We start from the raw sequence: 56016 nt of genomic DNA on the forward strand, positions 1-56016 counted from the left end.
CGGATAACAGGAGTCTGGACAGCTTCGTCATGTCACGATCTCCGGTCGGTGAGGGCACCCTGTTGAAACTTTCGGGAGAATTGGGAAAGTTTCTGAGGCCGGGTAAGGGGGATGCTAAACCGGTCTCACAAAGACGGTCAATGCCTGGTCAGGAGGTGGCCGGAATTCGCCACCCCCGTTCACGGTTATCTCTTGCGTGGGTCTGCCCGTTTTGGGCAGGAGTCGGCGGTACTGCACATGCGGTCCACGGTGAAGATTGCCTGTCTGTCAGGCGGGAGGCGTCAACATGCGGCACGGCCGGACCTTCGTCACGAGCATCCTCGCCTCGATGCTGCTCCTGGCCGCCGGGTGCAGCGCCGGCAGCGATCCGGCGGACCCCGGCCCGGCGAAGGAACCGGACGAGGGTCCCGTGGCGACGTTGTCGTTCACCCCCGCCGACGGAGCCACCAAGGTGGCCCCGGACGCCGGGATCACCGTCAAGGCCACCGACGGGAAGGTCACCAAGGTGACCGTGGCCGACGCCAAGGGCAGGAAGGTCAGCGGCACCACGGGTGCGGACGGCGCCTGGCGTCCCAAGTGGCCGCTCCGGCCCTCGACCGCCTACACCGTCAGCGCCGAGGCGACCGGCAGCGACGGCAAGCCGGTGACGAGCCAGGCGAAGTTCACCACCCTCAAGCCGAAACGGGTGCTGGAGAGCGGCATGGCCCCGCTGGACGGCGAGAAGGTGGGCGTGGGCATGCCCGTCCAGCTCCTGCTGTCCCAGCCGGTGACCGCGCGGAAGGACCGGGCGGCGGTCGAGCGGTCGCTGACGGTGCGGATGTCCAAGCCGGTCGAGGGCGCCTGGAGCTGGGTGAGCGATCGGGAGGTGCAGTTCAGGCCGCGTGAATACTGGCCGACCGGCGAGAAGGTGACGGTCGTCGCGCACCTGGCGGGCGTGCGGGCCGGGTCCGGCCTGTGGGGCACCAAGGACCGCAGCCTGACCTTCACCGTCGGCCCCGAGCACATCACCAAGGTCAGCAACAAGAGCCACCAGGCGGTCGTGCGGGAGAACGGCGAGGTCGTCAGGACCATCCCGGTCAGCCTGGGCCGGCCGGGCGACGACAGCTACTCCGGCATCATGATCGCCCAGGAGAAGAACCCGGAAATGATCATGGACTCGGCCACCATCGGCGAGCCCGGCGAGTACCGCATCAAGACTCAGTGGAACGTACGCATGACCTACAGCGGCACGTTCTTCCACGCCGCCCCCTGGTCGACCGGCTCGCAGGGCAACTCGAACGTCAGCCACGGCTGCGTGAACGCCAGCCCGGCCAACGCCCGCTGGTTCTACGAGTTCACCCAGCGGGGCGACGTCATCGAGGTCAGCGGCACCTCCAGGAAGCTGCGGTTCGGCAACGGGCCGACGCCGTGGGCCAAGTCGTGGGAGTCCTGGCTCGCGGGCAGCGCCCTGGGCAAGTCGATCAGCGGCTAGCACCCGGGATCGGCTCGCGGGGCCGCTTCGGTGCCGCGCGGGCCCGGGTCCGGGGACGCAGACTGGGAGGATGACACCGGCGTCTACGGAAGGCGTTGTGGTATCACGTGCCTGCTGACGGATCCGGGCGGGGGCTCGTCCGGTTGCCCGCCACCCTGCTGTGGCTGCTGGTCTGGCTGCTGAACGCCTACGAGTTCCTGGTGACCTTCTAACCACCCGTCCCGGGGACCACCAGGCCCGACTCGTACGCCGCGGACGCCGGGTGGAAGGACACCGTGGACGTGCGTCCGTACGAGGTCGTGGACGTGCTCGCCCGCTTCGACCGCCACCGCGGCCGGTACATGGTGCACTGCCACAACCTCGAACACGAGGACATGGCGATGATGGCGGACTTCGACGTGATCTGACCCGGATGATCAATCCGGCGATTTCGGGCCGGGCGGGTTGGGGAGACTCTGAGCAGACTCGTCTGATGAGAATGAGGAGCAGGCATGCACATCGTACGGTTCGTCAGCCCCCTGACCGGCGCCGCCGCGGTCGGCGTCGACGATGGCGAGCACGTGGTGGAGCCGGCCGGGGTCACGACCGTGGGCGAGCTGCTGCGGCTGCCGGCCGCGGAGCTGCGCGAGTGGTGCGCGGCGGCGGACGGGCCCCGGCACCCGTCCGCGTCGGTGCGCCGGCTGGCGCCGGTGGACGGGCGGATGGAGGTCTGGGCGGCGGGCGTGACCTACCGGCGCTCGCGCGAGGCCCGGGTGGTCGAGAGCGAGCGCTCCGCCGACGTGTACGAGCTGGTCTACGACGCCGAGCGGCCCGAGTTGTTCTTCAAGTCGGCGGCCTGGAAGGTCTCCGGGGACGGCGGGCGCGTTTCCGTACGCGCCGACTCGGAGATCGACGTGCCGGAGCCCGAGCTGGGCCTGGTGCTGAACGCCGCCGGCGAGATCGCCGGGTACACCGTGGTGGACGACGTGAGCTCGCGCAGCATCGAGGGCGTCAACCCGCTGTACCTGCCGCAGGCGAAGATCTATCTCGGCGGGTGCGCCGTGGGGCCGGCGATCAGGCCCGCGTGGGAGGTGCCGGACCCGTACGCGCTGGACATCACGCTGACCATCGTCCGGGCGGGGGAGACGGTGTGGGACGGGAAGGCGTCCACGGCGGAGCTGAACCGGCGGCTGGACGACCTGGCGGGATACCTGTTCCGCGCCGACGACTTCCCGGACGGCGCCGTCCTGGCCACCGGCACCAGCCTGGTTCCCGACCTGCCGTTCACGCTGACGGATGGTGACACGGTGACCATCGGCATCGCCGAGGTCGGCACGCTGACGACGAGCGTGGTGCGGGGCCTGGCGGCGATGCGCTGACAGATCGGTCCCCGGGAGCCGGGACCGGGCCGGTGGGTCATCAGGTGTAGGCGATCAGGCGGCCGCAAGCGACCACCCCGGTCCAGGTGACCAGCGAGACGGCGCCCGCTGTCCTGGCCGCGGCCGGGGTACGGCGGGCGCCGTCCCATGCACTCACCCTGCGATAGACGCCGCGGTGGAACAGGGCGATGTTGATCCCGGCGATCACCAGCAGGGCGAGTTTGACAGGCGCGGCACCGGTCCCCGCCACCTCCCGCGCACCGGCCGCGAACATCACCACTCCGGACAACGCCGCGGCGGCGAACCCGGCCCGCGCCACCGGCAGCAGGTGCCGCGCCGCCGCCACCACGGAGACCGCCTGCCGCCCCGCGCCGAGCAACCGGAGGTCGAACAGCACGGCCGGGCCGACCAGCAGGGCCAGGCCCAGCAGGTGCACGACCTCGAGAGAGGAGTACACCCACGGTGTCACCCGGACGAACTCGGCACCCCAGGTGCCCTCCAGCCACCCGAGCGCCTCCAGCCAGGCGCCGTCCAGGGACGCGCTGTGCGGTCGGGTGCCGTCGTGCCGGGGGGACGACGCGGCGGTGACCCTCATGGGCGGCGTCTCTTCCTTCCGTACACCACCACGGCCGTCGCACCGGCCACCAAGAGCGCGCCCCCCGCCAGCCAGGGCGGCGGCCCTGCCTCCGTGCCGGAGCCGGTGGGAGCGGCCATGTCGCTCGGGGCGGGGGCCGGAGGGGAGGTTTCCGGGAGGGGGACCGAGCGCTGGCGGATGGCGCGGCCGTCCTGCCGTACGAGCAGCTCGGGCCGGAGCTCGTCCGCGTGCTCCCGGCTGACGTACCCCACCGCCTCCAGTCGTTCCCCCGCCGCGACCCGGTCCGGCATCCCCCACGCCGACAGCCGCTCCACCGGTGCGAGCACCAGCACCACCTCACCGGCCCGCCCGTCGAACGGCTGAGTGCGCCGCAACACCTCCCGCCCGCCGAGCTCCGCCAACTCGGCCGGAATGGGCCGCTCGGCAAGTCCGGCAGGCAGGCGCACCGGAGCGGACAGGCGCAGGCGTACCTCCGGGTGGGGGTTGCCCCACCGCACCTCCGTCACCGTCCCGGACACGTATAGGGGGCGTTCGGTGTGGAAGTCCTCCCAGCCGTGGTGGAGCGTCCCGAGGAGGGAGGCCAGCGCGAGAATCATCGACTTCATTGGGCCAATCTCGGCGGAGCCTGCCGGATATATGGCGTTCAGAGGCAAGTAGGTGGTGATTGATATAAGTGGGATATGAATCTCCGGCGGCTTCGCTACACCGAGGAGCTGAACTTCGGCCGGGCCGCCCTGTGGGAAGGGGTGCGGCAGCCGCCGTCCAGCCAGCAGATCGGCAAGCTGGAGCAGGAGCTGGGTGTGCGGCTGTTCGAGCGCATGACCAGGCACGTGCTCGTCACCCCGGCAGGCCAGGCGATCGTCACGCTCGACCTGACCTGGCGCACCGGCGAGCAGAAACCGGTGGTGCACAACTTCCGCGCCCTGTCCCCCCCTCCGCCGACCGCTTCCGCGTTCCCGGCCGCGCGCTAGCCGCGACCGGGAACGGCCATCTCGCCGAGCTCGGACCAGTCGTCCTGCGGCACGGTCACGTTGACGATGCGCGGTGTCTCGGCCAGGTGCGGCGGCAACGCCTGCTGGGCCTGCTTGAAGTGGGCCGACTGCACGTGCGCCGCCCCGGCCGTGTCGTCGCGGAACGCCTCCACCAGCACGTATTCGGTGGGGTCGGCCACGCTGCGCGACCAGTCGAACCAGAGGCAGCCCGGCTCGGCCCTGGTCGCCTCGGTGAACTCGCCCACGATCTCCGGCCAGCGGTCGGCGTGCTCGGGCAGGATGCGAAACTTGGCGGTGATGAAGATCATGGGGCCGGCTCCCTCGAACGGCTGCGTTACGAGACGAGCCTAGCGGTCTTCATATTAACCCGAATAACCTACCAAAAGTATGGGATAATCGATCCCGTGAGTCTGGACAGGATCCGCCCGTCGAGTGCCCGCGCCGATTCTCCGCTGACCGCCGCCGTCGGGGCGGCGCGCTGGATCAGATCCGCCGCGACCGGCGAGGAGACCTACCTGGAGGATGCCAGGGCCGGTGCCCGCAGGCTCGCGGCCACCTGGCGCGAGCAGGAGCACCATGGTGGCGCTCATGGAGGCCGGCTGGGCCCTCGGCGAGGGGCATCGTGCGGAGCGGCGTGCCGGACCGGCGCAGTGAGGGCTGCTGGAACGTGGCCTGCCAGTGTTGCGGCGCGGCCGGCCTGATCGAGCTGTTCGTCGGTCTGTGGGCGGCGACCGGGCAGGAATCTCACCTGGAGTGCGCCCGCGCGCTCGCCGCCGACCTGATCGGGCGGGCCACCGACCACGGCGGCGGCTACCGCTGGTACCAGGCCTACCGCCGGTTCCGGATTTCATGTATTCCTAGTAGGAATTATTGACTTTGCGAGCACGGCCTCGTAGCTTCGAGGGCATGAGCCTGGGCTTTCACCTGACCCGGCGCCCGCACGTGGACCACGGCCACGTCGCCAGCGCGCAGTGTCGCTGATCACGGACCGGAAACCAGACCTCTTCACCTCCCAGAGGAACCCATCGTGATCAAGATCAGACATGCTCTCCTCGCCACGCTGCTGCCTGTCGTGCTGACCGGCTGCGGTGCGGCGGAGGGGGCCTCGAAACCCGGAGACACGGAGGTGAAGGTGCTGCGCTACCAGGGCGGCACCGGCTCCGTCACCTTCCCAGAACTGGCCGCCGAGCTCGGCTACCTCGGCGACGTCAAGCTCGAATGGGTGGGCAACACCACCTCGGGCCCGCAGGACATCCAGTCGGCCGCGACCGGCCAGACCGACTTCGGCGGCGCGTTCAACGGCGCGATCGTCAAGCTCAAGGCTGCCGGAGCCCCGATCAGAGCGGTGATCGGCTACTACGGCTCCGACAAGGAGACCTTCAACGGCTACTACGTGCCCGAGAACAGTCCCATCAGGACCGCCCGCGACCTCATCGGCAAGAAGATCGGCGTCAACACCCTCGGCGCCCACCACGAGGCGGTCATCAAGGAATACCTCAAGCGCTCGGGGCTGACCCCCGAGGAGATCTCGCAGGTCCAGCTCGTGGTGATCCCGCCGGTCAACACCGAGCAGGCGCTCCGCCAGGGGCAGCTCGACGCCGGCACCCTCGGCGGCGTGCTCAAGGACAAGGCCCTCGAACGCGGCGGGCTGCGGCCGCTGTTCACCGACGTGGGGCTGCTCGGCCCGTTCACCGCCGGATCGATCGTGCTGCGCGAGGACTTCATGGCCGACAACCCCACCACCACCAGGACGTTCGTCACCGCCTTCGGCAGGGCCGTGGAGTGGGCGCAGACCCGCCCGCGCGCGGAGGTCGTCGCCAGGATGGAGGCGATCATCGCCAAGCGCGGCCGCAACGAGAGCGCCGACACCGTGCGGTTCTGGAAGAGCACCGGCATCGCCGGCAAGGCGGGCGCCATCTCCGCCCAGGACTTCGACCGGTGGATCGGCTGGCTGGAACGCGCGGGCGAGATCAAGCCCGGCCAGGTCGAGGCCGCCGACCTCTACACCAACGCGTTCAACCCGTACGCCGCCCGGAGCGCCTCATGACCGGCATCAGCATCCGCGACGTCAGCAAGACGTTCCAGGTCAGGGAGGAGTCCTTCACCGCGCTCGACGGGGTCCGGCTCGACGTGCGCCGGGGCGAGTTCCTCACTCTCGTCGGGCCCAGCGGCTGCGGCAAGTCCACGCTGCTCGACCTGGTCGCCGGGCTGGCCGCGCCGACCGGCGGCGAGATCCTCATCGACGGCGTGCCCGTCGCCGGGCCGGGGCTCGACCGGGGCGTCGTCTTCCAGCAGTACGCCCTGTTCCCCTGGCGCACCGCCCAGGCCAACGTCGAGTTCGGGCTGGAGGCGAAGTCCGTACCGAAGAAGGAGCGGGCGCGGCGGGCCCGCGAGCACCTGGAGCTCGTGGGACTGGCCGGATTCGAGGACCGTTACCCGCACGAGCTGTCCGGCGGCATGCGGCAGCGGGTGGCCATCGCGCGCAGTCTCGCCTTCGACCCGGACGTGCTGCTGATGGACGAGCCGTTCGCCGCGCTGGACGCGCAGACGCGCGAGTCGCTGCAGGAAGAGCTGGTACGGGTCTGGGAGCGGACCGGCAAGACCGTCATCTTCATCACGCACGGCATCGACGAGGCCGTCTACCTGGGACAGCGGGTCGCGGTGATGACCTCCAGGCCCGGCCGGATCAAGGAGGTCGTCGAGGTGCGGTTCGGCTCGCGGGCCGGGGACCTGCGGGCCGACCCGGCGTTCGGTGAATACCGGCATCTCGTGTGGTCGCTGCTGCGTGACGAGGTGGCGGCGGCGCAGGCGCAGGAGCGGAAGGCGGCGAGCGTGCATGGCTGACCCGAGCCCGCGCACCGCCGTCGGCCTCCCCGGCGACACCCACTGGTACGACCTCCCGGACGACGAGACCGACCCCACCGTCACCGCCGAGGTCCCCGCCACTCCCAGCACCACCAGGACCGCGTCCCCTCGGGCGGGGCGCCGGAAGGCGGGGACGTGGTTCAGGCGCGGGGCCGCGAACTCCGCCGCCATCCTGCTCCTCCTGGCCGCCTGGGAGGCCCTGCCCAGGCTGGGCGTGGTGGACCGGGTCTTCGTGCCGCCGCTCTCCGACGACCTGGCCGCCTGGTTCGGCCTCGTACTCGACGGCAGCCTCCCCGAGCACCTGGAGGCGTCGCTGGCCCGCTCGCTGTCCGGCTTCGGCCTGGCCATCGTGCTCGCCATCCCGCTCGGCCTGCTGATCGGCTGGTACCGGCCGGTCGCCGACTTCCTCACCCCGGTGCTGGAGCTGTTCCGCAACACCTCGGCGGTGGCGCTGCTGCCGGTGTTCACGCTGATCCTCGGCATCGGCGAGACGACGAAGGTCACGTTCGTGCTGTACGCGTGCTCGTGGCCGATCCTGCTCAACACCATCAGCGGCGTGAAGTCCGTCGAACCGCTGCTCATCAAGTCGGCCAGGTCCATGGGCCTGGGCCCGGTCCGGCTGTTCCAGAAGGTGATCCTGCCCGCCGCCGTGCCGACCATCTTCACCGGCGTGCGACTGGCGGGCGCCCACTCGATCCTGGTCCTGCTCTTCGCCGAGATGGTCGGCGCCAAGGCCGGGCTCGGCTACCTCATCCTGGACACCCAGTCCAGCTTCCGCATCCCCGACATGTACGCCGGGATCATCACCATCTCCGTGCTCGGCCTGCTTTTCAACCTGCTCCTGGTCGGCGTCGAACGCCGCTTCTCCACGTGGAGGACCCCGTGACGAACAAGCTCCACCTGAACGCCTTCCTCATGGGTGTCGGCCACCACGAGGCGGCCTGGCGGCACCCCAGCACCGAGCCGGCCCGCCTCACCGACGTCCGCCACTACCAGGAGCTGGCCAGGACCGCCGAACGCGGCAAGCTCGACTCGGTCTTCCTCGCCGACGGCCTCGCCCTGGGCAGCGTCCGGTACAACGCGCTGGGCCGCCTCGAACCGCTCACGCTCCTGTCAGCGCTGGCCGCCGTCACCGACCACATCGGCCTGATCGCGACCGTGTCCACGACGTACAACGAGCCCTTCCACGTGGCCCGCAAGTTCGCCTCCCTCGACCACATCAGCGGCGGCCGGGCCGGCTGGAACATCGTCACCTCCGCCGGCGAGGCCGAGGCCCGCAACTTCGGCCTCGAACGCCCCGAGCACGCCCGCCGCTACGCCAGGGCCGGGGAGTTCCTGGAGGTCGCACGCAAGTTGTGGGACAGCTGGGAGGACGACGCCATCCTGGGCGACCGCACCGGCGGCCTGTACGCCGACACGGGCAAGATCCACCCGATCGAGCACGCGGGTGAGCACTTCGCGGTCAGCGGCCCGCTCAACACCTCCCGCCCGCCCCAGGGCCACCCGCTGCTGGTGCAGGCCGGCTCGTCGGAGGACGGCAAGGACTTCGCCGCCCGGCACGCCGACGCGGTCTTCACCGCCCAGCAGACGCTCCGGGAGGGACAGGAGTTCTACGCCGACCTGAAGCGCCGCCTGGCCGCGTACGGGCGGCGGCGCGAGGACCTGCTCGTGCTGCCGGGCATCTCGCCGATCATCGGCTCGACCGAGCGGGCGGCGCTGCAACTGGAGAAGGAGCTGGAGGACCTGATCACCCCCGCGTACGGGCTCGCGCAGCTCTCCCAGATGACCGGCATCGAGCTGACCGCCGACGCGCTGGACGAGCCGCTGCCCGACGTGCCCGTCGAGACCGACGGGGCGCAGAGCCGCCGCAAGCTCGTGGTGGACCTGGCCCGGCGCGAACGCCTCACGGTCAGGCAGCTCCTGGGCCGGCTGGCGGGCGGGCGCGGCCACCGCGTCGTGGCCGGCACGCCGGAGCAGATCGCCGACCAGCTCCAGGAGTGGTTCCTCAATGGAGCCGCGGACGGGTTCAACATCATGCCTCCGATCCTGCCCGGCGGCCTGGCCGACTTCGTCGATTACGTGGTGCCGGAGCTGCAGGCCAGGGGGCTGTTCCGGGTCGAGTACGAGGGCCGTACGCTGCGGGAGAACTACGGCCTGCCCAGACCCGGCTCCCGGTACGCCCGGCGCGCGGTGGCGGTGGCCCGATGAGCGTCGTGGCGTTGGTGGGCAACCCCCGGCCCGGCTCCAGGACCCTGACCGTGGCCGAGGCGGCCGCGGAGGCGGTCGGGCAGCGGATCGGGGCCGCGGGACCGTACGAGAGCGTGGACCTGTCCGCGCTCGGGCCCGCGGCCGAGCCCTCGCCCGGGGTGGTGGCCGCGCTGGAGCAGGTACGGCGGGCGAGCGTGCTGGTGGTGGCCAGCCCGACCTACAAGGGGACCTACACCGGGTTGCTCAAGTTGTTCGTGGACCGGCTGCCGCCGGACGCGCTGGCCGGCCGGGTGGCGCTGCCGCTGCTGGTCATGGGCGACGCGAAGCACTCGCTGGCGGTGGAGGTGCATCTGCGGCCGCTGCTGGTGGAGCTGGGGGCCACGGTGCCCACACCGGGGCTCGCGGTGCTGGAGTCGCAGATTCCGCGGCTGGCGGACGTCCTGGCGGGCTGGGCGGACCGGGTCGCGCCGCAGGTGGCCGCCGTGCTGAGGGAAGGAGCGCTGAGATGACGGTGCCCGCGGCGCGCGCACGGTTCACGGGGAGGCAGGCATGCGCCCGCACGGCCGAGGCCGACGGACCCGGGCCCGCGCTGGACGGACCCGGACCCGGACCCGGGCCCGGGTTGGACGCCGACGGGTTCCGGCGGGCGCTGGCCGTGCACGCGGCGGGCGTGGTCGTGATCACGGCGCAGGCGGACGGCGTCCCCGCCGGGCTCACCGCCACGTCGTTCACCTCGGTCAGCCTGCACCCGCCGCTGGTCTCCTTCTGCGTCGACCGTTCCTCCACCACCTGGCCGTCGCTGCGGTCGGCGGACCACTTCGCGGTCAACGTGCTGGCCGGCGACCAGGCGGAGCTGGCGGCCAGGTTCGCGCGCAAGGACGTGAACCGCTTCGGCGCGCCCACCCGCTGGCGTCCCGGCCCGCTCGGGGCGCCGCTGCTGCAGGACGTGTCGGCCCATCTGATCTGCCTGCCGCACGAGACGGTGGACGTGGGTGACCACATCCTCGTCGTGGGGCTGGTCGCCGAGGCCAGGGTGCACGGCCCCGGCCGCCCGCTCCTCTACCACCAGGGCCGCTTCGGCCGCTTCGTCGCCCACCCCGGCTGACCCGGCCCGCCCTCTCCGCCCGACCGGCGGCCGCCCCGCGACGGGGGGCGGCCGCCGGCGCGGACGCCTGGCGTGTCCCGCCGGGAGATGCCATGATCCGGCCACGGAACCCGCGCGAGGGGACAAGTCGTGATCATCCAGCGCGCCAGGCCCGACATGCTGCTCATCAACGAGTTCGACTTCGACGCGGACGGCGCCGCCGCCCGCCTGTTCCAGGACAACTACCTGTCGGTGGGGCAGGGCGGCGCGCGGCCGACCACCTACCGGTATCGGTTCACGGCCCCCAGCAACACCGGCATCGCCTCCGGGTTCGACCTCAACAACAACGGCGACGTGGTGACCACCCCGGGCGCGGCCGGGTACGGCGACGACGCGTTCGGCTTCAGGGCCTTCCCCGGGCAGTTCGGCATGGTGGTCTACGCCCGGCATCCGATCGACGTGCGCGGCGTCCGGACGTTCCAGAAGTTCCGGTGGAAGGACATGCCGGGCGCGGCCCTGCCCGGCGACCCGGCGACCCCGGCGCCCGGCGTGGCGTTCGTGATCGCCGGTGACCAGAACGCCGACCCGGACGACGGCGACAGCTACCAGGGCGCGATCCACCAGTTGCTCGACCATCCCAGGATCGACTCCCGCCGGGCACCGTCCAGCCCCGGCGCGGTGGAGGCCGCCGCGACGCAGGGCGGCGCGAACAGCGGCCACACCGGCGACCCGAAATACGACACGGCCGACTTCGCCGACACGGCCCCCGGCAACCTCCGCGCCGACTACGTGCTGCCGTCCGAACGCCTGAGGACGGCGGGCGGTGGCGTGTTCTGGCCGGTGTCCGCCGACCCGCTGTCCCGCCTGACGGGGGTGTTCCCGTTCCCCAGTTCGGACCACCGCCTCGTCTGGCTGGACACCAGGCCGTAGGCGCCGCCGGCCACTGAGACGACGGCGTCCCGCCCGATCGTGAGATCGGACGGGACGCCGTTGACCACGCCGCTGTTGGTCCGGCGCTGTATTCGCGAGCGTCAGTGCGACGCGTACCAGTAGTAGAACGAGCTCCCCGCGCGGACGGCGCCGTCGGACTCCGCCCGCACCTTCGTGCCGTAGACGCTGTTGAGATTCCCCGTGGCGTAGTCATAGCTGAACCTCTGCCCGTTGCCCCACGCGCAGGTGCTGGTCCAGACGGCGTTGAGCCCGGAGGCGTTGTCGGTGGCCAGGCAGCGACCCGTGGCCCTGTTCATGAGCTGGGGGGAGGGTTCGCCGTTGCTGTCGTGGATCCAGTCCCACTGCTGGTGCGGGCCACCGTTGCAAGCGGTGGCGAAGGCCACCTGAGTGTCCCCAGCCGTGAGGCACGTCCCGTAACCGCTTCCCTTGAACGTCCACCAGACGGCTGCCTCGGCCCCATCGGGGTCGGCGTGGGCCGGAGACGCGGCCAGAGCCGAAGCGGCGGCGACGCTCACGAGGCCGAGCGAAACAGTCAGAACACGCTTGCGAAGTGCATCAATGATCATGGGGCGCAGTATCACGATCAAGATCAAACTTTGGGCATACGCGTACAAATGCGCAGGTAACACGGGCGTGAAAAGATCATGAAGCTCGCAGTCGACTTCGGCGAGTCGCCGGGCACGCGTGGGTGCCGAAGGCCCGCGGGAAGTCGTTCCAGTCGCCGGCGAGGGTCGAGCCGGCCGCCTTCCCGGGGCGCTCCTCCATCGTGCCGGCGAACGTCTGGGTTTGGCCGCCGACCCGACCACCGTCACGGTGGCTCGCCGCGGAAATGAGGTTCCGGTCGCTGGGACGGGATTTTCGGGGTGGCTTAATTGTCATTCGCGGGCCCGTGAAAAAGCATTTGACGGGGTCGGAGGCGTGGCCGGGGAAACGGACCGGCGGAAAATCGGTGTCGTACGCTGGACCGGATTTCTTAAACTCTCGATTCGTGGACATCTCCCCTCTCCTCCAGCATTTCCGGACGCACGACACCCCGCTGGTTCTCTCCCGGGGCGGCGATCTGGCGTGGGACGACGCGGAGCTCCACCGGAGCGCCGGCGACATCGAGGGATACGCGCTGCTCGCGCTGGTTCCCGGGGTGCTCCCATGGCAGCGCGCCCGAGTGCTGCTGCGGACGCTGGCCGACTCCCAGGACGGCCTCGACGACCGGACCCGCGCCATCCTGGCAAAGACGACCAAGGCGCTCATGTTCGGCCTGCCGCCCGCGCACGTCATCACCGTGCTGCTGGCCCTGCGGCGGCTGCGCGCCAACCACAAGCACGTCACACGGGCCGTGCTCGCCTTCGTGCTGGAGCACCCGGACGCCGGCGAGCTCATCGAGGCCCGGCGTCCCGCGCTGGCCGACTGCTTCGAGCACGCACTCGGAAAGGCGACCGCGCGGGCGTGCGCCCGGCTCATCGCCGAGGGCGACACCGGCTCCGGATACCTGCGCCGGTCCCTGCTGCGGTTCACCTCCGACCCGGCCACGGCGATCGAGTGGGTACGCGCCCTGTACGCGCCCGGCACGCACGGAGCGGTCGCCCCGCAGGAGCCGCCCGCGCCGCTGGACCCGGTCGGGGAGCACACGCCGATCGTGACGCCGACCAACCGGGGCGACATCGCCGCGACGCTGGTGCACCTCTACCGGGGCGGACCGGCCGCCGAGCTGCGCCCTGCCCTGGCCGGCTACGTGGCCGAGGCGACGCGCGGGCTGCCGCGCCTGCCCGGAAATGTGGCCATGGTGCTGGACACGTCCGGATCCATGCGGGGGTACGGCGAGCGCGAGTGGGCGGTCATGTCCCAGGCCGTCGCGCTCCGGCTGGTGCTGGACCAGGTCTGCGACCGGCTCACGGTCATCGAGACCGGGAACGACGCCGCCGCCCCGGGCCCGGCGGTCGGAGCCGGCACGCACGGACCGGATGCGGTGGCTGGAGCCGTCGCCGGCGAGCCGCGCCCTGCCGGGGCGACCGATCTGGCGAGCGGGCTGCTCGACGCGCTGGAAGGCCGTCCGGACCTGGTGGTCGTCGTCACCGACGGTTACGAGAACCTGCTGCCGGGCGATCTCGCCAGGGCCGTGGCCAGCCTGCCGCGTGCCGGGATCACCACGCCGGTGGTGCTGTGCCAGGCGACGTTCACCCGGGGTGACGACCTGGCCCTGCGCGACCCCGCGCCCGCCCTGCCGCACCAGCCGTTCTGGCACCAGGACGACTTCGCCGGGCTGCTGCCGTGGACGTTCGCCCACTGCGCGCCGGGCCACGACTGGATCAAGGCCGCGATGCTCACCCGCCTGGAAGGAGGACGCACATGACGCACACGACCGGACACGAGAGGCACAGGACCGGACTCGACACGCACGCCGCTGACACGCACATGGCCGGGCTGGACGCGCTTATGCCCGTCCCGCTCGACCTCGACGGCCTCGACGGTTACCGCGTGGGCCCGCCCCAGCGCGCCGGAGCGCTGACCATGGTGCCCGTGTGGGGGCCGTCGCGGCCCGGCATCGTGCCGCCCCGCTCCGGGCTGAAGCTACGGCGGGTCGTCGGGTACGGCCAGGTGGAGCTGCACAACGGCGCCCCCGAGGGGGTGGCGATCGTGCCGCTGCACATCGGCTACATACAGGACGCCGCCCAGAACCACGCCCTGTGCTCCTCGGCGCTGGTGGCCGCCGGGCAGACCAGGCGCTTCGACGACGCCTGCTGCGTCCAGGCCGGCCAGGGCGGTTACCTGGAGGGCCGTGACCAGTGGTTCTTCGTGCTGCCGGTGGAGCTGCGCGGCAAGGCGACGCGGCTGCGCGGGCGCCGGGACTACGCCAAGCTGTGGCCGGACATCAGCGAGCTCAACCGCGCGTACGGCCTGCCGTCCCGTGGCCACCTGGAGCAGATCCTGACGCGCAAGCGGGCCACGCTGACCCAGTTCCGGAGCCGGTTGGAGCTGATGCCGGGGCAGCTCGGGGCGCTGTTCTTCGTCCGCGACAGGTTCGCCGGGCTGGAGTTGGCGCCCGACCCGGGCTACTTCGCCGAGATGTGGATGGCCCTGGTCTGCTTCGCGTACGGGGTCGCCGCCTGGCAGGCCGAGCCCCAGCCGGCCGAGGCGGAGCCGTACGAGGTGACGAGCCTGGCCGGGCTGCGGGCCGAGCTGGCGCGCGACCGGGAGGCGTGGGTGGAGCGGGTGGCCTCCTGGCTACCGGTCCCGGACGGCGAGGCGCGCATGGTCGAGGAGGAGCGCTACCTGGACCTGCGGCTGTCCACGGTCACCGCCGGCCGGCTCGCCGGGCAGGTGGTCACCGAGCACGACAGGCTGGTCTACGCCTCGGTCTTCGCCGAGCATTGAGCCGGTCGCGACCGGTTGTCCGATTCATTGGGCTTAAACCGGTTGCGACCGCCTCTGGCCGGGCGGTTGAATGATCAATGCGGGAACTGAGCCGGGCATGGTGGGCGAAAACCCTCATTCCACATAAGGGAAATGGTTGGCTAACGACCCAGAAGCGTCCACCGAGGCGCCGGCCGCCTGTCCCGCACCAGCACGACCAATGCGAAATCGGGCTCTATACGCTGATATTTCGGCCTTTACAAGATCTTGTAAGTCAAATAAAAGCAGTGTTTCCTCTTGCGGAGATGCGCGCAACCCTGCGCATCCCAGGCACGCAGGAGGGAAATCGTGTCGAAGTCCTGGTTACGCAGCTCTCTCATCGCCACCGCTGTGGTCGCGGTGGCTCTTCCCCTCACGGCGGGGATGGCCCAAGGCGAACCCGGTGGGCAGTCCCCGGCGATCCACGACTTCCAGGCGGAGATCCACGGCAAGCCGGACGTGGACAACCGCCAGGGCCGGGTGCCGCCGCCCGCCGGCGCCAACGCGCGCCGGGCGGGCCCCGCGGCCGACATCCGCTGGAACGCTCTCGGCACCCCGGCCTCCGTCTCCAGCGCCGAACCGCTGGCCGACGGCCTCGGCTCCGACCCCGAACAGGCGGCCCGCGCCTACCTCAAGGCCAACGAGGCCGTCTTCGGCCTGCCGGCGGCGGCCGTCGACGCGCTGGAGAAGGTCGCGATCAACCCCATCGGCGCGGGTCACGCGGTCATGCTGCGCCAGCGGTTCGGTGACCTGCCGGCGGGCGTGGACGGCCTGGTCGTCGTCGGCGTCGTGAACGGCCAGGTCAGACATGTCACGTCCTCGTTGTCCCGGGCCACCCAGGCGCCCCCGGCCGCCTCGATCACCGCGGAGCAGGCCCTCGGCATCGCCGCCAGGGACGGCGGCATCGACCTGGCCACGGCGGTCACCGAACAGGCCACCCCGGTGGCGGTGCCGGCGCCCGACGGGGTGCACAACGCGTACCAGGTGGTCCTGATCGGCGGCGGGCAGGGCGCGTCGGCGGCGTACACGACGCACGTGGACGCGGTCAGCGGAGCCATCCTGACCCGGGAGAACCTGGTCGACCACCACTTCGACCCGGACAACCCGAGCTGGGAGGCCTTCCCGGCGAACCCACGCGACGACTACTCCTCCCGCGACACCCGCCAGACCTGGTGCTTCGCCAAGGCCCCCGGTTGTGACTACGTGACCGGCGGCGACCCCGGGACGGGCAAAGCCTGGGACGTGAACCACGCCACCGGCACGCCCACCAACACCAGCTCCGGCAACTCGGCCAGGACCGTCGAGAACCGGGCGAACGGCGACCCGTTCTCCGTCGGCACCCGCTCCAACGTGGCCACGCCGAGCCGGGACTACGCCTTCCCGTGGAACAACACCTGGTACGAGGCCAAATGCGACCCGGCGGTCTTCGACCAGCCGGGGGAGGCGGACCTGGAGGCCGCCATGGCCAACCTGAACGCCATGCACAACCGCATGCACGACTGGTCCTACCGGCTGGGCTTCACCGAGACCGCCTGGAACATGCAGGCGGACAACGGCGACCGCGGCGGCCTCGGCAACGACCCCGAGCAGGGCAACGCCCAGGCGGGCGCGCGCGTCCTGTCGGTGCGTGACAACGCCAACCAGATCACCGGGCCGGACGGCGTCGCGCCGATCACGAACATGTACCTGTGGCAGCCGATCGCCGGCTCGTTCTACGCCCCGTGCGTGGACGGCGACTACGACATGTCGGTCATCGGGCACGAGTACACGCACGCGATCTCCGGCCGCATGATCGGCGGCCCGAACGCCGGCTGGAGCGGCGCCCAGGCCGGCGCCATGAACGAGAGCAACTCCGACCTGACGGCGATGGAGTACCTGTTCGAGTACGGGTTCCGCCCCGCCGGCGACACCCCGTACGTCACCGGTGGCTACGTGACCGGCGACAAGTCGCGCGGCATCCGCAACTACGACATGTCCAGGTCCCCGCTGAACTACAGCGACATCGCCTACGACATCGTCGGCGCGCAGGTGCACGCCGACGGTGAGATCTGGTCGGCCACGCAGTTCGACGTGCGCGCGGCCTTCATCAAGCGGTACGGCGACGGCAACGCCAAGCAGCAGAAGGCGTGCGCGGACGGCCAGACCCCGGTCGAGCGGTGCCCGGGCAACCGGCGCTGGGCGCAACTGTCGTTCGACGCGCTGCTGCTGATGGCCTCGGGCGCGGTCAGCTACGTCGACCACCGTGACGCGCTGCTGGCGGCCGACCGGATGCGGTTCGACGGCAAGAACCAGGACATCATGTGGCGCGCGTTCGCCGAGCACGGTCTGGGCGCGGGGGCGGCGAGCAACGGCCCGAACGACGCCGACCCGACGCCGAGCTTCGTCAACCCGCTCGGCAAGAACGGCTCGCTGCAGCTCAAGCCGCTGGGCGAGGCCAAGGGCGCGGCGCTGCGGCTGTATGTGGGCGACTACGAGGCGCGTGCGGTCCCGGTCGCCGACACCGACCCGGCGACGCCACTCGGCGACACGGTGGAGATGACGCCCGGACTGTACGACTTCGTGGTGGCCGGCAACGGGTTCGGGCACAAGCGCCTGGACTTCGTGGTGCTGCCGGGCCTGAAGCTGCCGTTGCCGCTGGCGCTGTCGCGTAACCTCGCCTCGGCGGCGGGCGGCGCGACGGCCACCGGCGACGGCGTCAACCAGGCCAGGCTGATCGACGAGACCGAGACCACGAACTGGGCCTCGCTCACCGGGGCGCCGGCGGGCAAGGCGGTCGTGGTGGACCTGGCGGGCGACAGCCCGGTCAAGGTCGGCAGGGTGCAGGTGAGCTCGATGCTCCGGCCCGGCGTCGGCGACCCGGCCGACCCCGGGACGCAGAACCGCTTCTCCAGCCTCCGCTCCTTCGAGGTGCTGGCCTGCAGCCAGAACTGCACCGCGCCGGAGAACTTCCGGAAGATCTACACCAGCGCGGCGGACGCGTTCAAGTCCGGTCTGCCGCGGCCCCGGGGCGCGGACATGATCTTCAAGTCGTTCGACGTCCGGGACACGAGTGCCACGCACCTGATGCTCCGGGCGCTGACCACCCAGTGCACCGGCAACCCGCTGTACGCCGGTGAGCAGGACAACGACCCGAACTCCGCGACGGACTGCGGCACCGCCAGCCCGCAGCGGGACCACGTGAGGGCGGCCGAGTTCCAGGCCTTCTCGCACTGACCCACCGGCGGCCCGCGCTCCGGTTCTCGTCCGGGGCGCGGGCCGCGCTTGCAGCTAATAGTTAGACGTCGTACTATCTTGCGGTGAATAAACTCCCGGAGAGGGGTGGATTCGGCGACCAAGTAGTTCGACGTCTAACTAGATGTGGAGAGAGACATGCGTACCTTGATTCGCGATGTCCGGGTCTTCGACGGTGAGCGCATCGTGCCCCGCGCCGACGTACTGATCGCCGGCGACCGTATCGGCGAGCCGGATGCCGCCCCGGACGCCCCCGTGGACGTCGAGGTTGACGGCACCGGGAAGACCCTGCTGCCCGGCCTGATCGACGCCCACACGCACGCCTTCGACGGCGACCTGGCCGAGGCGCTGGCGTTCGGCGTCACCACCGAGCTCGACCTGAACAACCTGCCGCCCATCCTGGCCGCCCAGCGCCGCCTGGCGGCCGAGCGCGACGACGTGGCCGACATCCGCAGCTCCAGCATGATCGCCACCGCCCCCCGCGGGCATCCGACGCAGATCATGACGCCGGACGTGCTCCGCGCCCTCGGCACCGACAGCACCCTCGACACGGTCGCGGACGCCGGCGAGGCCAGGGCGTTCGTCGAGGCGCGGCTGGCCGAGGGCGCCGACTACCTGAAGATCGCGATTGACGACGGCGGCGCGTCCGGGACGTCGCTGCCCGCGCTCAGCCCCGCGCTCGCCGCCGTCCTGGTCGAGGCCGGGCACGCCGCCGGGCTGAAGGTCGTCGCGCACACGGTCACCGCCAGGGAGGCGCTCGTCGCGCTCGACGCGGGCGTGGACGGCCTGGCCCACCTCTATTCCGATGTGCCCCCGGAGCGGGCCGCGGAGACGGCGGCGCTGATCGCCGCGTACGGCGCGTTCGTGATCAGCACGATCACCTACATCGAGGCCGTCACCGGCGACCCCGGCGGGGCGGAGCTGCTGCGGGACGCCCGGGTCGCGGCCCGGATGTCGGAGCAGTCGAAGGCCACCTTCACCCGGGAGTTCGCCGGCATCCCCATGTACTCCGACGGGGTGGTCAACGCCTCGCACGCCGCCGTGGCGCTGCTGCGGGCCGGGGTGCCGGTGCTGGCGGGGACCGACGCGACGCCGTTCGGGCCGGTGCACGGGGCCGGGCTGCACCACGAGCTGCTGCTGCTGACCGAGGCCGGGCTGACCGGCGAGGAGGCGCTCGCGGCGGCCACCAGCGCGCCGGCCCGCCACTTCGGCCTGCCCGACCGGGGCAGGATCGCCCCCGGACTGCGCGCCGACCTGCTGCTGGTGGACGGCGACCCGGCCGCGGACATCACCGCCACCCGCGCCATCGCCGGCGTATGGCGCGCGGGAGCACGGCAGGACTAGCCAGGCGCTGGCCGGCGTCACCATCGGCTTCCGCAGGGGATCCATGACCGCGGTCATGGGCCCGTCGGAATCGGGCAAGCCGAACACGGGATCGTGACGCTTGTGACTGTTGATCTCCATGTCTTCGCTGCGGCTGCGGGAAGGTGGCTCGCCTTCAGGTAGTCGAACACCGTCTCGCACATGCGCACCTCTGGAGGTTCTTCGAGGTGGACGGCGCTGGTCATGTTCTCCAGATGCACGACGTCCATGTTGGTCGCGGCGGGAAACCCCGAGGATGTTGAACGACCCCCGTCAGCGCCGCATGCTCTCCAGTTCTAAACGGCAGGACTTGGACCATGAAATTGGCCCTTGATTCGCCTCGGCAAGATGCTCTTTTTGTGGCGGATCGAGCGCCCGCGTTAGGGCCGGGCGGCAGTCCGGTCGACTGGATTGATCGGGTGAGAGCTCCATGAACCAGACTGGAAAACTCAACAGTATTTACGTAGTCTTATGACTACTGTCAGTTAGATGGCGGGTGGGCGGCTCGCCGGTTCGTCCCAACCTTCCGTTAAACCAGATCCGCAAGGAGAGGATGCCTGAATCATGACCCGCATGACGGCTACGCCGTGGGCGCTGCAGTTGGTGACTGACCGGCTGCCGATAGGTCCCCCGCCCGCAGGTTCGCCGCCGAGCACCAGCCGATCATATACAAGACCTTTCGTGGTCTGCCTTCCTCGGAGGATGGCCGGGCAGGAGCCATCTGGACGCAGCGGGTGAATCCTGACACCTTCGACAACACGCTGTCGGTGACAGCGCATCTGTTTCAGGCTGAAATCCCCAAGGTCGCGGATGCGGGGGTGACCGTGGTCGGTGGCCGCCTGTTCGCGAGCAGAATCGAAACTCTGGACGGCGTTCTCGATTGGCGGCGAGGCGACCGGGAGAAGCTGATCCATACCCCGATCGAGGTCCCCGGCCCGGTCGCGGCGGCATTGCGCAGCTATCTAGCTTCATTCGACCTGATATTCGGCTGCTTCGATTTCGCCCTCACGGGCGACGGGGGCGTACCCGAGCACTGGACGTGGATTGAATGCAACCCGAACGGCCAGTGGGGATGGCTGCCCGACGCGCCCGAGATCACCGCAGCATTCGCCGACATCCTGGAGAAGGGAAGTGCGCCGTGACGGCGGGTGACAGCGTTGAAGCCGACGCCGCACGCCTGCGCGCACATCTGGCGGAACTCCTGGCCGAAGATGGCAGACTCAAGGATCCGGCGTGGCGAAAAGCGGTCGAGACGGTGCCTCGTCACCGGTTCATGCCGGGCTTTTATCTGGATGCCATGGAGCGCACTCCGCAGGGACTGACCGTCTGGCACCCGGTCACCGCAGAACGCGACCATGGCAGGTGGTTGGCCGCTGCCTACTCCAACCTCACCCTCATCACCCAATTCGACGGCGAAGAGCCCGACTGGCAACACGCCGTCGAGCGGCATGGCGGGGCTCCAACCTCCTCCTCCACTCTGCCGTCCCTCGTCGTGCGTATGTGGGAGGACGCCGACCTCGCGAAGGAACACACGGTGCTCGAGATCGGTACCGGTACCGGATATTCCACCGCATTGGCTTGCGAACGTCTCGGCTCGGAAGCGGTGACCTCCATCGAAGTGGACCCTCACCTGCTCGACCAGGCGGCCACAACGCTGTACGGCTTGGGCTACACCCCGGATCTGGCGGTCGCGGACGGCCTGTACGGGTATTGGCCCTGCGCTCCCTACGATCGCATCGTGGCCGCGTGCTCCTTCCGCAGCGTCCCCTCCGCCCTGATCGCTCAGACCCGCCCCGGCGGCAAGATCCTGCTCACGTTGAGCGGATGGCTCTACGGTTACGCTCGCGTCCTGCTGACCGTGACAGGCGATGGGACCGCCGAAGGGTCGCTGCTGCCGGGGACCGTCTCGTTCATGTCCGCTCGCGCGCACGCCGCTCCCGCCTTCGGTAACCCCGCGCATTGGGCAAGCACCCTCGCCGAACGGGCGCGGACGGCCCGGCATACCCCTGAACTCATCAACGCCGCAAGCGAGGAGGCGTTCCATCTGCGGTTTCTTGCGCAGTGCGCCGTCCCCAACACTCAGATGCTCACTGTCGATGACGCCACGTACCTCATCGACGTCGTCTCCGGCTCGGCCGCCATCCTCATCCCCGGACGCGAGGGATGGCAGGTACGCCAGCACGGCCCGTTGTTGCTGTGGGATGCCGTCGAGGATGCGATCGACACCTGGCAAAACGGCGGGCGCCCGAACCCAACCGGGTTCGGGCTGACCATAACCAGAGACGGTCAACGGGTCTGGCTCGGTGAGCCCAGCGGGCCGAGTTGGAGCCTACCTGAGCCGGCAGGGCCCGCTCCCAGGACATGAGTCACCAGCCGCCGCGCGGCGTGCAGGGGGGAGTGTCGTGGCGGAGGCCAGTCCGCGTCGGCGATGCCCCGGGTAGGCGCCACGGGTTCGAGCGCGGCCGCCCGATTGTGCTCGTCCAGCCCCGCGCCCCCGCGTCACTCTCGCCGCGCACCGGGCGAAGGGTGCACCCGGCCGGAACCTCGGGCTGCGGCAGCTCACCCAGCCCGCGCCGGAGGTGGATGAAGCACGGCCCCCGGAGTGCTGATATCTCTGATCCGTCAGCTGATCAGCCTGGTCAAAGGGATGATCGGCGTGGCTGAGGCCCGGCCGGTGGGCCGGGCCTCAGGACGTGCTCCGGGCGGAGATCAGTAGATGCGGTACTTGCGGCCGCAGTTGTCGAACTTGCCGCCCCAGCAGGTGAAGGTGTAGACCTTCTTGATCCCGCGGCCGCTCCAGGACCCGGCGGTCTTGCCGTCCCAGGACCGGTTGAACTTGTGCCAGGAGCCGTTCTGGAAATACTCGAACCAGACCCAGCCCTTCTTGCCGCCGCGCTTGTCCACGCCATACCACTTCGTGAAGACCTTGCCGCCGGTCTTCGAGGTCTTGCCGAAGGTGTAGGCCTTGCGGTCGCTGGAGAAGAACTTGCCCCAGCTCCCGGCCGACGACGCGGACGCGGTCGTCGCGGTGGACTGGGTGGCCGCCTGGGCGGACGCGGGGCCGAGGGCCATTCCCGCGAACGCCATCGAACCGGCCATGGCCGCGATCGCCAGAGTCTTACGCATGGTGGGTTCCTCCCCCTCTTCGGTGCTGCCGGGCGGTCCCGGCAGGAAGGACACTACGGAGACGGCAAGCGATCAACCGCGCACAAATCCACACACCGGAAGTGACGGACGACACAACCCCCAGGCGTCAGGAGGCCGCCGCGGGCCGGTCCAGCGGAGGAGCGCCGACCGCGACGCCTTGGCCTGGGCTCCGGCGTCCTGGCCGCACAGCGCGAGCACGGTGTGGCCGGCGAGAACTCCCGCCCCGCCAGCATGATCCGCGGCCATGGTGGCGGTAAGTCCACCGCGTCATCGGCTGGACATGACACGGGTCATCCGGAATCGAAGACTTTCCGGCGGGCGGCCCACGGGGTGCCGTGTATGGGCAGCGCCCCTCGCACGCAGTACCCTTCATAACCGATCGGCCGCCCCCGGAGGAAAGGACACCGCGGATGCCCCACGCGGCGAGGCCCACGGTCACGCTGCACGACGTGGCCGCCGCGGCCGGAGTCTCGGTCTCCACCGCCTCCAGGGTCCTGGGCGGCAGCAGCCGCAAGGTCGCCCCCGAGTACGAGGCCCGCGTGCTGGCGGCGGCGGAGGCCCTGCGCTACACGGTGGACGCCTCGGCCCGGGCGATGCGCCGGGCGAGCGACTCGATCGCGCTCGTCGCCGACGACCTGACGACCGCGTCCATGGGCATGGTGGTGGCCGCGATGGAGCGCGAGGCCCGCACGGCCGGGGCTTTCGTCACGGTCTCGTCCACCATGGGCGTCCCGGACCGGCAACTGGAGACCGTACGCCTGCTGCGGGCGTTGCGCCCGCGCGCGCTCGTGCTCACCTCCAGCCGTTTCATGGCGGACGCGCTCGAAGGCGGGCTGGGCAGGGAGCTCGGCTCGTACGAACGCGAGGGCGGGCGGGTCGTGATCGTCGGCGAGACGGACACGGCTTTCGACTCGATCGGCTTCGACAATTACCGCGCCGGATATTCCGTGGGCGCCTTTGTCGCGGAATCCGGATACCGCCGGGTGGCGATATTCGGCGGCTCCGGAGAACTGCGCAACATGTCCGACCGTGCTGCCGGTTTCGTCGCGGGACTGCAGGCCGGAGGGGTTGACGAGCGGGAGATCAGGACCGTTGACTGCCCGGTCAGCCGGGCCGGCGGATTCGAGGCCGCGGAGCGGCTGGCGGCGGCGGGAATGGACGGCCGGGAGGCGGTGCTCGCGGTCAACGACATCATCGCCATCGGCGCGTTGTCGGGATTTCGGGCCGCCGGTCTGCGCGTTCCCGAGGACGTTTCCGTGACGGGAATCGACGACATACCGCTCGCCGGTGACGTGACGCCGCGGCTGACGACGGTGGCGCTGCCGCTGGCGCACGCCGGGGCGGAGGCGATCCGCTTCGCGCTGGGCGAGGCGAGCGAGGCGGCCGGCACGCCACGGCGGCTGACCCTCGAAGGCAAGCTGATCGTCCGCGAGAGTACCCGCGCCTGACGTCAGGGGCCACCTGCGGTCACCCGCGTCCCACGGCAAGGGCCACCTGCGGTCACCCGCGCCTGACGGCAAGGGCCTACCTCACCGGCCCCTGACGACAGGGGCCGGGGACGCAGGAGGGCGGCAGCCCTGCGCCGGATCCCGTTCACGCTGTTCAAGGCCCAGGTCGCGGTCTTGGGCAGCGGTCCTGGCGGGGCTTCACGGGGCCCGGCCGGCCTTGTGAGAACGCCTCACCGAGTTCTCCCGCAACACTCTTGACGCTCACGTAACAGCCGTGCAAACCTGCGGAATACGTTTTCCCAGCAGGCGGCCAACCCCCGTCTCCCGTGACAGGAGGTCACGCATGTTCGCGTCGAGGAGGCCCGCGTGAGCGCTCTCGGCGAGCTCCAGCGAATGCGCAGGGGCAGCGGCGGAACCCTCGGCGGCAGACGGGACAACAAGGCCGCGTTCGTCTTCCTCCTGCCCTGGTTCGCGGGCCTGCTGCTCATCACGGCGGGTCCGGTCGTGGCCTCGTTCGTGCTGGGCTTCACCGACTACAACCTGATCCAGCCGCCGGTCTTCAACGGCCTGGACAACTTCACCCGCATGCTCGGCGACGCCCGGCTCCACCACGCGCTCGGCGTGACGCTCGTCTACGTCGTCGTCTCGGTGCCGCTGCAACTGGCCGCCGCCCTGGGCCTGGCGCTGCTGCTCGACCGGGGGCTGCGCGGCCTGGCGTTCTACCGTTCGGCCTTCTACCTGCCGTCGCTGCTCGGCTCCAGCGTGGCCATCGCGGTGCTGTGGAAGCAGATCTTCGGCGCAGGCGGCCTGTTCAACCAGTTCCTCGCCCTGTTCGGGGTGGAGGGCCCGAGCTGGATCGCCGACCCGGACACGGCCCTGTCCACACTGATCGTGCTCAACGTGTGGACCTTCGGCGCCCCGATGGTGATCTTCCTGGCCGGACTGCGGCAGATCCCCGCCATGTACTACGAGGCCGCGGCCACGGACGGGGCCGGGAAGTGGACGCAGTTCAGGAAGATCACGATCCCGCTGCTGTCACCGATCGTCTTCTTCAACCTGGTCCTCCAGGTCATCCACGCGTTCCAGTCGTTCACCCAGGCGTTCGTCGTCTCGAACGGCACCGGCGGACCCTCGGACTCCACCCTCTTCTACACCCTCTACCTCTACCGGCGCGGATTCGCCAACTTCGACATGGGCTACGCCTCGGCCCTCGCCTGGCTCCTGCTGGTGATCATCGCCGGTTTCACCGCGGTCAACTTCTGGGCCGCCAAATTCTGGGTCGTCTACGATGACTAGCCTTCGCAAGGCGTTCAAGCACGCCGTCCTCATCCTGCTGGCACTGGTCATGCTCTATCCGGTGCTCTGGATGGTGGTCAGCTCGCTGCGCCCCGACAACGAGATCTTCCGCCGTCCCGGGCTGATCCTGGACAGCCTCCAGACGCACAACTACGGCGAGGGCTGGAACGCGCTGTCCTCCCCGTTCGGCCACTACCTGGTCAACTCGGCCATCCTGGTGCTGGCCTGCATCATCGGCAACCTGGTGTCGTGCTCGATGGCCGCGTACGCCTTCGCCAGGCTGGACTTCACCGGCAAGAAGCCGTGGTTCGCGATCATGCTGGGCACGATCATGCTGCCCATCCACGTGATCATCGTGCCGCAGTACATCCTGTTCTCCCAGCTCGACTGGATCAACACGTTCCTGCCGCTGGTGGTGCCGAAGTTTCTGGCCACGGACGCGTTCTTCGTCTTCCTCATGGTGCAGTTCATCCGCGGGCTGCCGCGGGAGCTGGACGAAGCGGCCAGGATCGACGGGTGCGGCCACGCCCGCATCTTCCTGCGCATCATCCTGCCCCTGATGCTCCCGGCCCTGGCCACCACGGTGATCTTCACCTTCATCTGGACCTGGAACGACTTCTTCAGCCAGCTCATCTACCTGACGGACCCGGAGATGTACACGGTGCCGGTGGCGCTGCGCTCGTTCGTGGACGCCACGGTGTCCACCTCGTGGGGATCCATGTTCGCCATGAGCGTGGTCTCCCTGCTGCCCGTTTTCCTCGCCTTCCTCGTCGGCCAGCGCTACCTCATCCGGGGCATCGCCACGACCGGCGGCAAGTGATCCCCCCGAAGGACTCAACATGCGAAGAATCGCCCTCGCGGTCGCGGCGGCTCTCATGCTCAGTGCCTGCGGCTCCGGTGGCGGCAGTGCCGACCAGGAGCTGTCCAAGGACCCGGTCACCCTCCGCTTCACCTGGTGGGGCGCGGACGAGCGGCACCAGCGCACCCAGAAGGTCATCGACCTCTTCCAGAAGAAATATCCGAACATCACCGTCAAGGGAGAGTTCAAGGACTGGAACGGATACTGGGAGAGCCTCGCGACCACCGTGGCCGCGAACGACGCGCCGGACATCATCCAGATGGACGAGCTCTACCTCTCCTCCTACGCCGAGCGCGGCGCCCTGCTCGACCTCGGCACCGCCACCAAATACCTCAAGACCGCCGACTTCGACAAGTCCGCCCTGGACACGGGCATGGTCAAGGGCAAGCTGTACGCGCTCCCCGTCGGCCTGGCCACGTACTCGATCGTGGCCAACACCGACCTGCTCGACCAGTACAAGATCAAACTGCCCGACGACGCGACCTGGACCTGGGACGACTTCAAGAAGATCGGCGACGAGGTCTCCAAGGCGGGCGGCGGCAAGGTCACCGGCGTGCAGTCGTTCGGCTTCGACGCCGGCAGCATGAACATCTGGGTCCGCCAGCACGGCGCCGTCCTGTTCGACGAGGCCGGCAAGGTCGTCGTCCCGGAGAACGTGCTGGCCGGTTACTGGACCTACATCAGGGACCTGGCCAAGTCCGGCGTCGCCCCGGCGCCGTCGGTGACGATCGAGCGGGCCAACGGCTCGCTCGACCAGTCCGGCACCGCCACCAACGCCTCGGCTCTCGCCACCTGGTGGAACACCCAGATCCCGTCCCTGGCGACGGCCAGCGGCGCCAAGCTGAAGCTGCTCAAGCTGCCCGGCGAGTCGCAGTCCTCCTCGCCCGGCGCCTACTTCAAGCCCTCGATGTACTGGTCGATCTCCGCGCGCAGCGAGCACCCGGCCGAGGCGGCGCTGTTGGTGGACTTCCTGGCCAACAGCAAGGAGACGGCCGACATCATGCTGACCGACCGCGGCGTCCCGGCCAACAGCAAGATCCGCACGGCCATCACCCCCAAGCTCGGCGAGTACGACAAGGCGGCCGCCGAATACCTCGACACCGTCAAGGTCGGCACGGCCCCCCGGGTGACCCCGAACGGCGCCAGCGACGTCGAGGCGATCATCAAGCGGCACACCGAAGAGGTGCTGTCCGACCGGGAGACCCCCGAGCAGGCGGCCAAGGCCTTCATCACCGAGCTGCAGGCCGAGATCGACGGCGCCTGACCCCCACACAGGAGAAGATCCAGATGTCCCAACGGAAATACCGGGCCGCGATCATCGGGACCGGCGCCATCGCCAACGCCCACGCCAAGGCGGTGCTCGGCTCCGGCCGGGCGAGCCTGGTGGCCGTGGCCGACGTGGACGCCGCCCGGGCGGGCGAGTTCGCCGCCAAGTACGACGTGCCGCACAGCCACGCGAGCGCGGAGGAGCTGCTGCGCGACCAGGAGGTGGATTTCGTCCACCTGTGCACGCCACCCCAGTTGCACGCCCCGCTGGCCCTGGCCTGCCTGGAGGCCGGGGTGACGGCGCTGGTGGAGAAGCCGCCCACGCTCTCGCTCGCCGAGTTCGACACCCTGGTCGAGGCCGAGCGCCGCTCGACCGCGCACGTCGCGACCGTCCTGCAGCACCGCTTCGGCGCCGGCGCGCTGCGTCTGCGCCGCCTGGCGGACAGCGGTGAGCTGGGCCGCCCGCTGCTGGCGACCTGCCTCACCCAGTGGTATCGCGACGCGGACTACTACGCGGTGCCGTGGCGCGGCACCTGGGAGTCCGAGGGCGGCGGGCCCACGATGGGGCACGGCATCCACCAGTTCGACCTGCTGTTCTCGGTGCTCGGCCCGTGGCGCGAGGTCACGGCCGTGGCCGCCCGCCAGGCCCGCGACGTGGACACCGAGGACGTGTCGATGGCGCTGGTGACGTTCGAGAGCGGCGCGGTGGCCACGATCGTGAACTCGGTCGTGTCGCCGCGGCAGACCTCCCAGCTCCGCTTCGACTACGAGCACGCCTCGGTCGAGGTCGAGCACCTGTACGGCTACACCGACGACGACTGGACCGTGACCCCGGCGCCGGGCCACGAGAAGGTGGCCTCCCTGTGGGCGCAGGACCACTCGGACGAGCCGAGCGGCCACGGCGGCTGGTTCGCCGCCGTGCTCGACGCGCTCGACCAGGGCCAGGCGCCCCCGGTGACCGCCTCCGACACCCGGCGCACGATGGAGTTCATCGCCGCCCTGTACGCCTCGTCCTTCACCGGCGAGCGCGTACGAAGCGGACAGATCACTGCCGACAGCCCGTTCGCCCGCAGCATGGAGGGCACGGGCGCCCCCTGGGAAAAAGTGAGGAACCCGTGACTCTGCAGGCCAACCACGCACTCGGCCGCTCGGTCGCCGTCACGGCGGGCGACGTCGAGCTGTTCACCTACGTCTACCGGCCGGACACGCCGGTGCTGGAGTCGCCCAAGCCGTACCTGCACCCCATCCGCACCCTCGGCGGCGCGCTCGTGTCGCTGTTCCGGCCGCACGACCACGTCTGGCACAAGGGCATCGCCTGGTCGCTGCCGCACGTCGGGGAGCACAACTTCTGGGGCGGGCCCACGTACGTACAGGGGGAGTACGTGCAGCTCGGCAACAACGGCAGCGCCACGCACCGCGAGATGACCACGCTGGAGGCCGGCGGCGGGCGGGTGGAGATCGGGCACACGCTCGGCTGGACCGCGCAGTCGGGCGACCCGGTGATCGAGGAGCGGCGGTCCCTGACCGCGCTGGTCGTGGACGACACGACCTGGGCCCTGCTGTTCGACACGGCCATGACGAACGTGTCGGGCGGCACGATCGACTTCGGCTCCCCGACCACGAAGGGCCGCGAGAACGCCGGGTACGGCGGCCTGTTCTGGCGCGGCCCCCGGTCGTTCACCAACGGCACCATCCAGTCGCCCGGCGGCGCGGGCGGTGACGAGCTGCGCGGCACGCGGGCCGAGTGGTTCGGCTTCCGCGGCCGGCACGACGAGACCGGCGAGCACTCGACGGTCGTCATGGTGGACGACGCCGCGAACCCGCAGCACCCGCCGCAGTGGTTCGCGCGCAGCGAGCAGTTCGCGTGCCTGTGCCCGGCGCCGTTCTTCAGCGAGGAGGTGCCGCTGCCGGACGGCCAGACCATGCGCTTCCGGTACGCGGTCCTGATCGCAGACGGCGACCGCGGCCCGGACGGTTGCGCCTCGCTGGCCAAGCAGGGCAGGGAGGCCCTGGCCGGAGCGGCGCGATCATGACGTTCCCCGGGGGCACGTCGGTCAGCCGGCTGTCGGTCTATTCGGGTATGGCCTGCGCCGACGGCCTGGAAGGCGGTACACCGCACCTGCACACGGCCTCCACCGAGGCGTACGTGGTGGTCGGCGGGCGCGGCGCGCTGCACACGCTCGATCTGAACGGCCCGCGCGTGACGGAGCTGAGCCCAGGCTCGACCGTGTGGTTCACGCCCGGCACCATCCACCGCGCGGTCAACCGCGGCGACCTGGAGGTCGTGGTCGTCATGCAGAACGCCGGGCTGCCCGAGGCGGGCGACGCGGTCATGACGTTCCCGCCGGAGATCGTGGCCGACCCGGCACGCTACCGGGAGGCCGCCACCCTGCCGGCCGCCGCTTCCGAGCAGGAGGTGGAGGAGGCCGTCTCGCGGCGGCGGGACCTGGCCGTCGAGGGATTCCTGCGGCTGGCGGACAGCGCCGCCAAAGGCGACCTCGACCCGCTCCGGCGCTTCCACACCAGCGCCGTCGCGCTGGTGAGGCCCAAGGTGGCGGACTGGCGGCAGATCTGGGAGGACACCGTCGCCCGGGAGACCCGCCACACCGCCACGATCCTGGAGGCCCTGGAACATGGCGACGGAGCCCACCTCAGCCGGTCGGCCCTGATGGAGAGCCCGCCCGACCACCGGTGGGGGATGTGCGGCCACCTGCGCGCGCACGACGTCGCCCACCCGATCGTGCACACCCCCGATCCGAGTTGACCGCTTCCCGGCGCGCCCGGCCCTCGGGCGCGCCGGTCCCCCAGCCCCGAGGAGCCCGGCGATGTCCTTCAACGCTGCCCGAATCCGGCCGAAAGTCCTCTATCTCCTGACAGCCACGACGATGGCCGCCGCACTCACCGTCCAGGCCCAGCCCGCGCAGGCCGACCGCGGCACGACCTACTACCTCGACGCCGCCGCCGGCGACGACGCGGCCTCCGGCCGGACCGCCGACCACCCCTGGAAGAGCCTGGACAAGGTGAACGGCACCACCTTCCAGCCCGGCGACCGCATCCTGCTGCGCGCCGGGCGGCAGTGGACCGGCCAGCTCTGGCCCAAGGGCTCCGGCCGGCAGGGCGCCCCCATCACCGTCGGCAGGTACGGCGCCGGCGAGCGCCCCCGCGTCGACGGCGCCGGCCAGGTCAACGACGCCGTCCGCCTGTTCAACCAGGAGTTCTGGACCATCCGCGACCTGGAGGTCACCAACGAGGTCCCGGCCACCGGCACCCCCGGCGAGAACCTGCGTGACCTGCGCGGCATCCACGTCTCCGGCGACAACAGCCAGACCCTCGACGGCTTCGTCGTGGACGGCGTGGCCGTGCACGACGTCACCGGCCAGGTCAACTGGATCGGCGGCAGCATCGCGGACAACGCGCCCGGAGTGCGCTTCCAGACCGGCTGGGACGGCTCGAAGAAGACCGGCGGCATCGTCTTCGACACCACCGTGCCCGACATCGGCGCGCCCCCGGAGCGGGCCACGGTCCTGAACGACGTGCTGATCCAGAACTCCACGGTCGGCAACACCTCGTTCGCGGGCATCGTGTTCAAGCAGTACACCGGCGACGGCAAGAACGACGCCGGCCAGACCATCGCCCAGCCCACCGGCTGGGGCACCCGCAAGAGCGCCGACGACCCCGCGTTCACCCCGCACACGAACATCGTCATCAGGAACAACCACATCACGCAGGCCGACACCGCCTACGGCTGCAACGGCCTCTACCTCACCAACGTCCGCGGCGCCCTCGTCGAGCGCAACGTCGTCCACCGCGCCGGCACCTCGGCCATGGAGTCGTACTTCTCCGACGACGTGACCTTCCAGTACAACGAGGTGTACGAGACGCAGAAGAAGGCCGGCGGCGCCGACTCCAACGGCATCGACCCGGACAAGGGCACCACCCGGCACATCGTCCAGTACAACTTCATCCACGGCAACGGCGACGGCGTCCTGCTGTGCCAGTTCGCCTTCGGCGACGCCGTGGTCAGGTACAACGTCATCGCGGGCAACAGCCGCTACCAGATCTACCTGCACTCCGACCGGGCCGCCAACGCCAAGATCTACAACAACACGATCTACAACGACGACAGCGACCACCTCATCTACGGCTACGGCAGCTACCTCCAGGCCCGCTACGAGATCACCAACAACGTCCTGTACTCCACGCGGGCGGCGGCCGGCCTGACGACCAGCCCCACCATCACCTACGACCACAACCTGTACGGCGGCGCGGACCTCGCGGTGCCGGCGGGCGACGCGGCCGCGGTGGTCGGTGACCCGCTGCTCGCCGACGCCCCGCTCGACGGCCCCTACGGCACGCCGGAAACCGGTCCCCAGCTGAAGACCGCCCATGGCCTGCGCGTCCGGCCGGGCTCGCCCGCGCTCGGCGCCGGCGTCGGCATCGATGGCAACGGCGGCCGCGACTACGCGGGTAAGCACCTTTACCAGGGCCGTCCCGACATCGGCGCCTTCGAAACCGGTGGCTCCTGACACAATGTCCGGCATGGATGACGGGTCTGGCATTCCCACGGCCCCGCCGACCCTGCACGACGTCGCCCGGGAGGCGGGCGTCTCCATCGCCACGGCGTCACGCGCGCTCAACGGCAGCACGCGCAACGTCCGATCGGAGAACGCCTCCCGGGTACGGGCGGCGGCGGCCAAGCTCAACTACGAGCCGCACCTGTCGGCGCAGGCCATCGCCAAGGGCTCGACCAGGACCGTCGCGCTGGTGGTGCGCGACGTGGCCGACCCCTACTTCTCCTGCATCGCCGCCGGGGTCACCCAGGCGGCGCAGGAGTCCCGGCTCATCGTCACCATGGCGGTGGCCGGCGGCTCGCCCGAGCGCGAGCTGGAGATCGTCAGGACGCTGCGCGGCCAGCGCCCCCGCGTCATCATCGTCGCCGGCAGCCGGGTGGACGACTCGGGCACCAGGGACGCCCTCGTCGAGGAGCTGGCGGAATACCATACGGCGGGCGGCCGGGTCGTCCTGATCAGCCAGCGGGACCTGCCCTTCGGCACCGTCACGATCGACAACCACGGCGGCGCCGAGCGGCTGGCGCGGGCGCTGCTCGGGGCGGGCTACCGGCGCTTCGCGGTCTTCCACGCGCAGGCCGGGATCCGCACGTCCCGTGACCGGTACGACGGGTTCCTGGCCGGGCTGCGCGGCTCCGGCGTGCCCGCGCCGCTCGCGATCGAGACCGGCTTCACCCGGGCGGGCGGCTACGAGGCCGCGCGCCGGCTGGTGGAGCGGGGGTTCGAGGACGTGGAGGCGGTGTTCGCGGTCAACGACGTGATGGCGATCGGCGCCATGACGGCCTTCCGTGACGCCGGGGTCGTCCCCGGCAGGGACATCGGCGTGGCAGGCTTCGACGACATCGACCCGGCGGTGGACGTCGTCCCGGCCCTCACGTCGGTGACCGTGCCGCTGCGGGAAGCGGGCCTGACCGCGATGCGGCTGGCGCTGTCAGGCGAGGAAACGCCCTGCCACGACCTCCCGACCAGCGTCGTCCTACGCGAAAGCACCCCCGCCCGCCCCCCACTCTGAGCCCCCTGGGGGTCGTGATGCCCGCAGCGCGCCCGCTCTCTCGGGGCGCCTGCCTCGGGAAAAGCAGGTGATGCCGTCTGAGAAGGCCCTGTGTGCGCAGTTCGGGGTCGCACGCGACACGATGCGGCGAGCACTGGCCGTGCTGGAGAATGAAGGACTGATCCGCACCATCCCTTCGAAGGGGCGGCTGGTTCTTGGCGGCCAGGAACCGGAAAGAGAACAGTACCCGTACCAAGAAGTCGCGAGGGATCTGCGCGAGCAGATCGGGCGCGGAGATCTGGAACCCGGCTGTGCACTCCCCAGCGAGTCGCGGCTTCAGGGCCGTGCCCTGTTCGGCTTCCGGGATGGGCCAGATGTGACCGCGCTGTTCGACGAAGGTGAAGAGCTTGACTGACGAGGTGACGGCTGGAGTATTCCTCGGAGATCGACGAGTGGGCACTTTGCGCTACCGCGAAGGCAACACCTGGTTCGACTACGACGACAGGGCTCCTGTGCATCCTGTCCTCGGGCAGGCGTTCGAGGCCAATCCGGACAAGCGCAGGTCGGCCAGCGGCTCCGTGCCCGAGTGGTTCGCCAACCTTCTGCCGGAGCAGGGCAGCGGCCTTCGCAATCTGGTCGGACGCGAACTCGGGCGATCCAACCCGCACGACTTCCAGGTCCTCATGTTCCTGGGGGAGGACCTCCCCGGAAACGTTGCGCCACGTGCCCGACCAGAACTGCCCGGCGCTGCGCTCGAACATCCGCGAGTAGTCGCCGTACGTCCCCAGGCCGGCCGCGCCGGCCGGCTGGGCGAGGCCGACGACGACCAGCACGGCGACCAGCGCCGCCAACGTCTTCCTGTATCCGGAAAGCATTCGCCCCGACGGTAGCGCCGCGCGTGCACGAAGTCCGACAGTTCGGCAAAAGACTGACGGTCACTCGGGGCGGGGCCGGACATTTCTACATTGCTTGAAGCGAGCCCTCTCATCGCAGGGTGCGGCCTAGTGTGTCGGCGGATACGTACGTGCGGATCTCGCAGGATGTGAATCGGTGGCCATGCGGTGGCAGGGCGTGGCGGGGCGGCGGGCGGCGGGAGTCGTCGCCGGCGTTCTCGTGGCGGTGCTGGTGGGAGTCGGCCTGTTCCTGGGCACCGGCGTCTCCAGCGCCCGCCCCGAGCTCTCCGACGTGGGCGCCTGGCTGGCCAGCGCGCTCAACGGCGAGGTGGTGCACGCCAACGGCCTGTCCGGGCAGGTGGACGCCCGGGTGGACCTCGCCGGCGGCAAGCAGGGGCAGCCGCTCAAGGTGGTGCAGGACGGCAACAACGTGCTCGTCGTGGACGAGTCGACCGGCCAGGTCAGCCGGGTCGACCCGGCCCAGCTCGACGTCGCCCAGACCGGTACGATCGGCGCCGGCGGCATGCAGATCGTGATGGGGGCCGGCAAGGCGTACGGGGTCGATCCCCGGACCGGCACCGTACAGCAGCTCGACCCGCTGACCGTGGCCGCCGTCGGAGCCCCGATCACCCTGAAGGGCCCGCTCGGCCGGCCGGGCATCGACGCGAACGGCACCCTCTGGGTGCCGGTGCCGGAAGAGGGCACCCTCGCGCAGGTCAGCGGCACCCGGCAGGGCAGGGCCGTGACCGTCGGCGAGCCCGGCGACCCGCTCACCCTGACGATCGCGAACGGCGTGCCGCTCGTCACCAACTCCGCCGCCGCCTCCGCCATCCTGATCAGCTCGGCCGGCGCCATGCTCCAGGTGAGCCTGCCCAGCACGGTCACGAACGCGGGCCGGGCCGGCGTGCTGGTCCCGGCGGTGGCCGAGAGCCGGGTCGTGCCGATCCTGGCGCCCAAGCAGGGCGCGCTCGTCCTGGTGGACACCGCCAGCGGCGCCCTGACCACGGTCTCGGTGAAGGGCGGCAAGCTGGGCGCGCCGCAGGCCCTCGGGCGGCGCGTCTACATCGCCGACGAGAGCACGGGCCGGTTGATCGTGTACGACACCGTGGCCAGGCAGTTCGAGACCGAGAAGGTCGTGACCGGCAGGCCGGGGCCGCTGGAGGTGTTCGTCAAGGACGGGCTGCTCTGGGTGAACGACCAGTTCAGCGAGATCGCGCTGGTCATCGAGCAGGACGGCAGGGGGCGCCGGGTCGGCAAGTACGACGAGGCGCTCGACCAGAAGGACACGCCCACACCGCTGCCGATCCCGACCGGCGTACCGACGGCGGTGCGGCCGACCGCCGTACCCACCAAGGCAACCACCGGCACCGCCAGGCCGACGAGGACGGTGACCGCCGTGCCGACCGTGACCGTGACGGCCTCCCCGACCCCCACCCCGACCCCCACCCGGACGCCCGACCCGCCCGGCACCGTCACGGCCAACTCGGGGCCCGGCTGGATGGAGATCGTCTTCACGCCTTCCGCCCAGGGCCCCGTGACGGGCTACTCGCTGAAGGGCGCCCCCGGCGGCGCGGACGTCACGCCGTCCCGCGTCCGGCCCGACGGCCCCTTCCAGTTCCGGGTCGACGGCGGCTCGTGCGACCAGGAGTACACGTTCAGGGTCGCCGCGGAATACGACGGCGGCGAGTCCCTCTCCGCCCCGTCCATCCCGGTACGCCCCTGCGTCGCCCCCGGCATGCCCGCCGGCTTCACCGCCAAGGGCAGGAACCACGGCGCCGACCTGACCTGGTCAGCCCCGGAGAACGCCAGGGACGGCGGCGTCACCTACACCCTGGAAGGGCCGGGCCGGCACCCGGCCGCCCCCGAGGGCACCACCGCCGAGGTCACCGGGCTCAAGAACGGCCAGTCCTACACCTGGACCCTGCGGGCCAAGAACGCCGCCGGCGAGAGCCAGGAGCACGCCGAGGCGACCGCTGACCTGCGACCGCCGACCGCGCAGTTCCAGAACGCCCACAACGACAACCGGGACACGCTGATCCGCTCGGCGCCCGGCGGCGGGGAGTCGGGCCGGATCCCGCAGCACGAGTACATCGGCCTGACCGTGCTCTGCCAGCAGAAGGGCCCGGTCTACACCGACACCGACACGGGCATGAGCAGCGACGTCTGGAACAAGGTGGAGTCCGGCCGCGGCAACGGCTGGCTCAACGACGTGCTCATGGCCACGCCGAAGGGGGGCTTCCCGGCGGCCCCGCTCTGGGAGTGCGAATGATCACCAGAGCGGGGTGGGGGCTGGTGGCCGCCTCGGCGCTGATGTACGCGGTGGGCGCGCCGCTCGGCTACACCCAGGCGGCGGTTCTGGCGGTGGCCGGGCTCGCGGCCGTCGCCGCCGGCGCGGTGTGGACGCTCCGAGGGGCCGCGATCGACGTGCGGCGCGAGGTGACGCCGGGGAAGGTGGCCCGGGGCGAACCGGCGGTCGCGCTCCTGCACGTACGCAACACCGGCCGGCGCCGCCACCCGGGGCTGACGGCCCGCGACACCGTGCGGGGGACCTCCGTCGCGGTCGAGGTGCCGCCGCTGCCGCGCGGCTCGGGGCGTACGGTGTCCTACCGGCTGCCCACCCGCAGGCGCGGCGCGACCCCGGTGGGGCCGCTGCTGCTCGACCGCGCCGACCCCTTCGGGCTGGCGCGGCGCTCGATCGCGCACGGGCGGGCCGACATGCTGCTGGTACGGCCGCGCACCGTGGCGCTGCCGCCGCCGCGCGCCGGGCGGCAGCGCCACCTGGACGGGCTGGCCTCCAGGTCAGCGCCCGATGGCGCGGCCGGCTTCGACGGGCTGCGCGACTACGTGATCGGCGACGACCTGCGGCACGTCCACTGGCGCTCCACGGCCCGTACTGGCGTGCTCATGGTCAAGGAGCTGACCGACGTCAACCTGCCGGCCACCGTCGCCGTCCTGGACACCCGGCCCGGCTCGTACGAGGGGGACGACGAGTTCGAGCTGGCGGTGGACGTGGCGGCCTCGGTGGCCTGCGCGGTGACGCGCGAGCGCTTTCCGCTGCGGCTGCTCACCGGGACGGGGGAACTGCTGCACGCCAAGGGCGGGCCGGGGGAGTCGGAGCTGGTGCTGGACCGGCTGGCCGTGGTGGAGCGCGAGGCCACGGCCGAACCCCCGCTCACCACCCTCCGCCGGGCCCGCTCGGGCGGGGCGCTGGTGCTGGTCAGCGGCACCTTCACGGCCCTGACGGCGGCGGCCGCGGCGCGCCGGCGCTTCGACCAGGTGGTGTTCGTCCACGTGGGGAACCCGGGGGCGGGCGAGCTGCCGACCGGGACCGGCGTAACCGTCATCCAGGCGAGCGACCTCACCGAGCTGGCGGCGGCGTGGCCACGGTAGACGCTCGGGGAGCCGGCGGCGTGGCTGCGCAGGGGGGGGTGGGGAGCCAGGGGCTTCGCAGGCGGCGACTTTGCACCTCCGGTGGCTCGCCGGAGAGGTGCCGGTTTTGCGGGTGCGGTGGTGTGCCGGCGCGCCGGGACGGTGCGGTGAGCGTGACGTATCAGCCGGTCGGGGAGGCGGGGTCGCGGGGTGAGGCCCCGATGGGCGGCGGAGGTGGGGCGGTGGCGCGCGGGGTGGGGGCGGTCGTGGTCGTGGCGGTGCTCGCCGCCACGGCCGGGCTGGCGTTCGACGGGGTGTTCCCGCTGGGCGCGCTGCTCCCCGTGGTGGGCGTGGCGGCCGCCGGGCCGTGCCTGCTGTCGCTGCTGCTCACCAGGCGGTTGGCGCTCTGGGGGGTGATCCCGGTCGGAGTGCTGGGGTGGCTGGTGGCGGCGTCGGCGACGATCTTCAGGGCGGAGGCCGTTCTCGGGTTCGTGCCGACGCCGGCGAGCGTGGGTGCCGCGCTGGCCGGCGTGCGCGACGCGGGCGGCCGGCTCCTGACCACCATCCTGCCCGTGGCCCCCGACAGCAAGACGATCGTGCTGGCCGGCTTGCTGGTGTGGGCCGCCACGACGGCCGGCTGCGAGATCGCGCTGAGGTCCAGGGCCGTGCTGCTGCCCGCGCTGCCCCCGCTGCTGGTCCTGGCCGTCGCCGTGGTGCTGGGCGTCTCCGGTGCGGGGTCGGCGGTGCCGTACGCGGCGGTGTTCGCGGCGGGCGTGCTGGTGCTCGCGCTGGTCCGGGCGGCCACGTCGGTGCGGGCGGCCGCGGTGGGCGTACCGTTGCTGGCCTGCCTGGTGCCGGCCGCCGTCCTCGTGGCGCCCGCGCTTCCCAGGGCGGAGCGCCCGTACGACGTGCGCCGGCTCGTCGAGCAGCCGCCGCCGCGGCCGATCAGCGGCGTGAGCGCGCTCGACCAGGTGTCGGGGTGGTTGCAGAACCCCCAGCGGGAGCTGTTCATGGTCAGTACGGCCTCGGAGACGAACCTCCGGCTGGCCGTCCTGGACACCTTCGACGGCGTCACCTGGACCTCGACCGCCGGATTCGTCCCCACCGGCGGCCGCGTGCCGGGGCAGGAAGGCGGGCGCGACAGTGTCGTGCAGCGCTTCACCCTGCAGAAGCTGCCCGGGCCCTGGCTCCCCGCCGCCGACCGCCCGCTGCGGGCCGTCGGGCCGGGCATGGTGGTCGATCCCGCGACGGGCACGCTGGCCACCACTCAGGCTCGCGAGGGCATGACGTACGAGGTGACCTCGGGCCTCCGCCAGTATCCCGCCGAGGAGCTACGCGAGGCGACCCCCGCCGCCGACCCCGCCGCGTTGCGACTGCCCAACGGGCCCGACGGGCGCACACCCCCGCAGCGCGCCCGGCTGCGGACCATCGCCAGGAAGGCTACGGCCGGGGCGCACAGCCCGACGCAGCAGGCGGTCCGGCTGGCGTCGTACCTGCGCAAACTCGCCGTGAACGACGTCAACGCGCCACCAGGGCACGGCTACCGCAACATCGAGTTCTTCCTGACGGAGTCCCGCAGGGGGACGACGGAGCAGTTCGCGGCGTCGTTCGCGCTGCTGGCCCGCTCGCTCGGGCTACCGACCAGAGTCGTCGTGGGCTTCCGACCAGGCACTACAACGGATGCCGCTGCGGGCGGCGGGGTGCGGCAGGTGCGGGCGGGGGATGTGCTGGCCTGGGCCGAGGTCGAGTTCCGGGGGATCGGGTGGGTGCCGTTCTACCCGACGCCCTCGCGTACCCGCTCCGGCGGGGGCGGTGACGTGGCGGAGGGCGAGCCGAAGCAGGCCCGGGAGATCGAGCAGGCGATCAACAGCGACACCTCCAAGCCCGAGCCGACCCCGAGCCCTTCCAACCGGCCCACGCCCGCCGCCAAGCCCCGCCCCGCCGCCGCGACAGACTCGCTCGCCTGGCTGCTCGTGCCCGCCGGCGCGCTGCTCGCCTACCTGGTCGCGATGATCGTCGTGCCGCCCCTGCGCCGGTCACGCCGCCGCCGCGCCGCCACGCCCGCCGCCCGGGTGGCCGGCGCGTGGCGGCAGACCGTGACCAGGCTGCGGGCGGCCGGCGTCCCGGTCACGGCGGGGGCCCTCACGGCGCACGAGGTGGCCGCGCTGGCGGAGTCCGTGCTGGGACGTCCCGCCCGGGAGCCGCTGACGGCGCTCGCCGACCTGGCCAACCTCGCGACGTTCGGCGACGCCCCCGTCGACCAGGCCGACGCCGAGCTCGCCTGGCGCCACCACGACAGCGTCGACTCGCTGGTGCGCAAGCGCATCGGGCTACCGACCAGACTCGCCCACCGCCTGTCACCGAGCTCCCTGCTCGCCTGATTGGCGTCGGTGAGCCGAGCATCGCGAAGCGCGGTCGATCACACGCTCACAGCGCAGCTTCTCTTGCTGCCTTGCCCCCGTGGCCAGTGGAAGTGACGTGAGCCGCTGCTCGATGTGAGCGACGACGAAGGCGGGGAGGTGCCGGTGACGGGGATCAGGAGGGAGGGGTCGCCGGGGGAAGCACGATCGGGGGTTGGAGCTTGTCCTGCCCGGCGCCGGGGGTCGTCTCGGTGGCGCCTCGGATGCACAGTGCCGACGACCATGCCACGGACGAGGGCTGGCCGACGGCGATCACCGTGCCGACCTTGAAGCAGTATCCGGTGGCCGGGTTCAGACCGCCGACGGTATAGGAGGTGCCGCTCGTCGCCGACGTCAGCTTCTGGCCCGGGGCCTGCTGGATCACCGTCGGGTAGCTGCTCTTGCGCGCCGTCTTCCACGCCAGCGTCACAGAGGTGCCACCGTCGGAGACCACCTTGAGGCCCTTGGGCCGGTACGCGGCGACGGCCGCGGGATCGACGGCCTGCCGGTGGGCGGGCGGGGAGGTCGCGGGCGTGGTCGGCACCCGCGATGGTTCCTGCCTGTCCGTCGCCTGGGGTGTGGCGGGTGCCGGGCCTGCGGTCGGGAGGGCGTTCCCGGTCGGGGCGGTGCCTTCGGTTGCGGCGGCTGGCTGGGCGTCCAGCCGGCCGCTGGTCACGGCCAGCGCCACGCCGCCCACCCCGATCAGCGCCGCCAGCGCCGAGGCTCCGACGACCAGCAGCGGGATGTTCCTGCCACGCGCCGGCTCGGCGACGGACGCCCGCGACGGCAGCGTCCGAAGGGTGAATGGGGTGGAAGGGGGCCAGGGGGTGGGTGGCCGAGTCGCCTCGGGGATCGACAGTGGGGGCGCAGTTGTCTGGCTTGCGTTCGTGGCAAGCGCCTTGGTCGTCGCGGTGGTGTGCGGGGCGGAGGTGAGGGAGCGTGGGGTAGGGGCCGCCACGGTGGCCAGGTCGGTGGCTGTGGGTCGGGTGGCAGGGTCTTTGGACATTGTCCTGGCCAGGAGGGTCGCCAGGTCCGGGGGCACGGTGGGCGGGAGCGGTCGTGGGATCTCCGTCAGCACGTCGTGGACGAACTTGGTCGTACCTGCCGGCCCGTCCGGCTCGAACGCGGGCCGCCCGGCGAGCAGCTCGTACAGCATCGACCCGAGGGCGTACACGTCCGAGGCCGGGACCGGCGGGCGGCCCCGCAGGTCCTCGGGAGCGGCGTGCACCGAGGGGAGCGTTCCGCCGGGCAGTTCCGCGAGAGACATGAGGGCGGACATGGCGAAGCCCGTGAGCGCGACCCCGCCCGGGGGCGTGATCACGTTCTCGGGCTTGACGCGGCCGTGCACGCCGCCCAGCGCGTGCGTGGCCGCGACCGCCGCCGCCACCGCGCGCAGCAGGCCCACCGCCTCGTCAGCGGGCATCGGCAGGCCGCGGCCGGGGCGTTCGGCGAGCGTGGGACCCCCGTGCGGCGGCGTCACCAGGTACGGCCGCCCGTCCCCCGTGGCCCCCACCTCCAGGAGCGGGATCACGGCGGGGTGGGCGGCCAGCGGCTCGGGGAAGTCGAAGCCACGTACGATCCGCTTCAGCGCCCGGCGGTCCACCCGATGGCAGGCGAGCGTCTTGACCAACACCTCGGCGCCGGTGGACGCCGACCGGGCGAGGTAGACGGTCCACGGCCCGTCCTGGCCGGCCCGCTCCAGGAGCCGGTAGCCACGGACCCGCTCGGTGATCATCGTCATGCGGCCACGGATGGGCCGCCCGGGTCGTCGGTCTCGAAAGCGGCATGCTCCGCCGACCGGAAACCGCGCGACATGGGGATTCCCTGGTCGGCCTGAGGTGTTTTCATCCTTGCTCCGCGTGCCTGCGACGTGCCGGACACTTGCCTACCGGGCGTTCGATCCCATGGATCGTCATTTCAAGAAATTTCTAAGCGAGCCACGCGCAGGGGCCGCCGCCCAGGCCGGTGGGACATTTCCAGGAAAATTGAAACCGTAGCCCATCGGCTACCTCCCCGTTTACATTTCTTGGAGATGCGCGGAGTCGAGAGGGTGCACGTGGCTGAGCCGACACACTATGAAGAGGGCATCCATCACGGTGCCGGAGCCCGCCTGGCGCTCGCCCACTCGAACATCGTGCAGATCCAGCGCAGGCTGAACCAGATTCCCGCGACGCTCGGAGCGGCCTGGCAGGGCGATGCCGCCCATGCCTACAAGGCCGTACTCGATGAGTGGGACCCGCACTTACAAAGTGTCATCGACACGCTCGACGACATCTCCGAGAAATTCAAGGGAGCATGACAATGGCCGTGCCCCATATCAGCCGCGCCGATTCGCACGACATGGAGGAGGTCGCGGCGGAGCTCGGCCGGGCTTATGCGAATCTCGTCGGCGAGCTGGCCGTCCTGGAGGCCGACCTCAAGGCCCTGGAGATGCGCGACGGCGCCGCCAAGGGCGTCTACCTGGACGCCAAGGAGAAGTGGAACGCGGCGGTGGTGGCTATGGGCGACACCATGCAGCGCTTCAGCACGGCACTCCACGAGGAAGCGACCGAGCAGGCCCCTTAGACGGTGTCGCCCGCCTCCCAACGCCTTCGGCGTGGTCAGGCGGCGGCATCCAGTCGCGAACGTAGTTCCCCGGGGAGCACCACGGCGGCGCCTGCCAGGGCCTCCTCCAGTTGGGCGGCGCTGCTGACGCCGACGATCGGCGTCACCGGTGGGTCGCCTCCGGCCAGCCAGGCGAGCACCACCTGGTTGCGGGTCACGCCGAGCTCGGCCGCCACCTCGGTCAGCACGGCCAGCCGCCGGCTGGTTCCCGGGTGGTCGTACGTCTCGGGCAGAGGCCGGTCGTGGCGGGTGTAGGAGCCGTTGAGCAGCGGAGTGTAGGCCCACAGGGCGACCTCGGGGTGTGCGGTGACGTAGTCGAGGATCTCGTCCGTCACCCAGCCGAAGCGGTGGCTCTGGTCCGGCACCTTCGCCCAGGGGCGTGGGCTGAGGAAGGAGTGGCGCAACTGCAAGGCGGTGTATCCCGGCCATCCGTTGACCTGAGCGATGTTGCGGGCGCGCTCCACCCGCCACAGGGGGTGGTTGGACGCGCCGAGGCGGGCCACGGTGCCGGACTCGACGAGCAGCGCCAGCGCCTGCCCGGTCTCCTCCAGCGACACCGACCGATCCTCCATGTGCGTCCAGAACAAGTCGATGTGATCGGTGCCCAGGCGGCGGAGGCTGTCCTCGGCCGCCGTTTTGATAGCGGAGGCCGACAGCCCCTCCCGGTTGGCGGGCCACTCTCCGCCGCCGACCGGCTGCGCGCCCGCCTTCGTGCTGAGGCGAACGCGGTCACGGAGTCCGGGACGCTTGGCCAGCCATTCACCGATCACTGTCTCACTGTGCCCGCCGGCACCGTCCGGGTCGGACCAGAACGCGTAGCAGTTCGCCGTGTCGATCAACGTGCCGCCCGCGCCCATGAAGCGGTCCAGCAGGTCGAACGCGGTCCGCCTGTCCACCTGGCTGCCGAAGCGCATCGCCCCGAGCGCGAGGTTCATCTGTTCCATATCGTGCTCCCTTCGCCGCACAGGCAGGATTCTGGTGGCTGGAGTGAACTCAAGGTCAACACCCAGATCGGGTCGTTCGACCCCGGCCGCAGCCGTCAGACGGGTACCAGGACGAGCTTGCCGCGGACATGCCCTGCCTGGCTCTCGCGATGAGCGGCGGCCGCGTCGGTCAACGGATAGGCGCGGGCGATGGGCAGCGTGATCGTGCCCGCCGCCACCAGCGCGATCACTTCGGCCAGAATGCCGCTCATGTCCTCGGGCTCGCCGTAGGCGAACCGTGCGCCCAGCGACTGTGCCGACGCGTCGGCGATGGAGATGACGCGATCGGGGTTGCCGGTCAGCTCCACCAGTTCGGCGAGGGAAGCCCGCCCCGAGGCGTCGACGGCGGCGTCCACACCTCCCGTGACGACAGCCCGGACCCGGTCGGCCAGGCCGGCGCCATGGCTCACCGGGATGGCACCGAGAGAGCGCAGGTAGTCGTGGTTGGCTGGGCTCGCCGTGCCGATCACCGTGATTTCGCGATGCCGGGCGACCTGGGTCGCGACGGTTCCCACCCCGCCGGCCGCGCCGTCGATCACGATCGTCTCGCCCCGCGCCAGGGGGAGCTGGGCGAAAACGTGATAGGCCGTGGTGGCGGCCACCGGCAGGGCGGCCGCGACCTCCCAGGACACCGCGGCGGGTTTCGCGGCGATGGCGTCGCGGTCTGCCAGCGCCAGTTCGGCGTAACTTCCCGAGAGCGCCTTGCCGAAGACCTCGTCTCCGACGGCGACATCGGTCACGTCCGGCCCGACGGACTCGACGACGCCGGCCACGTCGACCCCGGGAACTGCCGGAGACCGCACCGGCATCACGGCGGCCATGGCGCCGCTGCGGATCTTCCAGTCGATCGGGTTGACACCGGCGGCGCGGACCGCGATCCGGACCTGCCCCGGGCCGGGCTCGGGCATCTCGCACTCGGCCACCCGCAGGACCTCGGCCTCGCCGTACTCGAAGAACATCACAGCCCGACAGATCCGTTTCATGGTTTCCTTTCGCCAGGTGGCGCCCATCCCTGACAGGGCCTGGCCCACATGCAGCCGGCGGACGAAGCCAGGAAGGACGCGAACCGGTCCGCCGGTCCGATAGAATACGGTCCACTGGTCCATTTATGCAAAGGGAGCGTGGCCGTGACCGAACGCGCTGATGCCGCCCGCAACCGCGCCACCGTGCTGACCGCCGCGGAAGCGCTCTTCCAGCGGGAGGACCTTGAGCATGTCAGCCTGGCCCGCATCGCCCAGGCCGCCGGCGTCGGCAAGGCCACGGTCATGCGCCGCTTCGGCGACCTGCTGGGACTGGTCGAGGCGGTCATCGAGCCACGCGTCGCCGCCCTGCGGGACCGCGTGCGATCGGGAGAGCCCCCGCTCGGGCCCGGAGGAGACGCCTGCGCACGACTCCACGCCTATCTCGATGCCCTGTTCGACTTCGTCCTGGACAACCGCACGCTCATCCGCGCATTGGAGCACTACGGACCGCACGCCTACTACGCCAACCCCGCCAGCCGGTTCTGGATCGACGAACTCGCCGCCCGGATCCATGCCGCCCGGCCCACCGTCGACGCCCCGTACCTCGCCTACGCCGTCTTCACCGCGCTCCGCGCCGACGTCATCGACTACCTTCACCTGCATCGGCACATGGGCATCGAACGGATTCGCGCGGGCGTGCACACCCTCGCTGACCCGCACCAGTGAGCCCTGAGCGCGGGGCGGGCCGTTGCCCTGGGCCGGCGCGGGGTCAGCGCCGGAACAGGTCCAGGAGTTCCTCCGCCCGCTCCGTGCGGGCGATCCACATCTCGCGCCCGCGCCGCTCCCGCGTGATGAGCCGCCCCGCCCGCAGCCGGTCGCAGTGGTACGTGAGGCCGCTGGGCGCGAGATTCATCCCCGTCGCCAGCATGGACATGGTCATGGGCTGGTCGAGCGCGCAGAGCAGGTCGGCCCGGACCGGCCCGACGAGCGCGGACAACTCGTCCACGGCCGGCGCGACGGGCCTGCGCCACAGCGACTCCGCCCCGGGGACGGGGTAGGCGATCCACACCGCGTCCGGGTTGTCCAGGCTGACGATCACCGACTCCCGGCCGGCCAGCATCGGCACCAGGACGATGTCCCGGCCGCCCAGGTCGTACGCGCCGGGTTCGGAGTCGGAGATGAGCAGGCCGCGCTCGCCGTACACGATGCGCTCGCTGAGCGCCCCCAGCAGCAGCTCGGCCCCGCCGCGCACGGTGGCGATGCCCACCCGCTGGACCTCCCGGTCCAGCAGCGCGCGGGCCTGCTGCCACAGGGGCTCCGTGATGTTCCACACCTCGGCCAGCGCGCCCGCGTAGCCGCGCAGCCAGTACGCGGGGTGTTCGACGGCCGAGCGCCAGCGGGCCGGCGGCCCCCCGGGGCCGAACGTACGCTCCAGATCCTTGACCATGTCGTCCGGCGGGAAGTCGCGCAACGCGCTGATCTGCGACTGCACCGTGATGTCGCCGCCGACGGGCGCCCGCGGCACCAGGAAGTCGGGCGAGACCGAGTGGCCCGGCGCGGCCAGCGGGCGTACCGCCTCGTGGCCGATCCGGCCGACCCGGGAGCTGATCGCCCGCCGCCAGAGTTCGGGCAGGCCACGGCGGCGGCCGGCGAGGGCGTCGGCGATCATGGCGAGGGCCGTCAGGTTGGGTGAGAGGGAGATCTTGAGCCGGGGTGTGGAGCGGACGCGCAGCTCGCTCCACACTTTCGTCCTTATGACTTGAGCTCTCACGGGTGGGAGGGTAGGCGGGGAGCACATTGCCGGAGACAAGGTTTCAACAATGCTCGAAACATCAGCGATCGGGCTATTGTCAACTGCTACGTGATACGAACGCTGCGGCTCTCGATGGTGTTCGTCCGCTCCGGGGTCACGTTCATGAATACGTCCTCTGTGTGCTGCCGAAGTGCCGGGGTCTGCCGGGCACACGAGGGAACTTACGCCCTTTTGCTAACTTCTGGCTTTCATGCCCCTTACAGTCGCCTGTCACACATCTGTCCCACCCATCCCGTCACCCGGCCTGATCCCGGCCGAGCTCGGCAGTCGTCACCTTAATCGCGCATGCCGTCGAAGAGGATGGTCAGCGCGCGATGGCGGAGCTGCTCGCTCCACCCATCGGTCATCGCCCCTTGGCAGATCGCCGCGAGCAGGGCGATCAACTCATCGGGTCGCAGGTCGTCGCGGACGGTGCCTGCCTTCTGGGCGCGCTCGAGCAGCATGTCGGCGGCGGGCCGGAGGCGTGTCAGGGCGTCGCCGACGTGGACCCGGGTTCCGGTTTCGGCGAGTCGCTCGAACAGGGCCCTGTTCTGGGCGCTGATCGCCATGACGCGGGTGCAGAACTCGAAGAGGGCTGTTGCGGCTTCGGAATCGTTGACCATCGCATCGACTTCAGTGATGAGTCGGTCCAGCAGATTCATCACCACAGCCGCGAGGAGTTCGGGTTTGGTCGGGAAATGGCGAAACACCGTGCCGATCGCGACGCCGGCGCGTGCGGCCACTGCCTCGGTCGAGGCCGACGCGCCTTGCTCGGCGAACACGGCTTCGGCCGCCTCCAGGATGCGGCTTCGATTGCGGCGAGCGTCGGCGCGAACTGGTCGTTCACCAGCACCGTCGCTGGCAGGCGGCACGCTTTCTCGATTCATTGGTCCTCCAACAGTTGCCAATGTGAGTGAGACTCATTATGTTGTCGAGTCACACTCACTTTAACTCAGGAGATTCGACCATGACCCGAACCACGACCGAGTCAGCAGGCCCACTCGCGATCTACGCCCGCATGCAGGAAGCAGTGCTGAACGGGGACGGCGCTGACGCAACACTCCTTCCAGCTGAGCTGCTGGCCGAAGATGTCGTGGTGGAGACGCCGTTCGCCCCTCCAGGCATGCAGCGCTATGAGGGTCGCGAGGCGTGGCTGTCGTACTACCGCACCGGCGGCGCGGGCCTGCTGGTGCGGTTCGAGCAGTTCCGCGAACTGACCACCCACCAGACCGACGACCCCGAGGCCATCGTCGTCGAATACGAGCTGACCGGAACGGTCATCGCCACCGGCGTTCAGGCCTCGGTGACCTGTATAGCCGTGCTGGGGATCCGCGACGGCCTGATCAAGTATTGGCGCGAGTACCAGAACATCCCGGCGATCACCGAGGCGCTGACCAAGTCACCGGAGGACCTCGCCGGCGCGGACGCGCCAGTCCAGTAGCGCTCGGACCTGACACAGCTCACCACGCCGGCCCGGCGCCTGCCCCTGGCGGCCGTGCTCGCCCGCGAGTGAAGGACGGCATGGGTTCTCTGACACCGGAACGTAGATCCCTTTCACCCGGACGAAGAGATCCATGCCTTCGGGGTGGGTTTTGCACCACGACCTTCCTGGTGGGCCAGTGGCCGGAGCCCCCGCCGGGATGGAAGGCTGCCCGCAACCGCCCCGGTCCTCCTGCGAACGGATGGCCGGGGCGGAACCTCCGCAGGGTGCACCGGAAGGAGCGCAACATGACGCAAGACGCCGGCCGCGTCGCGGCGAAGCGGATCAATGACCACGTGGAGGTCGTCCACGTGGACAACCCGGGCGCGGTGCTGGAAGTACCTCGCCGTGACTGGGAGCGGTTCACCGCGGCCGTCAAGTCGGGGGCCTTCGACCTGGAGGCACTCCACCGGGAGGCTGAGGAGCACGTCGCCTGACGTGCTCCTACGCACCACAGGGGCGCCCGCTCTCGCGCAGGAGGGCGGGCGCCCTCTCGCGTCCCGGGGTGGTGACTCCGTCATGAGTGCGGACCGGCCCCGCACCGGGCACGATGGTGCTCATGAACGCCGTGGAGTCCCGCCCGGACCGCCCCGCCACCATCGCCGACGTGGCCAGGCTGGCCGGGGTCTCCACGGCCACCGTCTCGTACGTGCTCAACGGCCGCCACATCGGCCGCATCCCCGAGCGGACCCGGACGAAGGTCCGCTCGGCGGCCAGGCGGCTCGGATACGTCGCCCAGTCCAGCGCGAGATCGCTGTCGCGCGGGCGTACCGACCTGGTCCTGGTCTACCTGGGGGACGGGGGCGTGCTGCGCAACCGGCTGGCCACCACCGAGCTGACCCGGCTGGGCGCCGAGCTGCGCAAGGCGGGTTACGGGTTCCTGCTGCACGGCGACCCCTCGCTGCGCGGGGTGCGCGCTGCCCGGGCGTGGGCGGCGCTGCGCCCGGCGGCCGTGCTGGCCGACGTCGCGTGCTTCACCCGGACCAACGTGGAGTTGCTGCACGGGTCGGGCGTCGTCGCGGTCGGCGTGGGGCGCGAGGAGTCGCCGCTGGTGCCGACGGTGCTGCTGGACGACTCGTCGGTGGGCAGGGTCGCGGCCGGGCACCTGGTCGAGCGGGGCTGCGGTGACCTGGTGGCGCTGATGCCGCGCGAGCCGGGCCTGCGGCCGCTGGCCGAGGCCCGCCTGCGCGGCGCGCGGGAGGTGGTGGCGGCGCGCGGCGGGCGGATCAGGACGGTCTCGATGGGACTGGACCCGGCGGAGGCGCGGGGGATCGCCCGCGGCTGGTCCGGGGGAGACGACCGCCCCGACGGGGTGTTCGGTTTCGACGACCAGCACGCGGGGATGCTGCTCGGTGCGCTGACGGACGCGGGCCTGCGGGTGCCCGGCGACCTCGCGCTGGTCGGTGCGGAGGACGAGCCGCTGTGCGAGATGCTGCGCCCCCGCCTTACGTCGGTCGGGGTCGCCCGCCTCCGGGCCGGCATCGCGGACCTGGTCCTCGCCGCCGTCGAGCGCCGCTGGGACCCGGCCCGCGCCGTCCTGTCCTGGCCCACCCGGCTCCAGCGGCGCGAGACCTGACGGTCAGAGGCTTCAGCGCCGAACCGGAGGGTTGATAGTTACGAGAACTTTTCCGAAACTTTCGGTGGGGCGGTGCTGGCGCGCGTGACGAGGTCGGTCGCCAGCTCCACGCGGTTGCCGGGCAGCGGCTCGCCCTGCGCCAGGGCGACGACCATGCCGGTCGCGGCGGCCGCCATCTCGGTGAGCGGCTGGCGGACCGTGGTCAGCGCCGGGATGACCCACTGCGCCGGTGGCAGGTCGTCGAAGCCGATCACGCTCAGCTCGTCGGGGATGCGCCACCCGAGCTCGCTGGCCGCCTGGTAGACCCCCAGGGCCTGCCAGTCGTTGAAGGCGAAGATCGCGGTCGGCGGGTCGGGCAGCAGGAGCAGCTCGCGGCCGTGCGCGAGCCCGGCCGCCACCCGGAAGTCGCCCTCCCGGATCAGGGCGGGATCCACCGGCACGCCGGCCGTGTCCAAGGCCGCCCGGTAGCCGTCGAGCCGCGCCCGGCTGGACAGCGCGTGCGCGGGCCCGGTGATGGCGGCGATGCGCCGGTGCCCCAGCTCCAGCAGGTGCCGGGTGGCCGACAGCCCGCCGCTCCAGTTGCCCGCCCCGACCGAGGGCACCCCGTGGCCGGGGTCGCCGGTGGGATCGACCAGCACCAGCGGGATGTCACGGGTGTCGAGCCGGTCGCGCTGCTCGGGGGTGAGCCCGGCGAAGACCGCGATCACGCCGGTCGGGCGGCGGGTCAGCGCGTCCTCGATCCAGCTCCGGCCGGGGGTGTGCCCGCCCCGCTGGTCCGACAGCACCACGGCCAGCCGGTGTTCCCGGGCGACCTGCTCGACCCCCTTGATGATCTCCATCTCGTACGCGCCCTCCAGCTCGTTGAAGACCAGCTCCAGCAGGGCGGAGGGGTTGGCGCGGCGCTTCTGCCGCCGGTAGCCGTGCTCCCGGATGAGGCGTTCGATGAGGGCGCGGGTCTCCGCCGAGACCTCCGAGCGGCCGTTGACCACCTTGGAGACGGTCGCGACCGACACCCCGGCCAGCTCCGCGAGCTGCGCGATGGTCGGCGGCGTGCCCCTGGAGGGGGCGGCATCCCTGGTCGTGGTCATGATCGCAGCCTGGTTCCGGACATTCGCGGAGCCTCCGAAAGTTTCGGTGATTCTACGAAATATTCTTGACAAGGTTCTCGATGGCAGCTTAAGTTCCGAATCTAATGGTCGGGACGGACTCACGAAAGTTTCAGCCATGACATCTGTGAACGTGCCGGGCCTGGCGCCCTGGCGGGACACGACCCGTACGACCGACGACCGGGTGGAGGCCCTGCTGGCCGAGCTGACCCTTGAGGAGAAGGTGGCCCAGCTCGGCTCGGTCTGGATCCAGACCGACGAGCCCGGCAACCAGGCGCCCCTGCAGGACCTCTTCATGGATCCCGGGAAGCTGGAGGACCGCCTGGAGCGCGGAGTCGGCCACCTCACCCGCGTCTTCGGCACCGCCCCGGTGACCCCCGCCGAGGGCGCGGCCCGGCTGCGCTCCCTCCAGGAGCGGGTGATGGCCGCCAACCGGCTGGGCATCCCGGCCATCGCCCACGAGGAGTGCCTGACCGGGTTCGCGACGTACGGGGCCACCGCGTACCCGACGCCGCTGGCCTGGGCGGCGACGTTCGATCCCGGGCTGGTCGAGCGCCTGGCCGGGGCGATCGGCGCCGACCTGCGCGCCGTCGGCGTGCACCAGGGCCTGGCGCCGGTGCTCGACGTCGTACGGGACTACCGCTGGGGCCGGGTGGAGGAGTCGCTGGGCGAGGACCCGTACCTGGTCGGCCAGCTCGGCGCCGCCTACGTGCGCGGCCTGGAGGGCGCCGGGATCGTCGCCACGCTCAAGCACTTCGCCGGGTACGCCTCCTCACGCGCGGCCCGCAACCACGCGCCGGTCAGCATCGGGCCCAGGGAACTGGCCGACGTCGTGCTGCCGCCGTTCGAGACGGCCCTGCACGAGGGCGGCGCGCGCTCGGTCATGAACTCCTACACCGACCTCGACGGCGTCCCGGTCGGGGCCAGCGTGGACCTGCTGCGGCGGCTGCTGCGTGAGGAGTGGGGGTTCGGCGGGACGGTGGTGGCCGACTACTGGGCCGTCCCGTTCCTGGCCTCCATGCACGGCGTGGCCGAGGACGACGCGGCGGCCGGGGCGGTCGCGATGCTGGCGGGCATCGACGTCGAGCTGCCGGAGACCGTCGGCTACGGCGAGCACCTGGTGGCGCACGTCCGCGCGGACCGGGTCGCGGAGTCGCTGGTCGACGAGTCGGTACGCCGGGTGCTGCGGCAGAAGGTCGAGCTCGGCCTGCTGGACGGCGGCCCTCTCGTCCCCGGCGGCGCGGACGAGGTGGACCTGGACGGCCCGCGCAACCGCGAGCTGGCCATGACGCTCGCGGAACGCTCGATCGTGCTCCTGGACAACCCCGAAGGCCTCCTCCCCTTCGACCCGGAGGGGAACGCCCGCATCGCCGTCGTCGGCCCCTGCGCCGACGATCCCCGCGTCCTGCTGGGCTGCTACTCCTTCCCCAACCACGTGCTCGACCGCTATCCCGAGCACGGCATGGGGCTGCCCGTCGCGTCGATCAGGGAGCGGCTGGCCGACGAGTTCCCGCACGCGGACGTGCGCCACGCGCTCGGGGTGGACGTGTGGGGCGGCGACGCATCCGGCATCGGCGAGGCCGTGGCGGTCGTGGAGGAGGCGGACGTCGCGCTGGTGTTCGTGGGCGACCGGGCGGGGCTGTTCGGCGGGGGCACGTCCGGGGAGGGCTGCGACGCGGCCGACCTGCGGCTGCCCGGCCTCCAGCCGGACCTCGTCGAGGCGGTGCTGGCCACCGGCACGCCGACCGTGCTGGTCGTGGTGTCGGGTCGGCCGTACGCGCTGGGCGCGTACAAGGACCGGGTGGCCGCCGTGGTCCAGGCGTTCTTCCCCGGGGTGGAGGGAGCGGCGGCGGTGGCCGGCGTGCTGAGCGGCCGGGTGAACCCGTCCGGCCGGCTGCCCGTGCAGATCCCCGTCTCGCCGTCGATCAACCCCACCACCTACCTGCAGCCGCCCCTGGGCCGGCGGGCGGACGGGATCACGGTGCTCGACCCCACGCCCGCGTACGCGTTCGGGCACGGGCTGTCGTACTCGGCCGTCGAATACCTGGACATCGTGACCGACCGCGCGGAGCTGCCCACCGACGGGACCGTCGAGGTGCGGGTCACGGTCCGCAACACCGGCGCCCGGCCCGCCGAGGAGGTCGTGCAGCTCTACGCGAGTGACCCGGTCGCGCAGGTGGCCAGGCCCGCGCTCCAGCTCGTCGGGTTCGCGCGGGTCGCGCTGGTGCCGGGGGAGAGGCGGGCGGTGGTGTTCGAGGTGCCCGCGGACGCGTTCTCCTACACCGGGATCGACCTGCGGCGCGTCGTCGAACCGGGGACCATCGTGCTGGCCGCCGGGCCGTCGGCCGCCGAGCCGCCGCTGCGCTCGGTCGTCCGGCTGCGGGGGGAGACGCTCGTGCTCGGGTCCAGGCGCCGGCTCACCACCCGTACGCGGACGGAGGAGGCGTGAGAACCCGTACCTTCACCAACCCGGTGCTCGGCGGCTTCCACCCCGATCCGAGCGTGTGCCGGGTCGGCGCGGACTACTTCCTGGCGTGCTCCAGTTTCGAATACTTCCCCGGCGTGCCCATCTTCCACAGCCGCGACCTGGTGCACTGGCGCCAGCTCGGCAACGTGCTGGACCGGCCCGAGCAACTGCGCATCCCGCCTGACACGCCCGCCTCCCGCGGCGTCTACGCCCCCACGCTCCGCCACCACGACGGCCGCTTCCACCTGATCACCACCAACGTGAGCGATCGGGGCCACCTCATCGTGACCGCCGACCGGGCGGAGGGCCCGTGGTCGGACCCGGTCTGGATCGACCTGCCCGGCGTCGATCCCGACCTGGCCTGGGACGACGACGGCTCGTGCTGGTGCGCCTTCTCGGGCACCCGGGTCGCCCGCATCGACCCCGTGGCGGGCAAGGTGCTGGAAGGCCCCTATCCCGCCTGGACGGGCAACGGGCTGCGGCAGCCGGAGGCGCCGCACCTCTACCACATCGGCGACTGGTGGTATCTCCTGATCGCCGAGGGCGGTACCGAACGCGGCCACTGCGTCTCCGTCGCCCGCGCCCGCTCGCCGCGCGGCCCGTACGAGCCCGGCCCCGCGAACCCGATCCTCTCCCACCGCGGCACCGACCGGCCGATCCAGAGCACCGGGCACGCCGACCTCGTGCAGGCCGCCGACGGTACGTGGTGGATGGTGCTGCTGGCGACCCGGCCGCGCGGGCACACCCCGGCGTTCCACGTGATCGGGCGGGAGACGTTCCTGACGCCGGTGCGGTGGGTGGACGGCTGGCCGGTCGCCGGGCCGGTGCTCGACTCACATCCCGCGCCCGCGGCCTGGCACCCGTTCCCCGCGCTCCCGCCGCGGGACGACTTCGACGCCGCGGCGCTGGCGCCGTACTGGATCTCGCCGCGCGGCCGGCCCGACGGGTCGTGGTCCCTGGCGACCCGGCCCGGCTGGCTCACCCTGAACGCCACCGGGCCGACGCTCGACCGGCCGGGGCACACGTTCGTGGGGCGGCGGCAGCAGCACCTCGACTGCCGCGTCAGCGCGCGGCTGGACCCCGGCACGGCGCGCTCGGGACTGTCCGTACGGGTGGACGAGGCCCACCACTACGACCTGGAGGTGACCGGCGGAGAGGCCCGCGTGGTGGCCAGGATCGGGCCGCTCAGCCAGTGCGTGGCCCGGCACCCCGTGCCGCCGGGGCCGGTCACGCTCGGCATCGACATCCGCACGACCGGCGTGCTGCCGCCGTCCGTGACCGCCGCGACCGGCGATCCGCTGGGCGTCGCCGCGACGGGCCCGGACACGATCGCCTTCTCCGCCAGCGGGGTGCTGCTGGCCGAGCTCGACGGGCGCTACCTGTCCACGGAGGTCGCCACCGGGTTCACCGGCCGGGTGATCGGCATGTACGTCACGGCGGGCACCGCCTGCTTCGACTGGTTCGACTACGAGGCGACCGGCTGACGACCCGGCTCAGATCACGCGGTCACGAAGTCGGCGATGAGGACGGTGGCGTCCTCCTTCGGCTCCGCGGCGGCGATCTCGTCGTACAGCCTGTCCAGGCAGGCGACCGGGGAGGTCGCGCCGGTCAGGAGTTGCTTCATGCGTGGCACGCCGAGGGCCTTGAGCACGCCCTCGGTGACGATGACGACCCGGTCACCGGGGCTCAGCGACACGGCGCCGAGCTCGGGATTGAGCGCCGACGACATGCCGACGCCGCGCAGCAGCGGGCCGTCGTCGAAGGAGTGCGTCGTGGTGAGCGGCTGCGGCTCCCGGCCCTTCGGGCAGTGCCAGATCGCGCCGTTGCCGACGTGGGCGAAGCGCAGCCGGGGCCGCTCGCCCGCGTCCAGGACGATCAGGTCCAGGGTGCTGACCAGCTCGGGGGTGGCGGGGTTGCGCAGCGACGCGGTGCGGACGGCGCGGTGCGCCGCCTGGGTGCTGCCGTCCAGGTCCTGCTCCCGCGTCCCGGCGTGCTGCGGCCTGGCCCCGACCACCGCGCCCAGGGCCAGCGCGGCGGCCGTGTGGCCCAGCTCGGTTCCCCCCGTGCCGTGGGCCGCGGCGATGAGCCGCTCCTGGATGACGTAGGCGTCGGACGGCAGGCCCTGCGAGCCCTCGTACGTACCGCCCACGGCCATGAGCCGGGCCCGCCCCCCCGGCATGCCGGCCGGCCAGTTCCCGCGCCGGCCGCGCACCGTCATCACCGACAGGCACGAGATGAGAAATGTGATCACGAAGAAAGTCATGGGTCCCCTCCCGTCGCGTCATCGCGACACTCGCCCAGTACACGCTTTTCTGAAAGGGCGCGACTGACGGCTGATCGGCCGTCGTGGGGGTCTGACGGCCGATCAGCCGTCATGCCGCGCGGGCGGCGACGGGTCAGGGTTCGAGGAGAGCGGTGCATGCCGCATGAGATCCGGCGCGAGGGAAAAAGCCATGCGACCCATGTCCACACCCGCGGCCAGCACTGGAGAATCCCATTCACGTTTCTTTTTACGCACCCTTCCCATCCCTATCGGGTGCATTATTCTGAATCCCGTCCTGTGCTCTCTCGGCGAGCGGGCGGCCCATGTTCCAGCGTGGTTCCACGAGATACGACTCGGCAACCAGGCACATGCAACGGGCCGTCACTCTGGTGGGGGGCGGGGCGCGGGGCGTGGTGGGCCTGGTGGCGATCGCCGCCGCGATCCTCGGGGCCGTTCCGCCGGTCTCCGCCGCGTGGCTGGCGCCCATGCTGGCGATCGATCTCGTGCTGAGCGTGCTGTTCCTGCGGCTGGCCCGGAGCCGGGATCCGCTGCCCTCCTGGCTGGTGGCCAGTGATGCGGCGACCACCACCGTGCTGTGCCTGGCGCAACCTCACCTCGTGGCGGGGGACGCGCTCGAAGGCGGATCGAGCTGGGTCGGGGGGCTGGTCACGGTGACCATCGTGGTCATGGCGACCGTCTGGCGGCCGCGGCTGGCGGTGCCCATCGGCCTGGCGATCGCGGCGGCGTACCTGGTGGGGTTGCGGCTGGCGGCCCCGTACCAGGACGGGATCGGGACGCTCGGGATCCACTTCGTGCAGGTCCTGTCCATCACGGTGCTGATGACGCTGCTGCGCCGCTCCGCCGCCTCGGCGGACGCGTTCCTGCGCGGGAGCGCGCGCGCCGAGATCGCCCTCATGGTCGAGCGGCTGCGCCGCGAGGACGAGCTGAAGCAGGTCGGCAGCATCCATGAGACGTCGCTGCACACGCTGACCATGGTCGGGCTCGGCACCTACGACGAGCCCTCGGCCACGCTGCGCGACCAG

Annotated in this window: 53 protein-coding genes and 1 pseudogene (2 of these 54 running past the window's edge); 41 read left to right on the forward strand and 13 right to left on the reverse strand. The window is 71.3% G+C overall.

Going from position 1 to position 56016, the window contains the following annotated elements; genetic code table 11:
- On the reverse strand, positions 1–31 hold the 5' portion of the coding sequence (locus tag ABGB18_RS07085) for a glycosyl hydrolase 115 family protein (RefSeq protein ID WP_347694548.1). It extends 3074 nt beyond the left edge of the window; only the first 31 of its 3105 coding nucleotides appear in the window; it begins with the start codon at positions 29–31; its stop codon lies off the left edge, out of view.
- Positions 32–286: 255 nt separating this feature from the next.
- Here ABGB18_RS07085 and ABGB18_RS07090 point away from each other — a divergent pair, with 255 nt between their 5' ends.
- The 3 genes and pseudogenes from ABGB18_RS07090 (at position 287) to ABGB18_RS07100 (ending at position 2829) form a co-directional block, all read left to right on the forward strand.
- On the forward strand, positions 287–1471 hold the full coding sequence (locus ABGB18_RS07090; RefSeq protein ID WP_347694549.1) for an Ig-like domain-containing protein: 1185 nt from the start codon (positions 287–289) through the stop codon (positions 1469–1471).
- A gap of 248 nt (positions 1472–1719) precedes the next feature.
- Positions 1720–1878: pseudogene (locus ABGB18_RS07095) on the forward strand (multicopper oxidase domain-containing protein); the annotation flags it as partial.
- 84 nt (positions 1879–1962) lie between these two features.
- Positions 1963–2829 carry a fumarylacetoacetate hydrolase family protein gene (locus ABGB18_RS07100; RefSeq protein ID WP_347694550.1) on the forward strand — a complete coding sequence of 289 codons (867 nt, stop codon included), beginning with the start codon at positions 1963–1965 and terminating at the stop codon, positions 2827–2829.
- A 40-nt stretch (positions 2830–2869) separates the two neighbouring features.
- Here the strand turns inward: ABGB18_RS07100 and ABGB18_RS07105 are convergent, their stop codons facing one another.
- A complete protein-coding gene (locus tag ABGB18_RS07105) occupies positions 2870–3424 on the reverse strand; it encodes a hypothetical protein (RefSeq protein WP_347694551.1) in 555 nt (184 codons plus the stop codon).
- The gene (locus tag ABGB18_RS07110; RefSeq protein ID WP_347694552.1) at positions 3421–4029 is read right to left on the reverse strand and encodes a hypothetical protein; all 609 of its coding nucleotides are present in this window, start codon (positions 4027–4029) and stop codon (positions 3421–3423) included. Before ABGB18_RS07110 ends, ABGB18_RS07105 begins: the two co-directional genes overlap by 4 nt.
- 75 nt (positions 4030–4104) lie before the next feature.
- Here ABGB18_RS07110 and ABGB18_RS07115 point away from each other — a divergent pair, with 75 nt between their 5' ends.
- Positions 4105–4395, forward strand: a complete 291-nt coding sequence (locus tag ABGB18_RS07115; RefSeq protein WP_347694553.1) for a LysR family transcriptional regulator — start codon at positions 4105–4107, stop codon at positions 4393–4395.
- Here the strand turns inward: ABGB18_RS07115 and ABGB18_RS07120 are convergent.
- The gene (locus tag ABGB18_RS07120; protein WP_347694554.1) at positions 4392–4724 is read right to left on the reverse strand and encodes a putative quinol monooxygenase; all 333 of its coding nucleotides are present in this window, start codon (positions 4722–4724) and stop codon (positions 4392–4394) included. The two genes, ABGB18_RS07115 and ABGB18_RS07120, sit on opposite strands and share 4 nt — an antisense overlap.
- Positions 4725–5038: 314 nt before the next feature.
- Between ABGB18_RS07120 and ABGB18_RS07125 the strand changes: the two genes are divergently transcribed.
- The 8 genes from ABGB18_RS07125 (at position 5039) to ABGB18_RS07160 (ending at position 11503) form a co-directional block, all read left to right on the forward strand.
- Entirely contained in the window at positions 5039–5290 is a 252-nt protein-coding gene (locus ABGB18_RS07125; protein WP_347694555.1) for a hypothetical protein, read from the forward strand.
- Between the two features lie 153 nt (positions 5291–5443).
- Complete coding sequence (locus ABGB18_RS07130; RefSeq protein WP_347694556.1) at positions 5444–6463, forward strand: ABC transporter substrate-binding protein; 1020 nt, start codon at positions 5444–5446, stop codon at positions 6461–6463.
- Positions 6460–7260, forward strand: a complete 801-nt coding sequence (locus ABGB18_RS07135; RefSeq protein WP_347694557.1) for an ABC transporter ATP-binding protein — start codon at positions 6460–6462, stop codon at positions 7258–7260. The genes ABGB18_RS07130 and ABGB18_RS07135 overlap by 4 nt, the downstream gene beginning before the upstream one ends.
- Complete coding sequence (locus ABGB18_RS07140) at positions 7253–8167, forward strand: ABC transporter permease (RefSeq protein ID WP_347694558.1); 915 nt, start codon at positions 7253–7255, stop codon at positions 8165–8167. Before ABGB18_RS07135 ends, ABGB18_RS07140 begins: the two co-directional genes overlap by 8 nt.
- Positions 8164–9489, forward strand: coding sequence for an LLM class flavin-dependent oxidoreductase (locus ABGB18_RS07145; protein ID WP_347694559.1), 1326 nt, complete (start codon positions 8164–8166; stop codon positions 9487–9489). Before ABGB18_RS07140 ends, ABGB18_RS07145 begins: the two co-directional genes overlap by 4 nt.
- Complete coding sequence (locus tag ABGB18_RS07150; protein ID WP_347694560.1) at positions 9486–9998, forward strand: NADPH-dependent FMN reductase; 513 nt, start codon at positions 9486–9488, stop codon at positions 9996–9998. The genes ABGB18_RS07145 and ABGB18_RS07150 overlap by 4 nt, the downstream gene beginning before the upstream one ends.
- The gene (locus ABGB18_RS07155; protein ID WP_347694561.1) at positions 9995–10594 is read left to right on the forward strand and encodes a flavin reductase family protein; all 600 of its coding nucleotides are present in this window, start codon (positions 9995–9997) and stop codon (positions 10592–10594) included. The genes ABGB18_RS07150 and ABGB18_RS07155 overlap by 4 nt, the downstream gene beginning before the upstream one ends.
- Positions 10595–10723: 129 nt before the next feature.
- Positions 10724–11503: an endonuclease/exonuclease/phosphatase family protein gene (locus tag ABGB18_RS07160; RefSeq protein ID WP_347694562.1), complete on the forward strand. Its 780-nt coding sequence runs from the start codon at positions 10724–10726 to the stop codon at positions 11501–11503.
- 101 nt (positions 11504–11604) lie between these two features.
- On the opposite strand, the gene ABGB18_RS07165 is transcribed toward ABGB18_RS07160, so the two are convergent.
- A complete protein-coding gene (locus ABGB18_RS07165; RefSeq protein WP_347694563.1) occupies positions 11605–12090 on the reverse strand; it encodes a hypothetical protein in 486 nt (161 codons plus the stop codon).
- Between the two features lie 422 nt (positions 12091–12512).
- Between ABGB18_RS07165 and ABGB18_RS07170 the strand changes: the two genes are divergently transcribed.
- From ABGB18_RS07170 to tgmC, 6 genes are all read left to right on the forward strand, one after another.
- On the forward strand, positions 12513–13871 hold the full coding sequence (locus tag ABGB18_RS07170) for a vWA domain-containing protein (protein WP_347694564.1): 1359 nt from the start codon (positions 12513–12515) through the stop codon (positions 13869–13871).
- Complete coding sequence (locus ABGB18_RS07175) at positions 13868–14893, forward strand: DUF6569 family protein (protein ID WP_347694565.1); 1026 nt, start codon at positions 13868–13870, stop codon at positions 14891–14893. The genes ABGB18_RS07170 and ABGB18_RS07175 overlap by 4 nt, the downstream gene beginning before the upstream one ends.
- A 327-nt stretch (positions 14894–15220) precedes the next feature.
- Entirely contained in the window at positions 15221–18124 is a 2904-nt protein-coding gene (locus tag ABGB18_RS07180; protein WP_347694566.1) for a M36 family metallopeptidase, read from the forward strand.
- A 156-nt stretch (positions 18125–18280) separates the two neighbouring features.
- Complete coding sequence (locus tag ABGB18_RS07185; protein ID WP_347694567.1) at positions 18281–19486, forward strand: amidohydrolase family protein; 1206 nt, start codon at positions 18281–18283, stop codon at positions 19484–19486.
- A 752-nt stretch (positions 19487–20238) separates the two neighbouring features.
- Entirely contained in the window at positions 20239–20646 is a 408-nt protein-coding gene (locus ABGB18_RS07190; RefSeq protein WP_347694568.1) for a hypothetical protein, read from the forward strand.
- Positions 20643–21869 (forward strand): ATP-grasp peptide maturase system methyltransferase, encoded by a 1227-nt coding sequence (gene tgmC / locus ABGB18_RS07195; protein WP_347694569.1) that lies wholly within the window; start codon positions 20643–20645, stop codon positions 21867–21869. Before ABGB18_RS07190 ends, tgmC begins: the two co-directional genes overlap by 4 nt.
- 344 nt (positions 21870–22213) lie before the next feature.
- Here tgmC and ABGB18_RS07200 read toward each other — a convergent pair whose 3' ends face one another.
- Complete coding sequence (locus tag ABGB18_RS07200) at positions 22214–22630, reverse strand: hypothetical protein (protein ID WP_347694570.1); 417 nt, start codon at positions 22628–22630, stop codon at positions 22214–22216.
- Between the two features lie 431 nt (positions 22631–23061).
- Here ABGB18_RS07200 and ABGB18_RS07205 point away from each other — a divergent pair, with 431 nt between their 5' ends.
- From ABGB18_RS07205 to ABGB18_RS07270, 14 genes are all read left to right on the forward strand, one after another.
- Positions 23062–24099 (forward strand): LacI family DNA-binding transcriptional regulator, encoded by a 1038-nt coding sequence (locus ABGB18_RS07205; protein WP_347694571.1) that lies wholly within the window; start codon positions 23062–23064, stop codon positions 24097–24099.
- 393 nt (positions 24100–24492) lie between these two features.
- Positions 24493–25395, forward strand: a complete 903-nt coding sequence (locus ABGB18_RS07210; RefSeq protein ID WP_347694885.1) for a sugar ABC transporter permease — start codon at positions 24493–24495, stop codon at positions 25393–25395.
- Positions 25388–26215 carry a carbohydrate ABC transporter permease gene (locus tag ABGB18_RS07215; protein ID WP_347694572.1) on the forward strand — a complete coding sequence of 276 codons (828 nt, stop codon included), beginning with the start codon at positions 25388–25390 and terminating at the stop codon, positions 26213–26215. Before ABGB18_RS07210 ends, ABGB18_RS07215 begins: the two co-directional genes overlap by 8 nt.
- Before the next feature lie 19 nt (positions 26216–26234).
- The gene (locus tag ABGB18_RS07220; protein ID WP_347694573.1) at positions 26235–27518 is read left to right on the forward strand and encodes a sugar ABC transporter substrate-binding protein; all 1284 of its coding nucleotides are present in this window, start codon (positions 26235–26237) and stop codon (positions 27516–27518) included.
- A gap of 23 nt (positions 27519–27541) precedes the next feature.
- Positions 27542–28639 (forward strand): Gfo/Idh/MocA family oxidoreductase, encoded by a 1098-nt coding sequence (locus ABGB18_RS07225; protein ID WP_347694574.1) that lies wholly within the window; start codon positions 27542–27544, stop codon positions 28637–28639.
- Positions 28636–29553: a PmoA family protein gene (locus ABGB18_RS07230; RefSeq protein ID WP_347694575.1), complete on the forward strand. Its 918-nt coding sequence runs from the start codon at positions 28636–28638 to the stop codon at positions 29551–29553. Before ABGB18_RS07225 ends, ABGB18_RS07230 begins: the two co-directional genes overlap by 4 nt.
- Positions 29550–30284 (forward strand): cupin domain-containing protein, encoded by a 735-nt coding sequence (locus ABGB18_RS07235; protein WP_347694576.1) that lies wholly within the window; start codon positions 29550–29552, stop codon positions 30282–30284. Before ABGB18_RS07230 ends, ABGB18_RS07235 begins: the two co-directional genes overlap by 4 nt.
- Before the next feature lie 61 nt (positions 30285–30345).
- The gene (locus ABGB18_RS07240; RefSeq protein WP_347694577.1) at positions 30346–32046 is read left to right on the forward strand and encodes a right-handed parallel beta-helix repeat-containing protein; all 1701 of its coding nucleotides are present in this window, start codon (positions 30346–30348) and stop codon (positions 32044–32046) included.
- A gap of 13 nt (positions 32047–32059) precedes the next feature.
- The gene (locus ABGB18_RS07245; RefSeq protein ID WP_347694578.1) at positions 32060–33100 is read left to right on the forward strand and encodes a LacI family DNA-binding transcriptional regulator; all 1041 of its coding nucleotides are present in this window, start codon (positions 32060–32062) and stop codon (positions 33098–33100) included.
- Between the two features lie 70 nt (positions 33101–33170).
- Positions 33171–33494, forward strand: coding sequence for a GntR family transcriptional regulator (locus ABGB18_RS07250; RefSeq protein WP_347694579.1), 324 nt, complete (start codon positions 33171–33173; stop codon positions 33492–33494).
- The gene (locus ABGB18_RS07255) at positions 33487–33969 is read left to right on the forward strand and encodes a HipA N-terminal domain-containing protein (protein WP_347694580.1); all 483 of its coding nucleotides are present in this window, start codon (positions 33487–33489) and stop codon (positions 33967–33969) included. The genes ABGB18_RS07250 and ABGB18_RS07255 overlap by 8 nt, the downstream gene beginning before the upstream one ends.
- A gap of 160 nt (positions 33970–34129) precedes the next feature.
- Complete coding sequence (locus ABGB18_RS07260; RefSeq protein WP_347694581.1) at positions 34130–36241, forward strand: fibronectin type III domain-containing protein; 2112 nt, start codon at positions 34130–34132, stop codon at positions 36239–36241.
- A complete protein-coding gene (locus ABGB18_RS07265) occupies positions 36238–37362 on the forward strand; it encodes a DUF58 domain-containing protein (protein WP_347694582.1) in 1125 nt (374 codons plus the stop codon). The genes ABGB18_RS07260 and ABGB18_RS07265 overlap by 4 nt, the downstream gene beginning before the upstream one ends.
- 152 nt (positions 37363–37514) lie before the next feature.
- The gene (locus tag ABGB18_RS07270; protein WP_347694583.1) at positions 37515–39722 is read left to right on the forward strand and encodes a DUF3488 and transglutaminase-like domain-containing protein; all 2208 of its coding nucleotides are present in this window, start codon (positions 37515–37517) and stop codon (positions 39720–39722) included.
- A 154-nt stretch (positions 39723–39876) separates the two neighbouring features.
- Here the strand turns inward: ABGB18_RS07270 and ABGB18_RS07275 are convergent, their stop codons facing one another.
- Positions 39877–41481, reverse strand: coding sequence for a protein kinase (locus ABGB18_RS07275; RefSeq protein WP_347694584.1), 1605 nt, complete (start codon positions 41479–41481; stop codon positions 39877–39879).
- A gap of 291 nt (positions 41482–41772) precedes the next feature.
- Between ABGB18_RS07275 and ABGB18_RS07280 the strand changes: the two genes are divergently transcribed.
- Together ABGB18_RS07280 and ABGB18_RS07285 are read left to right on the forward strand one after the other, a co-directional pair.
- Positions 41773–42039, forward strand: coding sequence for a WXG100 family type VII secretion target (locus ABGB18_RS07280; RefSeq protein WP_347694585.1), 267 nt, complete (start codon positions 41773–41775; stop codon positions 42037–42039).
- A 2-nt stretch (positions 42040–42041) separates the two neighbouring features.
- Entirely contained in the window at positions 42042–42305 is a 264-nt protein-coding gene (locus tag ABGB18_RS07285) for a hypothetical protein (RefSeq protein WP_347694586.1), read from the forward strand.
- A gap of 35 nt (positions 42306–42340) precedes the next feature.
- Here the strand turns inward: ABGB18_RS07285 and ABGB18_RS07290 are convergent, their stop codons facing one another.
- Both ABGB18_RS07290 and ABGB18_RS07295 read right to left on the reverse strand, forming a co-directional pair.
- Positions 42341–43288 (reverse strand): aldo/keto reductase, encoded by a 948-nt coding sequence (locus ABGB18_RS07290; RefSeq protein WP_347694587.1) that lies wholly within the window; start codon positions 43286–43288, stop codon positions 42341–42343.
- Between the two features lie 95 nt (positions 43289–43383).
- Complete coding sequence (locus ABGB18_RS07295; protein WP_347694588.1) at positions 43384–44310, reverse strand: NADP-dependent oxidoreductase; 927 nt, start codon at positions 44308–44310, stop codon at positions 43384–43386.
- Positions 44311–44454: 144 nt separating this feature from the next.
- Between ABGB18_RS07295 and ABGB18_RS07300 the strand changes: the two genes are divergently transcribed.
- The gene (locus tag ABGB18_RS07300) at positions 44455–45015 is read left to right on the forward strand and encodes a TetR/AcrR family transcriptional regulator (RefSeq protein WP_347694589.1); all 561 of its coding nucleotides are present in this window, start codon (positions 44455–44457) and stop codon (positions 45013–45015) included.
- Positions 45016–45058: 43 nt separating this feature from the next.
- Here the strand turns inward: ABGB18_RS07300 and ABGB18_RS07305 are convergent, their stop codons facing one another.
- A complete protein-coding gene (locus tag ABGB18_RS07305; RefSeq protein WP_347694590.1) occupies positions 45059–46060 on the reverse strand; it encodes a winged helix-turn-helix domain-containing protein in 1002 nt (333 codons plus the stop codon).
- Positions 46061–46377: 317 nt separating this feature from the next.
- The gene (locus ABGB18_RS07310; RefSeq protein WP_347694591.1) at positions 46378–46968 is read right to left on the reverse strand and encodes a helix-turn-helix domain-containing protein; all 591 of its coding nucleotides are present in this window, start codon (positions 46966–46968) and stop codon (positions 46378–46380) included.
- Between the two features lie 80 nt (positions 46969–47048).
- Between ABGB18_RS07310 and ABGB18_RS07315 the strand changes: the two genes are divergently transcribed.
- From ABGB18_RS07315 to ABGB18_RS07325, 3 genes are all read left to right on the forward strand, one after another.
- Positions 47049–47522 (forward strand): nuclear transport factor 2 family protein, encoded by a 474-nt coding sequence (locus ABGB18_RS07315; RefSeq protein WP_347694592.1) that lies wholly within the window; start codon positions 47049–47051, stop codon positions 47520–47522.
- A 287-nt stretch (positions 47523–47809) separates the two neighbouring features.
- Entirely contained in the window at positions 47810–47998 is a 189-nt protein-coding gene (locus ABGB18_RS07320) for a hypothetical protein (RefSeq protein WP_347694593.1), read from the forward strand.
- Between the two features lie 122 nt (positions 47999–48120).
- Positions 48121–49137: a LacI family DNA-binding transcriptional regulator gene (locus tag ABGB18_RS07325; RefSeq protein ID WP_347694594.1), complete on the forward strand. Its 1017-nt coding sequence runs from the start codon at positions 48121–48123 to the stop codon at positions 49135–49137.
- A 38-nt stretch (positions 49138–49175) separates the two neighbouring features.
- Here the strand turns inward: ABGB18_RS07325 and ABGB18_RS07330 are convergent, their stop codons facing one another.
- On the reverse strand, positions 49176–50225 hold the full coding sequence (locus ABGB18_RS07330) for a LacI family DNA-binding transcriptional regulator (RefSeq protein WP_347694595.1): 1050 nt from the start codon (positions 50223–50225) through the stop codon (positions 49176–49178).
- Positions 50226–50361: 136 nt separating this feature from the next.
- Between ABGB18_RS07330 and ABGB18_RS07335 the strand changes: the two genes are divergently transcribed.
- The gene (locus ABGB18_RS07335; RefSeq protein WP_347694596.1) at positions 50362–52692 is read left to right on the forward strand and encodes a glycoside hydrolase family 3 N-terminal domain-containing protein; all 2331 of its coding nucleotides are present in this window, start codon (positions 50362–50364) and stop codon (positions 52690–52692) included.
- Positions 52689–54194 carry a glycoside hydrolase family 43 protein gene (locus ABGB18_RS07340; RefSeq protein ID WP_347694597.1) on the forward strand — a complete coding sequence of 502 codons (1506 nt, stop codon included), beginning with the start codon at positions 52689–52691 and terminating at the stop codon, positions 54192–54194. The genes ABGB18_RS07335 and ABGB18_RS07340 overlap by 4 nt, the downstream gene beginning before the upstream one ends.
- 14 nt (positions 54195–54208) lie before the next feature.
- Here ABGB18_RS07340 and ABGB18_RS07345 read toward each other — a convergent pair whose 3' ends face one another.
- Positions 54209–54973 (reverse strand): SpoIIE family protein phosphatase, encoded by a 765-nt coding sequence (locus tag ABGB18_RS07345; RefSeq protein ID WP_347694598.1) that lies wholly within the window; start codon positions 54971–54973, stop codon positions 54209–54211.
- A 368-nt stretch (positions 54974–55341) separates the two neighbouring features.
- On the opposite strand from ABGB18_RS07345, the gene ABGB18_RS07350 reads away from it, so the two are divergent.
- Positions 55342–56016 carry the 5' portion of a hypothetical protein gene (locus ABGB18_RS07350; protein WP_347694599.1) on the forward strand. The gene runs 435 nt beyond the window's last position, so only the first 675 of its 1110 coding nucleotides appear in the window; its start codon is at positions 55342–55344; its stop codon lies beyond the right edge, outside the window.

It is taken from the genome of Nonomuraea sp. B12E4 (assembly GCF_039871825.1).
Lineage (GTDB): Bacteria > Actinomycetota > Actinomycetes > Streptosporangiales > Streptosporangiaceae > Nonomuraea.

What these genes read in the sequence shown, in the direction of transcription:
- ABGB18_RS07290 (WP_347694587.1), bottom strand. Translation starts at nt 43,288, where the DNA reads ATGGAACAGATGAACCTCGCGCTCGGGGCGATGCGCTTCGGCAGCCAG.
- ABGB18_RS07165 (WP_347694563.1), bottom strand. Translation starts at nt 12,090, where the DNA reads ATGATCATTGATGCACTTCGCAAGCGTGTTCTGACTGTTTCGCTCGGC.
- ABGB18_RS07285 (WP_347694586.1), top strand. Translation starts at nt 42,042, where the DNA reads ATGGCCGTGCCCCATATCAGCCGCGCCGATTCGCACGACATGGAGGAG.
- ABGB18_RS07200 (WP_347694570.1), bottom strand. Translation starts at nt 22,630, where the DNA reads ATGCGTAAGACTCTGGCGATCGCGGCCATGGCCGGTTCGATGGCGTTC.
- ABGB18_RS07325 (WP_347694594.1), top strand. Translation starts at nt 48,121, where the DNA reads ATGAACGCCGTGGAGTCCCGCCCGGACCGCCCCGCCACCATCGCCGAC.
- ABGB18_RS07115 (WP_347694553.1), top strand. Translation starts at nt 4,105, where the DNA reads ATGAATCTCCGGCGGCTTCGCTACACCGAGGAGCTGAACTTCGGCCGG.
- ABGB18_RS07330 (WP_347694595.1), bottom strand. Translation starts at nt 50,225, where the DNA reads ATGACCACGACCAGGGATGCCGCCCCCTCCAGGGGCACGCCGCCGACC.
- ABGB18_RS07335 (WP_347694596.1), top strand. Translation starts at nt 50,362, where the DNA reads ATGACATCTGTGAACGTGCCGGGCCTGGCGCCCTGGCGGGACACGACC.
- ABGB18_RS07105 (WP_347694551.1), bottom strand. Translation starts at nt 3,424, where the DNA reads ATGAGGGTCACCGCCGCGTCGTCCCCCCGGCACGACGGCACCCGACCG.
- ABGB18_RS07220 (WP_347694573.1), top strand. Translation starts at nt 26,235, where the DNA reads ATGCGAAGAATCGCCCTCGCGGTCGCGGCGGCTCTCATGCTCAGTGCC.
- ABGB18_RS07295 (WP_347694588.1), bottom strand. Translation starts at nt 44,310, where the DNA reads ATGAAACGGATCTGTCGGGCTGTGATGTTCTTCGAGTACGGCGAGGCC.
- ABGB18_RS07100 (WP_347694550.1), top strand. Translation starts at nt 1,963, where the DNA reads ATGCACATCGTACGGTTCGTCAGCCCCCTGACCGGCGCCGCCGCGGTC.
- ABGB18_RS07155 (WP_347694561.1), top strand. Translation starts at nt 9,995, where the DNA reads ATGACGGTGCCCGCGGCGCGCGCACGGTTCACGGGGAGGCAGGCATGC.
- ABGB18_RS07225 (WP_347694574.1), top strand. Translation starts at nt 27,542, where the DNA reads ATGTCCCAACGGAAATACCGGGCCGCGATCATCGGGACCGGCGCCATC.
- ABGB18_RS07210 (WP_347694885.1), top strand. Translation starts at nt 24,493, where the DNA reads ATGCGCAGGGGCAGCGGCGGAACCCTCGGCGGCAGACGGGACAACAAG.
- ABGB18_RS07320 (WP_347694593.1), top strand. Translation starts at nt 47,810, where the DNA reads ATGACGCAAGACGCCGGCCGCGTCGCGGCGAAGCGGATCAATGACCAC.
- ABGB18_RS07215 (WP_347694572.1), top strand. Translation starts at nt 25,388, where the DNA reads ATGACTAGCCTTCGCAAGGCGTTCAAGCACGCCGTCCTCATCCTGCTG.
- ABGB18_RS07345 (WP_347694598.1), bottom strand. Translation starts at nt 54,973, where the DNA reads ATGACTTTCTTCGTGATCACATTTCTCATCTCGTGCCTGTCGGTGATG.
- ABGB18_RS07235 (WP_347694576.1), top strand. Translation starts at nt 29,550, where the DNA reads ATGACGTTCCCCGGGGGCACGTCGGTCAGCCGGCTGTCGGTCTATTCG.
- ABGB18_RS07315 (WP_347694592.1), top strand. Translation starts at nt 47,049, where the DNA reads ATGACCCGAACCACGACCGAGTCAGCAGGCCCACTCGCGATCTACGCC.
- ABGB18_RS07205 (WP_347694571.1), top strand. Translation starts at nt 23,062, where the DNA reads ATGCCCCACGCGGCGAGGCCCACGGTCACGCTGCACGACGTGGCCGCC.
- ABGB18_RS07310 (WP_347694591.1), bottom strand. Translation starts at nt 46,968, where the DNA reads ATGAATCGAGAAAGCGTGCCGCCTGCCAGCGACGGTGCTGGTGAACGA.
- ABGB18_RS07280 (WP_347694585.1), top strand. Translation starts at nt 41,773, where the DNA reads ATGCGCGGAGTCGAGAGGGTGCACGTGGCTGAGCCGACACACTATGAA.
- ABGB18_RS07140 (WP_347694558.1), top strand. Translation starts at nt 7,253, where the DNA reads ATGGCTGACCCGAGCCCGCGCACCGCCGTCGGCCTCCCCGGCGACACC.
- ABGB18_RS07120 (WP_347694554.1), bottom strand. Translation starts at nt 4,724, where the DNA reads ATGATCTTCATCACCGCCAAGTTTCGCATCCTGCCCGAGCACGCCGAC.
- ABGB18_RS07250 (WP_347694579.1), top strand. Translation starts at nt 33,171, where the DNA reads ATGCCGTCTGAGAAGGCCCTGTGTGCGCAGTTCGGGGTCGCACGCGAC.
- ABGB18_RS07185 (WP_347694567.1), top strand. Translation starts at nt 18,281, where the DNA reads ATGCGTACCTTGATTCGCGATGTCCGGGTCTTCGACGGTGAGCGCATC.
- ABGB18_RS07090 (WP_347694549.1), top strand. Translation starts at nt 287, where the DNA reads ATGCGGCACGGCCGGACCTTCGTCACGAGCATCCTCGCCTCGATGCTG.
- ABGB18_RS07275 (WP_347694584.1), bottom strand. Translation starts at nt 41,481, where the DNA reads ATGACGATGATCACCGAGCGGGTCCGTGGCTACCGGCTCCTGGAGCGG.
- ABGB18_RS07150 (WP_347694560.1), top strand. Translation starts at nt 9,486, where the DNA reads ATGAGCGTCGTGGCGTTGGTGGGCAACCCCCGGCCCGGCTCCAGGACC.
- ABGB18_RS07175 (WP_347694565.1), top strand. Translation starts at nt 13,868, where the DNA reads ATGACGCACACGACCGGACACGAGAGGCACAGGACCGGACTCGACACG.
- ABGB18_RS07245 (WP_347694578.1), top strand. Translation starts at nt 32,060, where the DNA reads ATGGATGACGGGTCTGGCATTCCCACGGCCCCGCCGACCCTGCACGAC.
- ABGB18_RS07110 (WP_347694552.1), bottom strand. Translation starts at nt 4,029, where the DNA reads ATGAAGTCGATGATTCTCGCGCTGGCCTCCCTCCTCGGGACGCTCCAC.
- ABGB18_RS07265 (WP_347694582.1), top strand. Translation starts at nt 36,238, where the DNA reads ATGATCACCAGAGCGGGGTGGGGGCTGGTGGCCGCCTCGGCGCTGATG.
- ABGB18_RS07240 (WP_347694577.1), top strand. Translation starts at nt 30,346, where the DNA reads ATGTCCTTCAACGCTGCCCGAATCCGGCCGAAAGTCCTCTATCTCCTG.
- ABGB18_RS07135 (WP_347694557.1), top strand. Translation starts at nt 6,460, where the DNA reads ATGACCGGCATCAGCATCCGCGACGTCAGCAAGACGTTCCAGGTCAGG.